This is a genomic window from Steroidobacter agaridevorans (assembly GCF_009932555.1).
In the GTDB taxonomy this organism is placed as follows: Bacteria; Pseudomonadota; Gammaproteobacteria; order Steroidobacterales; family Steroidobacteraceae; genus Steroidobacter; species Steroidobacter agaridevorans.
This window is the reverse complement of record NZ_BLJO01000001.1, coordinates 1099034-1156704: the sequence shown is the minus strand read 5'-3', so window position 1 is coordinate 1156704 and position 57671 is coordinate 1099034. Positions and strand designations below refer to the sequence as shown.

Annotated in this window: 14 protein-coding genes (2 of these 14 running past the window's edge); all 14 read left to right on the top strand. The window is 61.6% G+C overall.

Annotation, left to right across the window (positions count from 1 at the left end; translation table 11 throughout):
- On the top strand, nucleotides 1–3368 hold the 3' end of the coding sequence (locus GYH35_RS04870; protein WP_161827781.1) for an SDR family NAD(P)-dependent oxidoreductase. The gene continues 9376 nt to the left of window position 1, outside the view; the window shows 3368 of its 12744 coding nt (coding positions 9377–12744); its start codon lies beyond the left edge, outside the window; the stop codon is at nucleotides 3366–3368.
- Nucleotides 3359–4591, top strand: coding sequence for a hypothetical protein (locus tag GYH35_RS04865; protein WP_161827780.1), 1233 nt, complete (start codon nucleotides 3359–3361; stop codon nucleotides 4589–4591). Before GYH35_RS04870 ends, GYH35_RS04865 begins: the two co-directional genes overlap by 10 nt.
- A 212-nt stretch (nucleotides 4592–4803) precedes the next feature.
- On the top strand, nucleotides 4804–5577 hold the full coding sequence (locus GYH35_RS04860) for an SRPBCC family protein (protein ID WP_161827779.1): 774 nt from the start codon (nucleotides 4804–4806) through the stop codon (nucleotides 5575–5577).
- 53 nt (nucleotides 5578–5630) lie between these two features.
- Nucleotides 5631–20798: a GNAT family N-acetyltransferase gene (locus tag GYH35_RS04855; protein ID WP_161827778.1), complete on the top strand. Its 15168-nt coding sequence runs from the start codon at nucleotides 5631–5633 to the stop codon at nucleotides 20796–20798.
- A 20-nt stretch (nucleotides 20799–20818) separates the two neighbouring features.
- Nucleotides 20819–35461 carry an SDR family NAD(P)-dependent oxidoreductase gene (locus GYH35_RS04850; protein ID WP_161827777.1) on the top strand — a complete coding sequence of 4881 codons (14643 nt, stop codon included), beginning with the start codon at nucleotides 20819–20821 and terminating at the stop codon, nucleotides 35459–35461.
- An 82-nt stretch (nucleotides 35462–35543) separates the two neighbouring features.
- Nucleotides 35544–47303 (top strand): SDR family NAD(P)-dependent oxidoreductase, encoded by an 11760-nt coding sequence (locus GYH35_RS04845; RefSeq protein ID WP_161827776.1) that lies wholly within the window; start codon nucleotides 35544–35546, stop codon nucleotides 47301–47303.
- A 60-nt stretch (nucleotides 47304–47363) separates the two neighbouring features.
- Nucleotides 47364–49931, top strand: a complete 2568-nt coding sequence (locus GYH35_RS04840; protein WP_161827775.1) for an efflux RND transporter permease subunit — start codon at nucleotides 47364–47366, stop codon at nucleotides 49929–49931.
- A 32-nt stretch (nucleotides 49932–49963) separates the two neighbouring features.
- Nucleotides 49964–50851 carry an outer membrane lipoprotein-sorting protein gene (locus GYH35_RS04835; protein ID WP_161814558.1) on the top strand — a complete coding sequence of 296 codons (888 nt, stop codon included), beginning with the start codon at nucleotides 49964–49966 and terminating at the stop codon, nucleotides 50849–50851.
- Nucleotides 50852–50881: 30 nt separating this feature from the next.
- Nucleotides 50882–52228: a DUF1302 domain-containing protein gene (locus GYH35_RS04830; RefSeq protein ID WP_161827774.1), complete on the top strand. Its 1347-nt coding sequence runs from the start codon at nucleotides 50882–50884 to the stop codon at nucleotides 52226–52228.
- Between the two features lie 11 nt (nucleotides 52229–52239).
- Entirely contained in the window at nucleotides 52240–53211 is a 972-nt protein-coding gene (locus GYH35_RS04825) for an NAD(P)-dependent alcohol dehydrogenase (protein ID WP_161827773.1), read from the top strand.
- A gap of 9 nt (nucleotides 53212–53220) precedes the next feature.
- A complete protein-coding gene (locus GYH35_RS04820; protein ID WP_161827772.1) occupies nucleotides 53221–54477 on the top strand; it encodes a hypothetical protein in 1257 nt (418 codons plus the stop codon).
- Complete coding sequence (locus tag GYH35_RS04815) at nucleotides 54474–55499, top strand: hypothetical protein (protein WP_161827771.1); 1026 nt, start codon at nucleotides 54474–54476, stop codon at nucleotides 55497–55499. The genes GYH35_RS04820 and GYH35_RS04815 overlap by 4 nt, the downstream gene beginning before the upstream one ends.
- Before the next feature lie 51 nt (nucleotides 55500–55550).
- Nucleotides 55551–56693 (top strand): ACP S-malonyltransferase, encoded by a 1143-nt coding sequence (gene fabD, locus GYH35_RS04810; RefSeq protein ID WP_161827770.1) that lies wholly within the window; start codon nucleotides 55551–55553, stop codon nucleotides 56691–56693.
- Nucleotides 56694–56731: 38 nt separating this feature from the next.
- On the top strand, nucleotides 56732–57671 hold the 5' portion of the coding sequence (locus tag GYH35_RS04805; RefSeq protein ID WP_161827769.1) for a hydroxymethylglutaryl-CoA synthase family protein. 323 nt of this gene lie beyond the right edge of the window; the window shows 940 of its 1263 coding nt (coding positions 1–940); its start codon is at nucleotides 56732–56734; its stop codon lies off the right edge, out of view.

The following is a 57671-nucleotide window of genomic DNA, read 5'->3' as shown; positions in this document are numbered from 1 at the left end:
ATCTGACGTTCGGTCTGCTGGATGGATGGTGGCTGTACGAAGATGTGGCGCTTCGCATCTCCGGCAGTCCCGCGCTCGCGCCGGAAACCTGGGGCACGGTGCTGGAGGAAGAGGGATTCGGGAGCGTTGCTTTTCCCGCCGGGCAGGCCCGTGCGTTCGGACAGCAGATCATCGTGGCGAGCAGCGACGGGCAAGTCCGGCAGCGAGTAGCCGAGCAGCCGCGAGTCAATACAGAGGCAACGAGCGAGCGTATGGCTCTCGCGAAGCACGCGACGCCAGCGACAAGGAGCGACGGTACGGCCGTCGAGAAGCTTGGAACGCCAGCGACGGCGAGCGCCGCTGCAGGGCGGTCTCTGCGCGACAAGGCAGTGGCGTACCTGCAAGGCGTCGTCGCAAAAGCGCTGCGTATGGAGCCGTCGAAGTTGGAGCCTGGCCGCCCACTTGCCGAGTACGGACTGGATTCCATCGTCGTCGTTGGCGTGACCAGCCAGCTGCGCCGTGCGTTCACGGGCGTGACGAGCACACTGTTCTTTGAGTTGCGCAGTATCGACTGCTTCGCCGACTTCATTCTCGAGAACAAGAAGGAGGAGCTGATCGCGCTGGTAGGCGGCGATGAGGCGGCAACTCCTGAAGCCAAAGTCAGCGTCGAAACACGTAACGCCTCGCGGCTCTCTCGACGCGTTCGCCCGCAAGCTTCGACAGTCGCTACGCCCAAGCCTGCGGCGACTGCCACGGTGTTCGACGTCGCAATCATTGGCGTCGCAGGTCGCTATCCCCAGTCGGCCAACCTGGGCGAGTTCTGGAACAACCTGGCGAACGGCCGCAACTGTGTCACCGAGGTTCCCAAGGACCGCTGGGACTGGCAGGAATTCTTCGACGCCGAGCGCGGCAAGGCGGGGAAGATCTATACGAAGTGGGGCGGCTTTCTCGACCGCATCGACGGCTTCGATCCGCTGTTCTTCAAAATTGCGCCCAAGGAAGCCAAGGCCATGGATCCTCAGGAACGGTTGTTCCTGGAGTCCTGCTATCACGCCATCGAAGATGCGGGATACACACCGGCGAGCCTGGGCGACATCGACAAGGTCGGTGTGTTCGTGGGCGTGATGAACTCGCGGTACACGCCGCAGCCGCTGCACTATTCGATCGCGAACCGCGTGTCCTTTGTGATGAACTTTCAAGGCCCGTCGCTCGCCGTGGACACCGCCTGCTCCGCCTCACTCACGGCGATCCACCTGGCCCTGGAAAGCATCTATAGCGGCTCGAGCGAATGTGCCATCGCCGGCGGAGTCAATCTGATCATCGATCCGGTGCATTATCTCGAGCTGTCTGCCTTGACCATGTTGTCGGCGGGGCAGCAGTGCAAGTCGTTTGGCAACGAAGCGGACGGGTTCGTCGATGCCGAGGGTGTGGGGGCCATCGTGCTCAAGCCATTGAGCAAGGCCGAGCGGGATGGCGATCACATCTATGGCGTCATCAAGGGCAGTGCGCTGAATGCGGGCGGCAAGACCAACGGCTACACCGTCCCGAATCCGCAAGCTCAATCCGCCGTCATATCGAAGGCGTTGCGGCGTGCAAACATCGCCGCGAGTGATATCAGTTATGTCGAGGCGCACGGCACGGGCACCGCGCTGGGCGATCCGATCGAAATTGCCGGCCTCACTCGGGCGTTCGAGCAGTCGACTCGGGACAAGCAGTTCTGTGCCATCGGCTCGTTGAAGTCGAACATCGGCCATTGCGAGTCGGCGGCGGGCATCGCCGGCCTGACCAAGGTGCTGCTGCAGTTGGAGCACAAGCAGCTCGTACCCTCGCTGCACGCCGATGTGCCGAACCCGGAAATCGAGTTCGACCGCACGCCGTTCAGAGTTCAGCTGGCGCTGGAAGAGTGGCAGCGTCCGCGCCGCGAGGTCGACGGTGTCAGCAAAGAGATCGCACGCACTGCCGGCGTTTCGTCGTTCGGGGCCGGCGGCGCCAACGCTCACATCATCGTGCAGGAGCACGAGTACGCAACTGCGGTGAGTCCAGCAACCGAGGCAGTCATTGTGCCGCTGTCTGCGAGGACCACCGACCAGCTGCGCGGCAAGGCGTGCGATCTGCTGGACCTGCTGCGCTCACCAAGCCGATCGATCGACTTGCTCGCAACGGCGTACACGCTCCAGGTAGGCAGAGAGCCGATGGAAGAGCGGGTGGCGTTCGTGGTCGCCTCGATCGATGAGCTCGCGACCCGGCTCGCGTCGTTTGTCGCTGGGGACACGGGCGACGGAACACATCGCGGACGATTCAAGCGCACTCAAGGAAGGGCGCCGACCGGTGTCGATGAAGCCGTTGCGGCCCGTGATCTGCCGCGTCTTGCGCACCTCTGGACTCAGGGCGCCGACATCGAATGGATCAAGCTGTATGGCGATGCGAAGCCGAGACGCATCAGCCTGCCGCTGTATCCGTTCGCCAAGGATCGCTACTGGCGCGAGCGGACCGAGGCGCCGACGAAACCTGCAGTCGAGACCAAGCTGCATCCCCTCCTGCACAGAAACGTTTCGGATGTGCGCCATCTCGGTTACAGCGCGACCTTCAGAGGCAGCGAAGATTTCCTGACCGATCATCCGGTCGCGCCGCCTCCGGCGGTGTACTTGGAAATGGCGCGAGCGGCGATCCAGATCGCCACGGCGTCGCCATCGACCACGGGGCTGGAGCTCTTCAACGTCGTCTGGGCGGACGCTGCCGCCGTTCTCGCGAACCAGCCGATCAACGTGGCGCTGTTCGCTCGAGACGATGAGCAGCTCGACTATGAAATCTATAGCCAGCAGGAAGAGGGCGATACCGTTCATCTCCAAGGCCAGTCGGTGCTCAGTGCCGAGGCCGCACCGACGCCGCTCGACCTCGCTCATCTGCAAGCGCGAATGCTGAAGGGCAAGCGCAGCTCCAGCAGCTTCTATAGCAGCCTGGCGGAGACTGGCATTCACTACGGTCCCGCCTACCAAGCGGTGACGGAGATCTCTCTGGGCGATCGGGAGTTGCTTGCGGAAATCAGCGTGCCCAAGCCGACGGCAGAGCTGGTTCTGCATCCCGTCGTCATGGATGGCGCCTTGCAGGCGGCGTTCGATCTCATCCCTGGCGAGCAGCGACCGTCACAGCCACTGGCGTTGGAGTCCCTGCGCATTCTCGGCGCCTGTGGCGAGCGCATGTTCGCGTGGGTGCGTTACTCGCAAGGCGAATACGCCGAGCCCATGAACATTCAATTGGACATCGACCTATGTGATCCGCAGGGCAACGTCAGTGCTCAGATGCGCGGCGTCACGTATGAGCCGGCACGCGATGTTTCCGGCAACACCCGCTCGATCGATTCCGCCGACGTGGAAGGGACATGGACATGAACAGCGCCGATGCGTCGAAGTTTCATCAGCTCTACGGGGTGCACAGCCCGAGGATGGCGTATCGCCGCGATGACTTCATCGACTATGTCCTGATGTTGGCGTTGTGCGGTGGCCTGGTCACCGTGGTGTACGGGCTGCCGAGCGTCATGTCGATCGTCGGCCTGGCGCTGTGCGTCTGCCTGGTCGGCACGTTCCTGCTCCGGCATGGCTGGAAGCTGCGAACTCCAGTCATCGTGAAGCGGCCGCAAGATGTCATCTACATGCTCATCTACAAGCTGCGGAACATGACGATTCCGTACTTCCTTGCCGCGGCGCTGCTCCTGTTGGAGAACGTGTTGATCTATCTGACGCCGGAGTGGCCGCACCACACGGAGTTGATGCGCAAGATCGCGATTGGCCTGTTCTACACGCACTTCATCGCGCTGACGGTCTATAGAACCGCCAGCCTGATCTCACACCTGCGACTCAAAGAGCATGTACGCGGCTTTCTGCTGCAGACCCATTGGAAAGTCGCCTTGCAGCGCCAGCCCAGCGTCGTCCTGGAAATCGTGCACGCCTATTTCACCGGTCTGCTGGCGCATGTGATCCTGATCGCGCCGTGGTACATCGTCATCACGCACGTCCAGTACTCCGTGGTGTTCCTGCCGATCGCGCTGCTCGCGAACTTCGTGATCCACGCCAGTTTCATGAAAGTACTCAACCGCTGGTTCTATCGCGACCACTGGCTGGGGCACAACTCGGAGCTCGAGTTCGTCTATCTGCACGGGCCGCATCACGATGCCATTCCGAGCGGCCTGATCGGCGTGTCGGGGAACGGGTTTCTGGAAGGGTTTGCGCGCTACACGCTGGGCGGCCCCGGGATCTTCTACAACCCGCTGCTGCTGTTCGTCTTCTACAGCATCGATGTGAAGTCCGACATCGACGGGCACCAGTTCATTCCAGGGGTGTACCCGCGCATCCCCAAAGAGTTCCAGGACATCAATCAGCACTCGACCCATCACTATGGCAATCTCACGCCGTACGGCGTCGGCATGAATCTGGATCAGCCGCAGCTGTCCGAGGAGCTGCGCAGGAAATATCGATTCCTGCCCCAGGAAATGCAGCACGCGATCAAGCTGGATGAGCAGCTCGACGGCTTCAAGTGGGATACGCCGAGATATCGGCGCTTCGTCGAGCTGTACACGAAGTATGTAACTGACGGCGATGCGGCTCGCGACAAATAACATTTCGTTTGTTTGTTTCTCTTCGCGACCTGACAAAACAAACAGGCATCATCCGCGCCGCGCTTTGTTATCTTGATTCCACTTCAGTGGCGCGACGCACGCGAATCGAAAGGGCGGAGCCTGCCCGATTCCCCAGCGGTAGATGCGTCAACGGGCCGAGCCCGGCTCGTTCCTTTGTCCTCCTGGTCTTCGATCTCTCAAGGAGAGCTCCCATGCCGAAGTTCCTGAAAGTCGCCCTGTACGGCGGCTGCTTTGCTGCTGCGCTGCTGGTCGGCGCGCACTACACCTGGAAGATGTCGGGCTCGGATCAGTGGCGCCTGGTCTCCGACAAGGACGGCGTGCGGGTGTACGAGATGAAGGAGCCCGGTTCGACCTTCATGAAGTACAAGGCGACCATGCGGATGAAGTCCACGATGAATCGGATCGTGGCCGGCATGATGGATCGGGATTTGAAGTCCTGCGCCGAATGGAATCCGGGCTGCGTCAGCGAGCAGACGGTGCAGCCGTGGGATCGGCAGGATCGCAGCTTCGTGCATTTCTATCGAGTGAACCTGCCGAATCCGATGGCGCCGCGGGAGTTCCTGCTCAAGGCGCAGTTCACGCCGGATACGCAAGATCAATCCGTTTTCATTCAGTACACGGCCATGCCGGATGAGCTGCCGCGCAACGACTGCTGCTATCGCGTCACTCACATGAACAACAACTGGCGCTTCACGCCGGCGGGTAAGGGCGAGATCGAAGTGGACTTCATGCAGGACATGGACGTGGGTATGCCGTACTTCGTTTACAACCTCCTTGCGCCTGGCTTCGTGCACGACGGATTGCTGTCTCTGCCGAGAATCGTCAACCAGCCGAAGTACGACCAGGAGAACGTGCTGTTCGCCACAACCGAGGCGCCGACGCTGACGCCGCCGACCACGCTCGCGTCGCCGATCGTGACGACCAAGACCCCGGCCAGTGCTTTTGCCACGGCCGCATTCAAGTGATGCAGCAAGCCCTGCGCATCCCTCCGGCGAACATCTCTGAGTAAGCAAACTCGATGAGCAGCCAAATTCTAGATATCCGGTCTTTCGCCGATCAGGACGTGGTCGAGGCTCCCCAGTCCGCCGATCGCACTGTTGCCGTGCTCGCGAAAGAACCTGCAGAACACTGTCTGGACGGGGCAGGGCCGCGGCGCGACGCGTTGTTTGTTCTGAGCCAGTGGCAGCAGCAGCTGCGCGCTCATGCCGAACGGCGCCAGTCCGACCTTTCGGGCGAGGAATATCTCGATACGCTCAACCACCTAGCGCATCGTTACCCGATCAGCTCGGAGGCGTTCATCGTCCTCGCCGGGAGCGTGGGCCTGTTCAGCGACGAACCGATCAAAAATTACCCGAACATCGACAGTCTTTGCCGCAGCAACTTGCGACGCTTCTGCAAGCGCGACTACCTCGTGCGCTACGCGGCAGAAGGCGATCTGGATCGTTTGTGCGAGCTGGAGAAGCTTTGCTGGCAGCACACGCGGACGCCCAAGCAACGGATCCGCGCGCGCCTGCAGAAGTATCCCCAAGGTCAGTTCGTGCTGGAGCGTACCGGTCGTGTGCTGGGCGTGATCTATAGCCAGCGCATTGCGGACGTTGACGCACTCGACGAGGCGAACGCGACGAACGTGCATCGTTTGCACCACGACGCGGGCTCCAACATTCAGTTGCTGGCAATCAACGTCGATCCGGACGCGCAGAACTTCGGTTATGGCGATCAGCTGCTGGAGTTCATGTTGCAGCGGTGCGGCCTGGTGGCGGGCGTCGATCGCGTCGTCGCCGTCACGCTGTGCAAAGACTTTGACGCCAATGGCGCACACTCAATGGATCGTTATATCCAGCTCCAAGGCAACGAGCAGGACGCCGTGCTGGCTTTCCACCAGACGCATGGCGCCACCATCCTCAAATCCGTTCCCGGGTACCGGCCGCAAGACCGCGCGAACGATGGGCACGGCGTGCTGGTGACCTATGACATTCGGCGGCGCGAGCCCCGCTCGAAGCAGGGCGATGTCGTTGTCGCGAATCGCGTCGTCACGATGCTGCCCAGGCAGCTCGAGCAATTCATCCACGACAGTGTCACCGACCTGCTAGGTGTCGACAGTCGCGAGTTTCATGTCGATCGCCCGTTGATGGAGATGGGCCTGGACTCGGCCGATTTGCTGAAGCTGCAACTGAAAGTCGAAGAGCGGCTCGGTTGCCGCCTGCAGGCGGGCTTCTTCTTCGAGTTCAACAGCACCCGCAAGGTGACGGACCGCCTGTTGACGCTGGTGAAGTTCGATTCCACCGGCGAGCGCAAGAACCCGGAGAACGACGACGACTCCGATGGCCGTGGGTCGAGCTCGAGAAAGGCCAAGAGCCTGGACACGGATATCGCCATCATCGGCATGTCCTGCAAACTTCCTGGCGGGATAGAAACGCCGGATCAGCTGTGGCAGACGCTCGTCGGCTCAAGGTCGGTCGTGGGGTCGTTCCCTGAAAGCCGCGGGCAATGGCCGGACAGCAGTGACATGCCCGGCATCGACAAGGGCGGATTCGTCAGCGATGCAGATGCCTTCGACGCCGCCTTCTTCCGGATGTCACCCGCGGAAGCTGTCGTCACCGATCCACAGCAACGCATGTTGTTGCAGCTGGCGTGGGCCTGTCTGGAGGACGCCGGCACGTTGCCTGCCGCGCTCCAAGGAACGAGGACCGGTGTGTTCGTCGGCGCCAGCAATTGCGATTACAGCCGCTTGACCCAAGCGGCGGGGCTGGAAGTCCAGGCGCATCATGGCGTGGGCAGCTCGCTCGCCATCCTGGCGAACCGTCTTTCGTATTTCTTCGATTGCTCGGGTCCGAGCCTGCTGATCGACACCGCGTGTTCGTCATCGCTGGTGGCATTGCATTCAGCCGTGCAATCGCTGCGCTCCGGCGAATGCACGACGGCGCTCGTCGGTGGCGTAAACCTCATCTGTCATCCCGACTTGTCGATCGCCTATCACAAAGCGGGAATGCTGGCGGCCGACGGCCGCTGCAAGACATTCGACGCCACCGCGAATGGCTACGTGCGCTCCGAAGGCGCGGTGATGATGTTGCTCAAGCCGCTGAAGCAGGCGGTTGAGGATCGCGATCGCATCCATGCGGTGATCAAGGGCAGCGCGACCAATCACGGCGGCCTGGCCGGCGGACTGACCGTTCCCAACCCGCAGAAGCAGAGCGAGCTGCTGCGCGCGGCATGGAAAGATGCGGGCATCGCTGCGCGTGATCTCACATACATCGAGGCGCACGGCACGGGCACGTCGTTGGGCGATCCCATCGAGATCCAGGGCATTCAAACCGCCTATGGCGACGAGTCGGCGGCCAGGGCCTGCGCCATTGGCTCGGTGAAGAGCAACCTCGGTCATCTGGAGCCGGCGGCCGGTATCGCGGGCCTGCTGAAGATCGTGCTATGCATGCAGAACGGTCAGTTGCCGCCGTCGCTGAATTTTTCGCGGCTCAATCCCAAGATTCGTCTGGACGGCACACCGTTTCAGGTCCAGGAACGTCTCGGTCCATGGGCTGCGGAACGACGCGTCGCGGGCGTCAGCAGCTTCGGCTCGGGCGGCGCGAATGCGCATGTCGTCGTCGCAGAATATTCGAGCGGCACTGGCATCGACACGCCGGACCAGGAGCACCTGTTTGTCCTGTCCGCCGCCAACGATGAGCGTCTGCGCGCGTATGCAGCCGAAGTGATGCAATGGCTGAACAGCGCGCCAGCCGATGTGAATTTTGCGGACGCCATCCATACCTGGCAGGTCGGTCGCACGTCGATGAAGGCGCGCCTCGCGATCAGAGTCGCTGACGCCGCGGATCTGCGTGCCAAGCTGAGCAGCTGGCTCGCCGGCGCCGAGAACCCGGTGAACGTTTGGTCGGGCGCGGCCGATTCAGGCGGGGCCGGGCTCGGACGCGTGTGGCAGGGCAAGGCCGGGCAGCGGCTCATCGAAGAGGCGCTGCGCGAATGGGACATCGAGCAGCTCGCTGAGTTGTGGACCTCGGGCATCGAGATCGATTGGCGCAGAGGGCACAAGTCGGCCCGTGCGAAAGTAAGCTTGCCGACGTACCCCTTTGCGAAAGATCGCTATTGGGTGACGGACGATGTGGCTCACGGTGCGTCGGCCCGCGTCAGCTCCGGTTCCGCGATCCTGCATCCCTTGTTGCACGCGAATACGTCGGAGCTGTTTCAGCACGGATATAGCTCTACGTTCAGTGGCGAAGAGTTCTTCCTTGCCGATCATCGCGTGAATCTCGGTGAACGCGGCAGTGAGCGCGTGCTGCCGGCAGTCGCGTATCTGGAAATGGCACGCGCCGCCGTTGAAAGAGCGCTCCCGAGGCGGCCGGACGCATCTCTGCTCGAGCTGCGCGATGTCGAATGGACGCAGCCGCTGATCGTCGACAGCAGGAAGCCGGTCAGCATCAAGCTCGCGCCGCAGAGCGACGATCAGATCGAATACAAGGTCACGAGCCAGGACGACGGGCAGGAGACGGCTCATTGCATCGGGCGTGCGTTGTTCTGCACCGATCCGATGCCAGCCAAGCTCGATCTGCAGCAGCTGAAAGCCGAGATGGCCGGCGCGCGAGTCGACGCCTCGCGCGTCTACGATGCGCTGGCGACGATGGGGCTGCTGTACGGTTCCTCTCATCGCTCGATCACCGCGCTCTATCGTAGCGAGCGTCAACTGATCGTCGAGCTCGCTCTGCCGTCCGCTGCAGGCCGCGGTTTTCAGCTGCATCCGAGCTTGATGGACGGCGCGCTGCAAGCAGCTATCTGCCTGAGCATAGATCTCGATCGCGTCCCCAGCCGCGCGGCCATGCCGTTCGCGCTGGAGTCGTTGCGCATCTTCGGACCTTGCACTGACAAGATGTGCGCCCTGGTGCGCTATGCCTCGGGCAGCAATCCCGGCGATATGGTGAAGAAGTTCGATATCGATCTCTGCGATGAGCAGGGGAACGTCAAGGTGCAGTTCCGTGGATTCTCGGCGCGCGATGTGAAAGGCGACGGCCCGCGGCCAAGGAAGCTCACATCGGATCTGCAATGCTTCGTGCCGATCTGGAACCAGCTGCGCTCCGAGAAGCGCGAGCCGAACGCTTTCCCGGATCTGGCCAAGGTGTTACTGCTCGGGACGGACGCAACTCATCTCGACTGGTTGCAGCGGACGCACACGACTGTAGAAGCACTGGAGCTGTCTCCGTCGGCCTCTGTCGAGGCGGCGCAGGAAGCGCTCAAGGGTTGCTCTTTCGATCACCTGGTGTGGATCGCGCCCGATGCAGCGTGCGAACCCGCCGACTCCATGATCGAAGCGCAGGAAGTCGGCGTGCTGGCGGTGTTTCGGATCGCGAAGGCATTGTTGGAGCTGGGCTATGCAGACAAGGAGCTCGCCTGGACGCTCGTCACTCGTCGCACGCAGCAAGCGAGCAAGTCCGATCCAGTCCATCCGACGCATGCGGCCATCGCGGGTTTCGTCGGCAGCCTGGCGAAGGAATATCCGCACTGGAATGTGACGTTGCTGGATGTCGATTCGCTGGAAGCCGTGACGGCAGCCGAATGCCTGTCACGCGCCGCCGACAGCCAACGCAACAGCCGGCTCGCCTATCGCGACGGTGAGTGGCTGCAACAGACGTTCGCGCAGGTGCCATCGGTGCCGCCATCGCGGCCCGTGTACTACAAGCAGAAGGGCGTGTACGTCGTCATCGGCGGTGCGGGCGGACTCGGAGAAGTGTGGAGCCGCTTCATGATCGAGCACTTCCAGGCGCGCATGGTCTGGATCGGTCGTGACGAGTTGAATGCCACGACTCAAGGCAAGATCGACGCGCTGGCTCGGCTCGCAGGTCCCACTGGCCGCGCACCGCTCTATGTAAGAGCGGACGCTACCGATCCGGACGCATTACAGCGGGCGCTGGACACCATCCTGCAAACGTATCCGGCCGTTGACGGGGTCGTGCATTCGGCCATCGTCCTGCAGGATAAGAGCGTGCAGCACATGGAGGAGAGCCGGTTCCGCGCCGGCTTGTCCGCCAAGGTCGATATCAGCGTGAACCTGGACCGCGTGTTCGGCCAGCAGCCGCTCGACTTCATGCTGTTCTTTTCATCGATCCTTTCGTTCATCACCTCGCCCGGCCAATCCAACTACGCCGCGGGCTGCACGTTCAAAGACAGCTTCGCGCAGCACCTGGAACGGCAGCGCCCGTATCCGGTGAAGATCGTGAACTGGGGCTACTGGGGCAATGTCGGCATCGTCGCCGACGATGCGCACAGCAAGAGCATGGAGCGCATCGGCATCGGCTCCATCGAGCCGCGCGAAGGCATGCCGTTCCTGCAATCGCTGATCAGCTCGGACCTGAGCCAGGCGGCATTGATCAAGACCGTCGATGGCCGCAGCCCCGACAGCATCGAGTACTCGGAGCAGTGGGTTCATTTCGGCAAGGCCCGCGCCGAGAAAGATCTTGGCAGCGAAGAGTTGCCGACCCTGGTGACTTGCCAGGAGCCGGCCGCGCGCGAGGGCGGCTTGCAGACACCGATGATGGACGAGTTGCTCGCAGAACTGCTCATGTCGAGCCTGGTCTCCGTCGGCCTGTTTCAGAATGGCGTGTGTCGGCTGGCGGATTTACCGGCGCAGCGACGTGTCACTTCTTTCCGCGAGCGTTGGCTCGAAAGCAGCATCCGCTACTTGCGCCAGCATGCGTGGCTCACTGCGGACCTCATGCCCACCAGCAAAGTGCGGCCGTTGAGCGAAGTCCGGGCCGAGTGGCAGCAGAAGCAATCGCAATGGAAGAGCAACGCAGATCTGCGCGCGCAGGTGGTTCTGCTGGACGAGTGCTTGAGCGCGCTGCCGGATATTCTGCTCGGCAAGCAGTCGTCGACCGATGTGATGTTCCCGAATTCCTCCATGCACCTCGTGGAAGGCATTTACGGGGGCAACGCGGTGGCGGACTACTTCAACGCCGCGCTCGGCGAGACCTTGCTGACCCATATTCTGCGTCGGACCAAGAACGCTAAAGATCGCGAGATCCGCATTCTCGAAATCGGCGCCGGCACGGGCGGCACCACCGCGAGCATCCTGCCGGAGCTGCGCAACCTGCCAATCGCCGAATACTGCTACACCGACGTATCCAGGGCTTTCCTGATGCACGCGGAGAAGCACTATCAGCCCGGCTTCCCGGCGTTGACGACGGTGCTCTTCGATGTTTCCAAGCCCGTCGGCTCGCAGAAGATCGAGCTGGGTTGTTACGACTACGTCATCGCGACCAACGTGTTGCACGCGACGCCGAATATCCGGCAGACCGTCCGTCACTCCAAGGCGGTTCTCGCGCAGGACGGGGTGCTGCTGCTGAATGAAATCAGCACCTGGTCGCTGTTCAGTCACCTGACCTTCGGCTTGCTGGAGGGATGGTGGTTGCACGAAGACTCGGCGCTGCGCTTGCCCGGCAGCCCTGGATTGTCTCCCGAGAAATGGCGCGCTGTGCTGATGGAAGAGGGCTTCGGCACCGTCACTTTCCCAGCGCAGAATGCGCATCGCTTCGGGCAGCAGATCGTCGCGGCGCGCAGTGATGGATGGGTGCGGCAGCATCTCGACCAGCGCTCGCCAATCGTTCTGGATAACAGCGAGGCGGTCGCGGCTCCGGCCAAGCCGGCGCCTGCTCAAGCCGCGCCTGTCAGCTCTGAAACGTCCATGCGCACTGCCGGCATTGCTCACTTTCAGCAGGTGATCGCGTCGGTGCTGCGGATGCAGCCGCAGGAGATCGAGGCGCGTCGACCGTTCGCTGAGTATGGCCTCGATTCCATCCTGATCGGCCAGCTCAACTATCAGCTGCGCAAGGTCTTCCCGGGCATCTCGAGCACCTTGTTCTTCGAAGTGCAGACGGTCGCAGGCCTGGTCGATTATTTGCTTCAGAACAGAAAGGAAGAGTTGCGCAATGTTCTGCCGATCGCGGCGTCGGCTGCTCCGGCTCCGCAAGCGCCTCCAATCGTCAACGCGTCGGCTGCGCAGGAGCGTTCTCGTCCTATACCAAGCTCTCCTTCGAAAGGTGCGAAGAAGGAGCCCGAACAGCCGACGCCGGTTCCTGGCGCAACATCAGCGGTGTTCGATGTTGCCATCGTCGGCTTGAGCGGGCGCTATCCGCGCTCCAGCGATCTGAAGGAATTCTGGTCGCATCTGGCGAACGGCCGGAGCTGCGTGACCGAAATCCCGCGCGAGCGCTGGCGCTGGGAAGACTATTACGACGCGGACAAGGGCAAGTCCGGCAAGATCTATAGCAAATGGGGCGGCTTCCTGGATGGCATCGACGAATTCGATCCGCTGTTCTTCAAGATCGCGCCCAAGGAAGCCAAGCGTATGGATCCGCAGGAACGCTTGTTTCTGCAGTCCTGCTATCAGGCCATCGAGGATGCCGGCTACACGCCGGAGTCTTTGGGCCCGGCCGAGAAGATCGGTGTGTTTGCTGGTGCGATGAATGCGCGCTACATCCCGCAGCCCGCGCACTATTCGATCGCTAACCGGGTTTCCTACGTCTTCAACTTTCAGGGCCCGTCGATGGCGGTCGATACGGCGTGCTCGTCGTCGCTGACCGCCGTTCACCTGGCCCTGGAAAGTCTGTATAGCGGTTCGAGCGATTGCGCCATTGCCGGCGGCGTGAATCTGATCATCGACCCGGTCCATTACATGGAACTGTCGCAGATGACGATGCTGTCGAGCGGCAGCGAATGCAAATCGTTCGGCGAGAACGCGGACGGGTTCGTGGATGCGGAGGGGGTGGGCGTCGTCGTGCTGAAGCCGCTGCACCTGGCAGAGCGGGATGGCGATCATATCTACGCGGTCATCAAGGGCAGCGCCGTCAATGCGGGTGGCAAGACCAACGGCTACACCGTTCCCAATCCGATTGCTCAAGCCTCGCTGGTTTCTTTGGCGTTGGAGCGCGCCAGAGTGGCGCCCGAGCACGTGAGTTACATCGAGGCTCACGGAACCGGAACAGCGCTCGGCGATCCCATCGAGATTTCCGGCTTGACGCGGGCGTTCAACGGCGCGACTGGCGGCAAGCAGTACTGCGCCATCGGCTCATTGAAATCGAACATCGGTCACTGCGAGTCGGCCGCCGGCATCGCTGGCCTGACCAAGGTGCTGCTGCAGCTGAAACATCAGCAATTGGTGCCGTCGCTGCACTCTGAAGTCACAAACTCGCGGATCGACTTCGAGCAAACGCCGTTCCGGGTGCAACACAGTTTGCAGCCGTGGGCTCGCCCGAAGCGAGAAGTGGATGGCGTCATGCGTGAGATTCCGCGCATCGCCGGTGTTTCTTCTTTCGGCGCGGGCGGGTCGAACGCCCATGTAATCGTCCAGGAATACATTCCGACGAACGAACTTCGACGCTCCGGCGCGGTAGCGCCGACGATCGTGCCGCTGTCCGCGAGGACCGTGGAGCAGCTCGAACAGAAAGTGCGAGATCTGCTGACTTACGTTCGCACGGCCGAGGCGATCGATCTCCCCGCGCTGGCTTATACGTTGCAAACGGGTCGCGAGGCCATGGACGAGCGTCTCGGCTTGATCGTGAGCTCGGTCGAGCAACTCGCGACGAAGTTGCAATCTCAGCTGGACGGCAAGCCGCACAGCGATGATGTGCGAGGGCAGGTGAAGCGCAAGGAAGCGGCGGCCCTGTTCGGCAACGACGATGAGGTGCAACGAATCGTCGACAGTGCCGTCGCCAGCAAAGATCTGCCCAGGCTGCTGGACCTGTGGGTCAAGGGCCTGGCGCTGGATTGGAGCAAGCTCTACGGCGAGGTCGCGCCAGCGCGCCTCAGTCTGCCCACTTATCCGTTCGCGAAAGAGCGGTACTGGATGGATCGAGCGGCAGAAGCGCGGGCGGTAGCCGCACCGGCGGCAGCGATTCTGCATCCCTTGCTTCACACCAATACATCGGAACTCGGGCAGCAACGATACAGCTCGACGTTTACTGGTCGCGAGTCTTTCCTCGTCCAGCGAACCTTGCCTGCTGGCGTTTATCTGGAGATGGCGCGAGCCGCCGTTGAGCACGCGTCGCCGGCGCGATCGGAATCAGACGTGCTCGAGTTGCGAGAGGTTGTCTGGGCGGAGCCGATCGAAGTCAACGAAACACGATCGATCAGTGTGGCACTGCGTGCCAGTGCGACGGGCGGAGTCGATTTCGAGATTTACAGCGAGGCTGGCGAGGAAGTCATTCATTGCCAGGGAAGCGCTGTATTCGAGCAAGACTCGGGACCGATCCAGCTCGATATCGAGCGCCTCCGAAACCAGGCGATCGACAGACAACGCCTCGTGCAACTCCGCCTAACGTCGGAAGTGGGCGAATTCGGCCTGCATCCGAGCTTGATCGACGATGCCCTGTCGGCCGTTCGTGGCCTGATCGACGGCACGAAGTCAACGGCGACCTCACCGCGCTTGCCGCTCGAGCTGCAATCCCTGCGCATGCTTCGTAAGTGCGAAACGGAAATGGTGGCCTGGATTCGCTTCTCGGACAGTGCTCGCGTCGATGTCGATCTCTGCGATACGCAAGGACGTGTCTGCGTTCAGATGCGCGGAATCAGCTATCCGACCGAGCCGCCACTGACTTCTTTACCGGTCCCTACTGCTGTGACGGCCAGTGCGCCGAAGCCGAAGGAAATCGCAATGCTCCCGACTGTTACCCAATCCGTCGTGCTGGGCGAGCTGCACTCGCCGGAAGCCGCTCCGGTCGAGCGCAAGAAAGCCACGGGCATCTCATTGGCCGCGCCGGCTGAAGTTGCAGGATCCCCGCCTGTCAGTTTGCTCGAGCACGGCAGCGGCGTTTATTCCATTCGCATCGCGACTTCCGACGGCAACACGCTCTCGGCCGACGTGATCGAGAAATTGATTCAGGCGCTGGCCACGGCCAGGCAAGCGGCCGATCTGAAAGCTCTGATCATCAACGGCACAGAGCGTTGTTTCCTGCGTGGCAGCCGCGCGCAGTACAACGAGGCCGTTGGGCAAGGGCTGTTCAACGCGATTGTTGCCTTTCCTTGCCCGGTCATCGCAGCCATGCGCGGCGACGCGACCGGAGCGGGGCTCCTGGTGGGAGCGCTTGGCGACTTCATGATCTGCGGCGAAGAAGCACGCTATGGCTATACCCAGCTGAGCGACGACTTCTATCCGACGGCCCAGCACGCGGCGCTCTTCAACGACCGTTTTGGCGAGGCCCGCGCGCACGACCTTCTGTATGTGTCGCTCATTGCAACCGGCAAGGAGTTGCGTGACAAAAGCTGGACTTGTCCGATCGTCCCGCAGACGGAAGTCGAAAGCTACGCGCTGGAATTGGCGCAGACGCTGTCTTCGAAGTCCCAACAGGCATTGCACCTGCTGAAGCAGCACTTGTCACGCCGCTTGCTCGAGCAGGTCAGGCACCTTGCCGTCGATCAAGGGGAACGGTCGACCGCGGAGCGCCCGCTGAATGAGGCGGGTTTCACTGCGCGAATCACTTCGCCTTCGAGCGATCTGCAGCTGGAGAGTCATGCGGGCAACGTGCTTCTCATCCGTATTCGGGACTCTCAGCAGTCGTGCGATGACTTGTTTCGTGACTTGCGGGATGTGTTTGCGAAGGTCAGTGCGGCGTCTTGCCACAAGGTCATCGTCCTGGCGAGCGACTGCCCGGAATTCTTCCCGGCGACCGTCGCGTCGGCGGAGGCAGCCAGAAATCTGTGGCGGCTGATAGTCGAAGCCAAGGTGCCGGTGATCGGTGCGTTGAGCCGGAACGCCCGCGGCTTTGCGTGGCTGATCAGTCAGTTCTTCGATGCATGTTTCTACAACAACGAGGGTCGCTATTCGCTGGTCGACGCGGGCGGCGAGTTTGCAATGGCCGATGAAGCCGCGGCGATCTTTCCCGTGCGCCTCGGCGACTATTTCGGCAAGGAGTTGTTGCTGACGGGCGCGGAATACACGGGCGCCGAATTGCAGCGACGTGTCGGTGCGCTGAGTGTCTGCGAGCACGATCAGGTGTTGCCGGCGGCGCTGCGGCTGGCTGGCGAGTGGTCTTCGCTGCGTATCGATGCCATCGGCTCGTGGAAGCGGCACATGGCTGCGATGCTTCGGGACCGATTGTCGAGCGTGTCATCCGGTCGGGCAGAGATCGAGCTCGGGACCAACGCCCCGGCTTCGCTACCTGTCACACCGACTCCGGTCGCGCTCGAATCGGAAGTGATATCTGCCGTCGCGCATCCCGAAGGCATCCTGGTCATCAGGATGGAGGATCGCCAGGCGAAGAACATGTTCTCCAAGGCCTTCGTCGAAGGCGTCGAGGAGGTGTTCGCGCACATCAAGACGAGCTCGGCCTACAAAGCCGTGATCCTGACCGGCTACGACAGCTACTTTGCATGCGGTGGCACGCAGGAAAGTCTGCTGGCGATTCAAGAAGGCAAGGAAAAATTCACCGACGCCAGGATCTACCAGCTCGCCATGGAATGCGAAGTGCCGGTGATCGCGGCCATGCAAGGACACGGCCTCGGCGGCGGCTGGACGCTCGGTATGTTTGCCGACTTCGTCGTCATGAGCGAGCAAAGCCGTTACGTGAGCCCATACATGGACTACGGATTCACGCCGGGTGCCGGCGCGACGCTGATCTTGCCGCGGCAGCTCGGTGTCGACCTGGCGAATGAAAGCTTGCTCACCGCACGGCCCTATACCGGCACACAGTTGCGGGACCGCGGGTTGTTACTCCCCGTGTCGTCTCGGGGCGAGGTGCTGCCGACCGCAATGGCATTGGCGAAGCAGATCGCGCAGATGCCACGCAGCCGGCTGGTGCGGTTCAAACAGAAACTGACTCGATCCGTGCTCGCTGTCGTCGACGAGACCTATCGGCGGGAACTGGCGATGCACGACCAGACGTTCGTGGGTCAGTCGGTGGCGATGGAGCAGATCCAACGCAACTTCCTGCAGATCGGCGCCGCTGAAGGCGAGTCTAGTGTGACGGTTGCGCCCCCGAGCGTCACGGTCGCACGCACTGAGGCCAATCCGTTGCCTGCGATCACGGCGAAGCTCAAGCAGCTGCTGGCGCAAGAGCTGCACATGCAGGAGAGCGACGTCGACGAGGACGTGCAGTTCATCGACCTGGGCATGGATTCGATTGCCGCCGTGACCTGGGTGCGCAAGATCAATGAGAATTACAAGATGTCGATGCTGGCGACCAAGGTGTACAGCTATCCGACCCTGACGCAGCTTGCCAGGCACATCAAAGAAGAGACGGACAAACATCTGCCGCCGCCACCGGCGGTGAGCGCTCCGATCATCGCTCCGGTCGCGCCACCGCAGAAATCAAAGGCTCCCTATACCAGCGCGGCCCGGCTCACCAGTCGAAAGCTCGTTTCCTGGCGCAACCGAACGCCAGCGAAACTAGCGACGCGGACGGCCGAGGCTTCGTTGTCGCAGCCCATCGCGGTGGTCGGCATGGCGGGCCAGTTCCCGCAGGCCCGGAATCTGCAAGAGTTCTGGCACAACATCGCCGAAGGCAAGAACTGCATTACACGCGTTCCGGCGAAGCGTTGGGACATGGATGCCTACTACAGCGAGAGCGTCGTCGCTGGCAAGACCAACTGCCAGTGGATGGGAGCCCTCGACGAATACGATCTGTTCGATCCCTTGTTCTTCAACATTTCGCCCATCGAAGCGGAGTGCATGGATCCGGAACAGCGGCTGTTCCTGCAGTCGTGCTGGCACAGCATCGAAGACGCCGGCTATGACGCGAAGTCATTGTCGGGCAGCAAGTGCGGCGTCTTTGTCGGGTGCACGGGGAGCGACTATCGCCAGTTGTCCCCGGACCTGCGTTTTTCTGCGCAGGGATTCACTGGCGGTGCCAACTCGATTCTCGCCGCACGCATCTCTTATCTTCTGAATCTGCGCGGCCCGTGCGTGTCTGTCGACACCGCGTGCTCATCGTCGCTGGTGGCGTTGGCACAGGCGTGCGATAGCCTGGCGATGGGCAACAGCGATGTAGCGCTGGCCGGCGGCGTCGCACTGATGTCGACGCCCGAGATGCACATCAAGACCGCGCAGGCGGGAATGCTCTCGCCAGACGGACGCTGCTTTACTTTCGATCAGCGCGCCAACGGCTTTGTACCGGGCGAAGCGGTCGGTGTCGTGATGCTGAAGCGACTTGCCGATGCGGAGCGCGACGGCGACACGATCTACGGAGTGATCCAGGGCTGGGGCGTCAATCAGGATGGCAAGACGAATGGCATCACCGCGCCCAATCCCGAATCGCAGACACGGCTGCAACAGGATGTCTACGACAAGTATCAAATCGATCCCGCGGGCATTCAGCTGATCGAAGCTCATGGCACCGGCACGAAGCTGGGCGATCCCATCGAGGTCGAGGGGCTCAAAGGCTCCTTCGGCAAGTACACACAGAAGAAGAGCTACTGCGCGCTGGGCTCGGTCAAGAGCAACGTCGGCCACTGTCTCGCGGCCGCCGGTATCGCGGGCTTCATCAAGCTGGTGCTCGCCCTACAGCATCGGCAACTGCCGCCGACCGTCAATTTCGACCGGCTGAACGAGCACATCGGTCTCGCCGACAGTCCGTTCTATGTCAACGATCGATTGCAGTCCTGGGACGTGGCCGAGACCGAGCGACGACGTGCGGCCATCAGTGCATTCGGTTTCAGCGGCACGAATGCTCATATCGTCGTTGCGGAACCCGTGACTCGAGAGGATGCACGGCAAGCGCGCCCCGACGGCAATGGCGTGATCGTTCCGCTGTCGGCGCGTACGCCGGAGCAGCTCGAGCAAAAGGCTCGGGAGCTGCTGGACTTCATTCGTAACGCCGAAGATCCCGTCGATCTGGGGGAACTGGCTTATACGCTGCAAGTGGGCAGAGAAGCGATGGAAGAGCGACTGGGCTTGCTCGTGAGCTCCACAATGCAGCTGGTCGAAAAACTCGATGCGTTCCTGAGCGGCGCGCGTGAGAGCGACGGCATGTACCGCGGCCAGATGCAGGACGCCAAGGAAACCTTGAGCCTCTTTGCCCAGGATGCCGACATGAAGGATGCGATCGTCGATCGATGCATCGCGCAGCGGCAGCTCGGCAAGCTGTTGGGTCTGTGGAGCAAGGGCCTGGATATCGACTGGCGCAAGCTCCATGGCGATTCGAAGCCGAAGCGTATCCGGCTGCCACTGTATCCATTTGCGAAACAGCGCTACTGGATCGAGTCGTCGCAGGCGACGCAGAACGTTGCGACGCCAGCGAGCCTGCATCCCTTGTTGCACACGAACGCTTCGGATTTCACCGGACAGAAATATCGGTCCAAGTTCAGCGGCACGGAATTCTTCCTGCGAGATCACCGCGTCAAGCTCGGCGGCCGCGGTGTGCAGAAGGTACTGCCCGGCGTCGCGTATCTGGAAATGGTTCGTGCGGCCCTTCAGCACGCGGCGCCAGCGCAACCGAAATCACCCGTGTTGGAGATCAGCGAGTTCGTCTGGTTGAAGCCGGTGGTCGTGACCGAGCCCAGGGAAGTGAGTATTGCTCTGTCGCGCAACGACGCGGATGACAACGTCAACTACGAAATCTCCAGTGAGGATGCGACCGGTAAGAGCGTTCACTGCCAGGGCTTCGCGGCCTACCGGCATGCGTCGTCGATGCCGCGAATGGATGTCGCGCAGCTCAAAGCGCAGATGGACCAGCGCGCGGTGGAGTCGGCGGCGCTCTATGAAATGTTCGATGGGATGGGGCTGCAGTACGGCCCAGCTCATCGCGGCATCACCTCGCTGTATCTCGGCAAAGACCAGCTGCTGGCCCAGTTGCGGCTGCCGGACAGTGTGCGCCAAGGCAGCACGGACTTTCAGTTGCATCCGTCCTTGATGGACTCGGCCTTGCAGGCATCGGCGGGATTGATCGTCGATTTCGACCGGCCCCCGGGCGAGCCGCTGGTGCCTTTTGCCCTTGCATCGCTGCGAGTGTTCGCTGCCTGCACGGACGAGATGTTCGCCTGGCTGCGTTGTTCGCCGGGCAGCCGCCGTGACGACAAAGTGATCCGGCTCGACATCGACATCTGCGATCGGCACGGCAATGTTTGCGTGCAGATGGAAGGCTTCTCCGCGCGAGTGGCGGAGAGCTCGGTGAGTTTCGACAGCGCGTTCTATGGCCGGCTGCTCGAACGAATCATGAGCGGTGAAGTGTCCGCGGACGACGCGGCGGAGCTGGGCTGAGCGAGCGAATGGAAACGCGGATGAAACAACAGTTGCAACAGATTTATCAGGATCTGTCCACGGGCAAGCTGTCCAAGACAGCGGCCCTGGAGATCATCGCGACGCTCAAGCGGCAACAACAGAGCGTCGGCGTCGTGCTTGCGAGCCCGCAGTGGCAAGCGAGCGCGGATGAGATCTCGAACGAGTCGACAGACTCCGAACAGCTCGTGCTGCTATGTGAGCTGCCCGGTGTGGATGCCACGGCCTTGGCAACGCTTGTGACTAATGGTCGTGGCCAGTCATTGCGGTCCGAGGGCGCCACTATCGCGGAGCGCTACAGTGACTATGCCGTCGCTTGCTTCGAGGCGATACAGAGCATCCTGCGCGGCAAGCCGAAAAGGAAAGTGCTCGTGCGCCTCGTGGTGCCGGACGCTGGCGGGCAAAGCGTGTTCATGGGACTGTTCGCGCTGCTCAAGACTGCCATGCTGGAAAATCCCAGCGTGGTCGGTCAATGCATTCTGGTGCCGGCCGGCATCACGACCGCTGACCTGGCGCAGAAGCTTCAGCGAGAAGCGGATGCGGTCGTCAGATATCGGAACGGTCTCCGGCACGTTCAAGCCTGGAGTCCGCTGCCGTCGAGCGAGGGCGACGCGCCGATCGCATTCAAGGACCACGGCGTCTACTTGATCACGGGCGGCTGGGGAGGCCTGGGCCAGATCGTTACTCGCGAGATCCTTCAGCAAACGACCAGCGCCAAAGTCATCCTCGCGGGTCGTTCCGCACCCGACGCGGCAACACCGGGCCGTGTGGAATATCGTTGCGTCGATGTGAGCGACCTGACGCAGGTCGAGCAGCTGATCTCCGCGATCGTTGAAGAGCACGGGCAGCTCAACGGCATCATTCACAGCGCAGGCATGATTGCGGACAACTTCATCCTGAAGAAGACCTCCGCGGAGTTTCGCGAAGTGCTGGCGTCCAAGGTCACCGGCACATTCAACCTGGATGCGGCGAGCCGGAATGTTGAGCTGGATTTCCTGGTGCTGTTCTCGTCGATCGCCGCGGTCATGGGCAACGCCGGGCAAGCCGATTACGCGGCGGCGAACGGGTTCATGGATCGATTCGCCGCTGACCGAAATCGAGCCGTTGCGGCCGGCGAGCGATCGGGCCGAACGTTGTCCATCAACTGGCCGTTCTGGTCGGAAGGCGGCATGACGCTCGACCAGCGGACGCTGGAATCGTTGCGCAGCTCGAGCGGCATCCAACCCATGCAGACCGCCACCGGCATTCAGGCGCTGTATCGATGCTTGCAGTCGAATCACGATCAGATGCTCGTGATGGAAGGCGAGTTGGCGCAACTGCATCGCGTGCTCGCCAGCCGGACCCTGCAGACTCAGCCCGCGACGATTGAACCTGCGCCAAGCGAACCGGCGACAAAGGAGGCCGGCGACCTGCTGGAAAAGACTCGGGATTATCTGCGCAAGCAGTTCTCGACGGTGTTGAAGCTGCCTGCTCATAACATCGATCCGCGCGCGGGTCTGGAGCGGTATGGCATCGATTCCATCTTGGCCGTGAGTCTCATCAACAGCCTGGAACGAACCTTCGGGCCGCTGTCGAAGACGCTGCTGTTCGAATATCAGAATGTGCAGGCGCTCGCCGAGTACTTCGTTCGGGCCCACGCGCCAGCGCTGGATGTGTTGTTCTCTCCAGCGGCGGTGGGGAAGGCCGCGCCGCGAGCACCGAGCCAGCGACAGGTGGCGCCAGTCACCCCCGCACCGACGCAGAAGGTCGCTGCCCGGCGGCGCCGTAGCGACTTCAGCTCGACCGACAGCGCCGAACCCATTGCGATCGTCGGGTTGAGCGGTCGCTATCCGGAGGCGCCGGATCTGGACACCTATTGGCGCAATCTCCGCGACGGCAAGGACTGCATCGTCGAGGTTCCCAGGGATCGTTGGGATTGGCGGGATTACTTCAGCGAAGACCGCACGCAGACCGGACGCCACTTCAGCAAGTGGGGCGGGTTCATCGCGGGCGTCGACGAGTTCGATCCGCTGTTCTTCAATATTTCTCCGAAGGAGGCGAAGAGCATCGACCCGCAGGAGCGCCTGTTCCTGCAGCATGCGTGGCTCGCGATCGAGGATGCGGGTTACACGCGCGGCAGCCTGCCAAACGATCGAGTGGGCGTGTATGCCGGCGCGATGCATAGCGAATATCAGCTGTTTGGCGCCGAGGCCAGCGTGCAAGGTCAACGCATGGCGGTCTCCAGCAGCTTTGCGAGCATTGCCAATCGCGTCTCGTACTTTTTGAACCTGCATGGTCCGAGCATGACACTCGACACCATGTGCTCCTCGTCGCTGACGGCCATTCACCTTGCGTGCCAAGACTTGCGGCAGGGTCGGACGCAACTGGCGATTGCGGGGGGTGTGAACGTCAGCATCCATCCGAACAAGTATCTGTTGCTGAGCGCCGGCCAGTTCATTTCCAGCGACGGTCACTGCCAGAGCTTTGGCGAAGGCGGCGATGGTTACATTCCGGGTGAAGGCGTCGGCGTCGTCGTCCTGAAGCGGCTTTCGGAAGCCGAGCGGGATGGCAACGTCATCTATGGCGTCATCCGTGGTTCCGCGCTGAATCATGGTGGCAAGACCCATGGTTATACCGTGCCGAATCCGCAGGCGCAGAGCGACGTGATCCGCCAGGCATTGGCAGATGCCGATCTGGATCCAAGACACATCAGTTATATCGAGGCACACGGCACCGGTACGAAGCTCGGCGATCCGATCGAAATCACGGCGCTGAGCAATGCCCTGCGCGGCGATTCGCAAGCGGCCGAAGTGGCGATGGGCACTTGTCTGATCGGCTCGGCGAAATCGAATATCGGTCACTGCGAGTCGGCCGCCGGTATCGCGGGCCTGACCAAAGTGCTGCTGCAGATGAAGCATCAGCTCATCGCGCCCTCGCTTCACTCCAGCAAGCTCAATCCGCACATCGATTTCAACAGCACACCGTTCGTGGTGAATCAGTCGCTGCGCGATTGGGAGTGCCCGGAAGTCGACGGCCAGCGCGTGCCGCGTATCGCGGGTATCTCGTCATTCGGAGCAGGCGGCTCGAATGCGCACGTGATCGTCGAAGAGTATCGGTCCAGATCGGTCGCTGCTGTCCGCGGCGCCGAGCTGGTCGTCGTTCCTTTGTCGGCAAAGACGACGGCGCAGCTCGAGCAGAAGGCGCGAGATCTGCTGACTTTCATTGGCACGCAAGCGGATGCGCTCGATCTGACGTCTCTGGCATATACGCTGCAGGTGGGACGCGAAGCGCTGGATGAGCGCTTGGGCCTGGTGACGGGCTCGGTCGAACAGCTGACCGACCAGCTGCAGCAGTTTCTCGCAGGGCAGGTTGCAGTCGACGGCCTGTATCGTGGCCAGATCGGACGCCACAACACGCCCTTGTCGGTGCTCACTGCCGATGCCGATTTCCGAAAGGTCGTCGATCAATGGATTGCTGACGCCAAGCTGTCGAAGCTCGTCGAGTCCTGGGTCAACGGCGTGGAGGTGAGCTGGCAGAAGTTCTACGAGGACGGCGCGACGCCGCGGCTCATGAGCTTGCCAGGTTATCCGTTTGCCAAAGAGCGCTACTGGCTTGCACTGCCGACGCCTGTTGCGACCGTGCCGAGTCGAACGACGGCGCTATTGCATCCTTTGGTTCACAAGAACACTTCGACACTCGAGCAGCAGAGCTATACATCCAGCTTCACTGGGACGGAGTCGTTCCTGGAACGCGATGAGGCAACCGGTCGATCGCTGCTGCCTGAGTGGATGGCGCTGGAGATGACGCGCGTTGCAATTGGGCTTGCATCGTCGGGCCGATTGCCGTCGGACATTCTCGAACTGCGCGACATCGCGTGGGGTCGGCCGATCGTTCTGACTGTAGAGCAGGCCGTTCGCGTCGTCCTGCAGGCGCGTGACAATGACAGCATCGATGTCGAGATCGTGAGTGGCGATGGCGTCGTGCATTGTCAGAGTCTTGCGGCCTACACCCGCGCGCAGACACGAGAGCGTGTCGATACGGTGCAGCTTATGTCGGCGATGCGCGCGCGGTCGCAGCCGCTGCGAACCGGCGTGGTCAGTTGCTATGAAGGAGAGGGGCAGCTGCTTGCGACTGTTCGTCTCGATGCATCCAGTGCCGACGAGAAGGGCCGCTACGCCTTGCGCCCGGAACTGCTGAAGATCGTCGCCGGGTGCGTGACAGACTTCGCGGGGGAAAGCATCTCTTTGCTGTCCATGGGTTGTGCGCGCCTGCTGGTCGAGTGTCCCGACACTGCGCTGATATGGATTCGCGCGGCGGCGTCAACCGGCGTCGACATCGACGTGTGCAGCGAGCAGGGCGATGTATGCCTGCAGGTTCGCGGATTACAGTACGAAGTCGCGGAGAATGCCGCCTTCGTAGTGCCCGCTCCGACAGCGCCCTCCGAGCCCAGGGAGATTCCACTTGGAGTTCAGCCGGCTGCGTCCGTCGATGCTCCCGTTGCGGCCAAGGCCAGAAAAGTCACATTAGCAGCCACCGATGAGCTGCAGGCGAGCGAGTCCACGCCGCGAGCGGCCGTAACTCTTCTCGACTTGGCTTCGCCCGGTTCTGCACAGGCGACGAGCTCGTTCGTGAAGCTTTTCGATGTGAGCAACGGCGTGTTCTCCATTGAAATCGCGCCGGCACCCGGTGCTGAGCCGGCAACCGCCGTCGAGCCACTACTCAATGCCTTGCGCGTCGCGCGGCGGGAAGCCTCTCTCAAGGTGCTGCTGATCAAAGGCAGGGACGACTTCTGGCCCGGCGACAGGGCCACCTGCAACCAAGCGGTCGAGCGCCGCCTGTTCAGCGAGATCGCATCGTTCCCGTTCCCCGTAATTGCAGTCATGCAGGAAGGTGCCTGCGGCAGCGGCTTCTTGCTCGCCAGCGTCTGTGACCTGATGGTCGGCAGCAAAGAGGGGCGTTACGAGTTCACGAGCCCGCGGCTGGGACTCTTCCCGAGCGAGAGTGAAAGACGCTTCTTCGCCGAGCGCTTCGGTGAAGTGCAGGCGGATGAGCTGTTGTACCGAACGGGTCCCTGGACCGGCGAGCAACTGCTGAAGAAGGGTTGGACATGCGCGATCGTGCCGGCTGCACAAGTCGACGCCAAGGCAATGGAGCTTGCGACCGACCTTGCGCAGAAGTCCCAAACGTCGCTGCGCTTGCTGAAGGAACATCTGGCGCGCGAACTCGTGCCGCTCGTCGATGCGCTGACGGTGGCGAGTCCGACGGAAGTGCAGGGCGGACTGGATCCTCGAACTCGCACCAAGATCGTCTCGCCGGCCGCACACATTTCGCTCGAGGGGTCGACGGAGAACGTTGCTGTCGTCCAGATCGAGTCGAACGCCGTCAGTATCAAACAGCTGATTGCCGACCTGGCCACGCTGTTCGAGCAGATCGAGCAATTCTCCGGCCACCGCGCCATCGTGCTGACGAGCGCTCAGTCGGGCTTCCTGCCTTCGAGTGAGACCGTCGATGCGGACGCCACGTTGGAGCTGCGCCGACTGGTACAGGGCTGCAAGGCGCCCGTGATCACGGCTTTCACAGGCGACGCCGAGGGCGCTGCATGGTTGTTGGGATTGTGGAGCGATGCCTGTGTGTATCAAACACAGGGACGCTACCGCGCAAATGGTCCTTGGGCCGATCCAGCGCTGGCTCGCGAAGTCGCGTCTCGGTCCGTGAGCCGACTTGGGCCAGCGCTGGGTCAGGAAGCTTGCCTGACGGGCCGCAGCTACAAAGGAGCCGACCTGCGTGCTCGAATGGGTGCGCTGACCGTGGCCGAAGCATCGGAAGTCATTCCGCAGGCGTTGCGCTTGGCCGAGTTCTGGACTGAGTGGCCGCGCGAGACTATCGAAGCCTGGAAAGCGTCGTGCGTGTCCGTCGCCGAGCACGCTCCCGAGATTCTGCCGTTGGAGGCGGCTCCGACCTCCGCGCCGAAGGCTCCTCAATCCGATGCAGTGACCGTGGCCAACGAAGCCGACGGCGTCGCTGTGATCACCATGCACGATCGACAGACGAAGAATCTGTTCTCCGAATCGTTGCTCAGTGCCGTGAAGCAGGCCTTTGCGTACGTCGAGCACACGCCGACCTGCAAAGTGGTCGTGCTCACCGGCTATGACACGTACTTCGCGGCGGGCGGCACCAAGGAAACATTGCTGTCGATCCAGCAGGGCAAGGCGCAGTTCACCGACGAGCGCATCTACGAGATTGCCTTGAACTGTTCTCTGCCGGTGATCGCGGCCATGCAAGGGCATGCCATCGGCGCAGGCTGGTCCTTGGGCATGTTTGCCGATCTGGTCGTGCTCGGCGAAGAGAGCCGCTTTCACAGCCCCTACATGGGTTATGGCTTCACACCGGGCGCGGGCGCGACGTTAGTATTCCCTCGAAAGATCGGCCACGATCTCGCACGCGAAACGCTGCTCACGGCACGCGAGATCGCCGGTCATGAGCTGCGGGATCGTGGGCTACAGGCTGCAGTCATGCCGCGGCGGGACGTTTTGTCGGCCGCCATCGAACTAGCCAGAAGCATTGCCAAGCATCCCAGAGACCAACTGAAAGCTCTGAAACGTCAGTGGACGCATTCCCTCCGCCAGGTGCGCGAGGATGTCTATCGACGCGAAGTGCAGATGCATGAGCAGACGTTCGTTGGCCAGGACGACACCCTGGCGCAGATCGAGACGAAGTTCTCGAATGCACCGGCCGTGACGACAACTCGCGCCGACGCAACTCAATCGACGGCCAACGAAGGCACGAACCTTCGCGACGTGATCGAAGCGCTCAGGAGCCTGCTCGCGCATGAGCTGCACATGCAGGCCCATGGCATCGACGAAGGCGTGCAATTTACCGACCTTGGCTTGGATTCGATCACGGGCGTGACCTGGATCCGCAAGATCAACGATCGCTATGGCACGAGCATCGAAGCGACCAAGGTTTACAGCTATCCGACGCTGGCGGAGCTCAGTCGGTTCGTGATGCAGGAAGCCGGCAGGATGGCGCCACCTTCCGGTCCGATGCCAGCGCCGACAGTTCAGCCTGCACGAACCACGGCCGCACCATCGAAAGTCGCACGCCGCGAGCTCGTATCGCGATTGAATCGTGAACCGGCGCGTCTGCGTTCAAGCGTAATTGCACGGGATGCGTCCGCGGCTCAGCGCATCGCCGTGATCGGCATGGCAGGCCAGTTCCCCAAGGCCAACGATCTCGACCAGTTCTGGGAAAACATCGCCGCGGGCCGCGATTGCATCAGCGAAGTGTCGAACCAGCGTTGGCGCCTGGACGATTACTACCAAGCGGGCGAGGCGGCGGCTGGCAAGACCTACAGCAAGTGGCTAGGTGCGCTGGAAGATTACGACGCGTTCGACCCGCTGTTCTTCAACATCTCGCCGACCGAAGCGGAATGCATGGATCCGCAGCAGCGCGTGTTCCTGCAAGCGTGCTGGCACGGTATAGAGAACGCGGGTTATGACTCGCAATCGCTATCAGGCAGTCGCTGTGGCGTCTTCGTCGGCTGCGCGGCCGGCGATTATCATCAGTTACCTCGTAAGAACCCACTGGGCGCACAGGATTTTACCGGCGCGGCGACATCGATCCTGGCGGCTCGCATCGCCTATTTCTTGAATCTCCGCGGCCCCTGCATTTCCATCGACACGGCGTGCTCATCCTCGCTGGTGGCGATAGCGGAAGCGTGCGACAGCTTGAGCTTCGGGACGAGCGATCTGGCATTGGCCGGCGGCGTCTATGTGATGTCGGGTCCGTCGATGCACGTCATGACTTCGCAAGCCGGCATGCTCTCGAGCGACGGTCGCTGTTTCACCTTCGATCAGCGCGCCAATGGCTTCGTGATTGGCGAGGGCGTCGGCGTCGTGGTGCTGAAGCGTCTGGTCGATGCCGAGCGCGACGGTGACCGCATTCTCGGCGTGATCGAAGGCTGGGGCGTGAATCAGGACGGCAAGACCAACGGCATCACCGCGCCGAACGAGGACAGCCAGGCGCGTCTGCTGCAGTCCATCTACGAGCGCTTCGAGATCGATCCGGCGGGCATTCAGCTGATCGAGGCGCACGGCACCGGCACGAAGCTCGGCGATCCGATCGAGGTCGCGGGCTTGAAGGCGGCGTTCAAGCCATTCACCGCTCGACAGGACTACTGCGCGCTCGGCTCGGTGAAGAGCAACATTGGCCATTGCCTGACCGCCGCTGGTGTGGCGGGTGTCGCGAAGCTGTTGCTGGCGATGAGGCATCGTCAGTTGCCGCCTGCTGCGAACTTCTCACAATGTAACGAGCACATCGATCTGGCCGGCACTCCGTTCTACGTCAACGCCAGCCTGGCTGATTGGAATGTTGCCGATCGGGGCCAGCGTCGCGCGGCTGTCAGCTCGTTCGGGTTCAGCGGCACTAACGCTCACCTCGTGATTGCAGAGCATGTGGCGTCTTCGCAGGGCGATCTCGACGCCCCGGTCTGGCCACAGGGTGAGAAGTTCATTGTGCCTTTGTCAGCAAGGAATGAAACTCAGCTGCGACAGAAAGCCGACGATCTGCTGAGGGCTCTGCGCAAGCGGGGCGAAACGATGCGTCTGGCCGACGTGGCCTATACGCTGCAAGTGGCCCGCGATTCAATGGCCGATCGCGTGGTGTTCCTGGCCGGTTCACTCGACGAATTGATCGCCAAGCTGGAAGCGTACGTCGCGGACGATTCCGGCATCGCCGGGACATTCCACGGTCAGGCGCAACGGAACAAGGAAGAGATGCTGCTGTTCGCCCAGGACGACGATGTCCGCACGACCATGGTTGGCAAGTGGCTGCGAGAGCGCAAGCTCGCCAAGCTGGCGGAGTGGTGGTCGAAGGGCCTGACGCTGGATTGGAAGCAGCTGTACGGCGAGGCGAAGCCGCGCCGGATCGAGTTGCCGGGCTATCCCTTCGCCAAGGATCGCTTCTGGATCGACAGCGCCGCGGTCGCGGACTCTCAGATCGATGACGATCGGATCCATCCGTTGGTGCACAGGAATGCGTCGTTGCTCAGCCAGCAGCGATATCGATCGAGCTTCAATGGCAACGAGTTCTTCCTCGACGACACGAAGGCGTTTCCAGCCTTGTCTCTCGTGGAGATGGCTCGCGCGGCGATCGTGCACGCCACGTCAGATCATGGCGTGCCGGCGGCGCTCTCCATTACCGGCATGGAATGGGACCAGCCATTGTTCGTGACTGAACCGACCGACGTCACCCTCAACCTCGAGGCCAATGACGACGGGATCGAATTCGAGATCCAGACTGAAGTGGTTCATGCGCGCGGCCGTGCGGATCTGGTTGCGAATGTCCAGGCGGAGCAGCTCGACCTTGCGGCCGCGATGGGCCGGATGACGCGAGATGAGCTGCAGCCCGCTTCGCTCCAAGGGCTGAAAGAAGTCTTCCGTGGCGACGGCTCCCTCTTGGCGCGAATCGAAATCGCGCCGGAATGTGACGCTCGAGACTACGTGCTGCATCCATGCTTGCTCGAAGGCGCATGGCAAGCGTGCACGATGTTCCTTGGCGCCGACGCGGGCTCGCGTTTGCCGGCTTCCGTCGAGTCGTTCACTGTCGCTTCGGCCTGCGCCGACCGGATGTATGCGTTGATCCGATACGCATCGGATGACGACCGGGCATTGGATGTCGACCTCTGTGACGACGCCGGAAATGCCTGCGTCCTGATGCGAGGCGTGCGATGGACGGCGCCGGGCAGCACCGTCGTCGCCCCGAACGAATCGAAGTGGGATGGCATCAGCTATCTGTATCGCTGGGAAGAGTGCCGGGATTCGCTGCCGAACTTGACCCTGGCACATCAGACGGTCCTTATCGTCTGCCGCGACGGTTCCTACGGATTTGAAGAGGTCATTCGCCAGCGCAATCAGCAGGCGAACGTCGTGCTGATTCGGTTGGCGGAAACTACTGCGCAGTTGTCACAGAACGAGTGGCGCTGCGGAGTGCGGGACTCGCGAGCATTCGAGACGGCGTTGCAAGGCGTTCGGAAGGTCGACGCGCTGTACTTCCTGGCCGCGAGCGAGCAGGCCAAGCATTCCTCGGTCGAGGAAGATGCGGAAGGCCAGCTGTTACGGCTGGTGAAGTTCCTCAAACACAGCCAGAAGGTCAGTGACAAGGTCGACACCTACATCCTCACGGTCGACAACCACTCGCTGAGCGGCGCAGCCAATGCGGGGGCCGGAGCGGGCGCATCGGGCTTGGGCTATTCCTTGGCCCAAGGCAACTATCAGTTCCGAGTGCGAAACCTCGATCTGTCGGCGGACGATCTGCGCGATCCCAGCAATGCCGAGCAGTTGCTCACCGTGATCGGTCGCGAGCCGTCCTCTGACCGGGGCGAGGTGTTCAAGCTCCAGGCAGGCAAGCGTTATCGTGGCTCGTTCTTCAAGTTGAACTGGGGCCAGCCCGCGCCAACGGCGATCAAACAGAAGGGCGTCTATCTCATTGTGGGCGGCACGGGCATCGTCGGTCGCATCATCACGCGCAATCTCATCCAGAAGTATGGGGCTACCGTGGTCTGGTTGGGCCGAAGCGATGCCGACTCGCCGAAAGTGCGCTCGGCACTGCAAGCGTTCGCGGAGTTCGGCAGCAAGCTGAGCTATCTGCAGGCGGACGTGCTGAGCCTGGATTCGATGCGTCAGGCCGTTGCCACCATCAAGAATCGTTATTCGGCACTGAACGGCGCGATCTTCTCGGGCATGGTGTTCGGCATCGACAACTCCATCGATCTGATCTCGGAGGCTCAGTTCGAGTCCGTCGTCGGCATCAAGACGCAGGGAAGCCGCGTGTTCCACGCTGCGTTGAGCGACGAGTCGCTGGACTTCATGGTGTATTTCTCTTCCGGACAGGCTTACTCCTTCTCGGGCGCAATGACGGTTGCGGCCTACGCCGCAGGCATCAGCGCAGCCGACAGCTTCACGCGATCCATTCAGGGCACGACGAAAGTTCCGGTCGGCACCATCAACTGGGGCGCGTGGCGAGCTTTCGTCAGGGAACGCATGGAAGTCCACCAGGACGTGCGCGCGAAGAACGTGGGCTCGCTCAGCGACGAAGAAGGATTCGCCTGCTTCGAGCGGTTCGTCGGCGAGCTGCAGCAGGGCAGGATTCGCCAGGTCTTGTGCATGCGAGTCTCGGAAGAGGTGCAGCCGCTGATCAACTGCAACTCGGAGGAGATCGTGACGTTGGCCGCGGACGCGCCGCTCGCGCCGCCAGTGACGGATCTGCAGATCGACCCTCCCAGCGGGCGCATCGCGACCCTGATACGCGCTCAGGAGCGCAGCGACCTCGACGATTGGTTCAGTCAGCTGCTGTTCTACCAGCTGAATCGTCTGGTCGAGGCGTCGGATCACAGCCTGCCGGCGCGAGTGCCGTCGAGCGTCGCGGAGCTGCATCGGCGCTGCCGGATCCTCGACAAGTACATTCCATGGGTCAACGAAAGCCTGCGCATGCTGGCCAAGCGGCAGTTCATCGAGCTGCGCGACGATGTCATCGTCCGTTGGGATGCCAGGGAAGCGAAGGCGAAATGGCACGAATGGCAGACACGACGACATGCGTATGCCGGTGACGCGTATTCGAAGGCGCTCACTGCGCTGGTCACCGATTGCCTGGTCAGCCTGCCCGAAATCCTGAATGGAAATGTTTCGGCGACGGATGTCATCTTCCCGAACTCGTCTCCCGAGAAGGTGGCTGCGCTCTACAAGGAAAATGCGATCGCGGACACGTACAACGAAGTCGTGGGTGACGCCGTGCTGGCATGTCTGCAGCAGCGCCTGCAGGCCGATCCAAGCACGCGGTTGCGAATCCTCGAGATCGGTGCGGGCACCGGCGGAACGTCGGCGATGGTGTTCGCCAAGCTGAAGCCGTTCCAGCATGCCGTCGAGGAGTACTGCTACACGGATTTGTCCAAGGCGTTCTTCCTGCATGCCGAGGAAAACTATGTCCCGGGCAATCCGTATATCGTCTGCCGACGACTGGATATCGAACAGCCCATCGAGCCTCAGGGCATCGATGTCGGCACGTACGATGTCGTGATTGCAACGAACGTCCTGCACGCCACGCGAGACATTCGACAGACGTTGCGCAATGCCAAGGCGGCGCTTCGTAACAATGGCTTCCTTTTGCTCAATGAGATCAGCGACAAATCCCTGTCACCTCATCTGACGGTCGCGCTGCTGGATGGCTGGTGGTTGTTCCAGGATCCAGAGCTGCGTATTCCCGGCTGTCCGGGGCTGTATCCACAGAGCTGGAAGCGCGTGCTCGAAGAAGAAGGATTCTGCTCGGTGCAGTTTCCGGTGGAGCAGGCGCATGTGCTTGGCAATCAGGTCATCGTCGCGCGCAGTAACGGACTCATCCGGCAGAGAGTGGAAAGTGTCGTGCCTCCGCAGGTGGTTGCCAAAGCGCCGGCGCCCATCCCGCGGCGAGCGAGCAACCCGTTGTCAACAAGCACAGTGGCAGTCGAGCGCGCGCCAGCGGTATCGAGCAGTGCGCATGTTCGAGACGCGATTCTCGGTTGCCTGTCGAAGACGCTGAAGGTTCCGGCCGCGAGCATCGGCGCCGAGATCGCATTCTCCGACTACGGCATCGATTCCATCCTCGGCGTCAACTTCGTCAAGCAGCTGAACGACACGCTGCGGATCTCGCTGAACACGGCGATCATCTTCGAGTATCCGTCCCTGGAGCGGCTGAGCAAACACGTTCTGGCGGCGTACGGAGATCAGATCGAGACACAGTTGAGATCGCCGCCGAATAGCGCGCCAACTGCAACGCCAGCTCCCGTGCCGACGCAAGCAATTACCGTCAAGACGAAGCGCCAGTCGAAGCGAGTCGAGAGCCGGGCGCCTGCCGTGAGCGCAGACATCGCCGTCGTAGGCATGTCGGGCCGCTTCCCGAAAGCCGAGAACGTGCGGGAGTTCTGGAACAACCTGGTCTCCGGCGTCGATGGCGTCGACGAGCTGTCCGCCCGATATCTGGATCAGTCGAACTACAGCCCGAAGAAGCAGAAGGGCAAGACCCGTTGCAAATGGGGCGGCGTGCTCGCAGAGCGCGATTGTTTCGATCCCTTGTTCTTCAACATTTCGCCGAACGAAGCGGAGTCCATGAATCCGCATCAGCGACTCGTGATGCAGGAGAGCTGGAACGCCATCGAGGACGCCGGCTATAACCCGCGGGCGCTGGCGGGCACGCAAACCGGCGTATTCGTCGGTTCGGAGCCCACGGGATATCGAGGCCATACCTTCACGGGCCTGTCGGAAGCGATCATCGCCTCGCGACTGTCCTATGTGCTGAACTTCAACGGCCCCGCGTTCGTCGTCAACACGGGTTGTTCCTCTTCGGGTGTGGCAATTCACCTCGGCTGCGAGAGCTTGAGGAACCGGGAGACGGATGTGGTGCTCGCGGGCGGTGTGCACGCGTGCATGGACCAGACGACGCAGATCCGTCTGGACGAAATCGAGATGTTGTCGCCCAGCGGGCGGTGTTTCACCTTCGACGCAGCGGGCGATGGCACCATCATTTCCGAAGGCGTGGCCATGGTGATGCTGAAACGCCTGGACGACGCCATTGCCGCCGGCGATCACATCTACGGCGTGATCAAAGGCTCGGGCATCAATCAGGACGGAGCGAGCAACGGCATTACCGCTCCGAACGGCGCCGCGCAGGAGCAGCTGATCCGCAGCGTCTACGAGAAATTCAAGATCGATCCGGAGCGCATCAGCTATGTCGAAGCGCATGGCACCGGCACCAAGCTCGGCGATCCGGTGGAGACGAATGCGCTGGTAAGGGCGTTCAAGCACTACACGGGCAAGCAAAACTATTGCGCGGTCGGCAGCGCGAAATCTCACGTAGGACACACTGCTGCGGCGGCCGGCGTCACGGGTTTGATCAAGGTGCTGTTGTCGATGCAGCACCGGCAACTGCCGAAGCTGCTCAACTTCAAGACACTCAACCCACTCATCGAATTCGAGCACTCGCCGTTCTACGTCGTCACCGAGCGCACGCCCTGGCAACCAGCGGGCGAAGTTCGAACGGCGGCCATCAACTCCTTCGGCCACAGCGGCACGAACGTTCACATGGTGGTGCAGGAATACTCACCGGCGGCTCGCCAGGAGGCCAACCATGCCAACCGCACCGTCATCGTGCCGTTATCGGCCAAGACGCCGGAACAGTTGCAACAGAAGGGGCGCGACCTGCTGGAGTTCATCGAGTCCGCCGACCAAACGATCGAGCTGGCGTCCCTGGCCTGGACTCTGCAAGCAGGGCGCGAGGCTATGGTGGAGCGCGTTGGGTTTGTCGTCCGCTCGCTCGATCAACTGAGCGACAAGCTCCGCGCCTGGCTCGCGGGTGAAAGCGATGTTCGAGGCACGGACAACCTCGGCAAGCAGCTCGAATCGTGGCTGCAAGGCCACGCGGTGGACTGGGCGCTGCTCTGGGGCGACGCCAAGCCCAGGCGTATGAGTTTGCCCGGGTATCCGTTCGCTAAAGAAAGATACTGGGCCGGCATGTCGGACCCGGCTGCGACGACTTCCTCAAACCTTCCGTCACAGAGCATCGAGGACATCATCGACCGCATCGATGACGACTCGATCGACGCCCACGCCGGCGTGCAGCTGCTGAAGCTGATGGTCTGAAGCCAGATCGACTGATCTTCCTCCCCATGACGCGCCGGGAGCCGGCGGCGTCGCGCCTGATATCGCACGAAGAGTCAGCCCAATGATCGATTTCATCGAATACGTGGTCGGCGAGTTGAAGAGCAAGCGCCTGTCGAAGGGGCATGCTCTGGCGCTGATCAATCAGTTCTCCGGCCGTTCCGGCGCGGCCGGCACAGCGGTGCTTCATCCGCTGCTGCATAGGAACACCTCCGATCTTGCCCAGCAGAGCTATGCGTGCAGCTTCAGCGGCTCGGAGTTCTTCCTGCGCGATCACCGCGTGCACGGGAACAAGGTGCTGCCCGCTGTGGCTTATCTGGAAATGATTCGTGCCGCGATGGCGGATGCCCTGCCGGAGCGGGCGGACCCGACGCTCGAGCTTCGCAATGTGATCTGGGCGCAGCCCGTGGTCGTGGAGGACAGGAAGGACGTGTCTCTGGCGCTGTCCGTCGATGCGGCCGGCAGTCAGGAACAAGTCGATTTTGAAATCTATAGCGAGGCCGAGTCCGATGAGGTCATTCATTGCCAAGGCCAGGCGCTACTGACCGATGGCGCGAGGCCGCCGCGATGTGACATCGAGGGTCTTCGGGCACAAATGACTCGAGGCCGCGTGGATGCGGAGAATATCTATTCTGCGATTGCCGGGATCGGCATCGACCTCGGTCCCGCGCAGCAAGGCATTCGGGCGATCCATCAGGGCGAGCGGCAGCAGCTCGTGGAGATTTTCCTGCCAGAAGCGGTGCAGGACTCGCGCGATGAATATGTGCTGCATCCGAGCGTCATGGATAGCGTGCTCCAGGCCGCCTCGGGCCTGTTCGTCGATCTGACTCAGCCGTCTGGTCAGCCGCCGGTGCCATTCGCACTGGAATCCTTGCAAGTCTTCTCCGGATGTCAGCACGAGATGTTTGCGTGGGCTCGCTTCGCGCCGGGTAGCCAGCCTGCGGATGCTGTTGCGAAGCTGGATATCGATCTATGCGACCGTGAAGGGAACGTGTGCGTCAGCATGCGTGGCTTCTCGTCGCGCGTGTTGAGTGCGGACGTCAAGACGGCTTGTGTGCTCGCTGTGCCGGAGTGGCAGGCAGCGAGTGCGACGGAGGCCGACGATCGGTCTGCTCAGCTCCACGTCATCCTCTGTGACATTCCGGGTGTGACGGCGGCGCAGCTCGAAGGCGAGCTCGGCAAGTCTGACCATCGATCTTCCTGTCGCGAGTGGAAGAGCGCTCAGCAATCGCTGGCGGGGCGTTACACCGAAGCAGCGCTCGCATGCTTCGATAGTCTGCGCTCGCTGTTGCAAGGTTTGAAAGACCGCGTGCATGTGCAGATCGTTATCGCGCAGTCCGACCTCATCTTCGCCGGCCTGTCCGGCATGCTGAAGACAGCGACGCAAGAGAATCCGAACCTGCTCGGTCAGATCGTCGTGACGACACCTGCGGTGTCTTCCGCCGAACTGGCGAGGCAGCTGCGAGAGGCGCGCTCGTTGCCGCATCAGGCGATCGTCAAGTTTGACGATGGCAGGCCACAGGTGCTGCGCTGGCGAGCAGTTGAGTCGCCAGATGCGCCGTCGCTCACATTCAAGGATCGCGGTGTCTACGTGATCACTGGGGGGCTCGGCGGCCTGGGAATGGTGTTCGCACGAGAGATCCTGGCGCAGACGACGGATGCCAAGGTCATTCTGACGGGGCGCTCTGCGGCGAGCGACGCAACTCAGGAAACGTTGCGTCGGCTGTCTACTCGGGCGCTCTATCGCCAGCTGGACCTCAGCGATCTGCATCAAGTCAAAGGTCTGTTTGCCTCGATCCTGCGGGAGTTCGGTCGCGTCGATGGGATCATTCACAGTGCGGGAATGATCGCTGACGCATTCATCCTGAAGAAAACGCCGGAGGCCTTCGCGCGCGTGCTGGAGCCGAAGGTCACAGGCACAGTCAATCTCGACGCCGCCACTCAGGACATCAACCTGGATTTCCTGGTGCTGTTCTCGGGCGGTGCGGCGGTTCACGGCAATCCTGGCCAGGCGGACTACGCCGCGGCCAACGGTTTCATGGATCAGTTCGCCGCTCATCGCAATCAGCTGGTGGCCGCGAACGCGCGGCATGGCCAGACGCTCTCGATCAATTGGCCGCTGTGGCGGGACGGTGGGATGACCATCGACCCGCAGCATCTGCAAGCCTTGCAGCGCTCGACCGGCATGCATCCGATGCAGACGCAGACGGGACTTCGTGCGTTCCAGGACTGCCTGAAGTTACAGCGCAACCAGGTGCTGGTCGTGGAGGGCGATGTGGAGCGCATTCATCGCGCCTTCCTCGCCGAGCCGCAGGTCTCCATCGAAGTCGTCGAGCGCAACGTTGTTGATCTGCCCGTGGCAGTGGATTCCAGCAGTCTGGTCGATAAGACGCAGAGCTTCTTGCGCAAACAGTTCTCGGTCGTGCTGAAGCTGCCGGCGCAGAAGATCGATCCCGCCGCGCCGCTGGATCAGTACGGCATCGATTCCATCGTGGCGATGAGCTTGACCAATCAGCTCGAGCTCACGTTCGGCTCGTTGCCCAAGACGTTGTTCTTCGAATATCGCAGCGTGCGTGATCTCGCGCGACACCTCATCGAGTGCCATGCGGACAAGTTGGCGATGCTGTTCGCAGCTGAGAGCACCGACAGCAAAATCGAGCAGCGCGTAACGAAGGTGCAGGCGACCAAGCCTGTCCCCGCCGCGAACTCGCGAAGAGAGAAGTCGAGGAAGGCACGGCGATTCCGTCGTGAAGAGCAGCGGGTGAACGCAGCTGCGCCTCTCGCGCCGGAGAACGGCCCGATTGCCATCGTGGGCTTGAGTGGACGATATCCCGAGTCCATCGACGTCGACGCATACTGGCGCAACCTGCGTGACGGCAAGGACTGCATTACCGAAGTGCCCGAGCAGCGCTGGAGCTGGCGCGAATACTACACGGAGGATCGCACCAAGCATGGTTATCACTACAGCAAGTGGGGCGGGTTCATCGCAGGCGTCGACGAGTTCGATCCCTTGTTCTTTGGCATCTCGCCGCGTGAAGCGCGGCTCATGGATCCGCAGGAGCGCTTGTTCCTTCAGCATGCGTGGATGGCTGTCGAGGACGCGGGCTATACACGTGCCTCGATGCAAGTGCCGCACACACACGGGCTGCCCGGCCAGGTCGGCGTCTACGTCGGTGTGATGTACGGTGAATATAACTTGTCGGGCAGTCTGGCCGGGATCGCCAATCGCGTCTCCTCGGTGATGAATTTTCACGGGCCCAGCATGTCGTTGGATACGATGTGCTCGTCCTCGCTGACGGCCATCCACCTTGCTTGCCAGGATTTGAAGCAAGGCCGCACGGACCTGGCGATTGCGGGCGGCGTGAATGTCAGCATTCATCCGAGCAAATATCTGATGCTCAGCGCTGGGCAGTTCATCTCCAGCGACGGCCATTGCCAGAGCTTCGGGGAGGGCGGCGATGGTTATATTCCGGGCGAGGGTGTTGGCGCCGTAGTGCTGAAGCGTCTGGCCGATGCGGAGCGAGATGGCGATCACATCTACGGCATCATCCGCGGCAGCGCCTTGAATCACGGCGGCAAGACCAATGGCTATACGGTGCCGAATCCGCAAGCCCAGGCGAGCGTGATTCGCCAGGCATTGACGGCCTCGAACACCGAACCGCGCCATGTCTCATACATTGAGGCTCATGGCACGGGTACGAAACTCGGCGATCCCATCGAAATCGCGGCGTTGAGCAAGGCGTTCGATGAGCTGAGTCGCGAGAGGTCGCAGAACGAATCGCGCCCCGCCTGCGCGGTCGGATCGGCGAAATCGAACATCGGCCATTGTGAGTCCGCCGCCGGTATCGCCGGTGTCACGAAAGTGCTGCTGCAAATGCAGTATCGACAGCTCGTTCCTTCCTTGCATTCGGCACGCCTGAATCCGCACATCGACTTCGATCGCACGCCATTCGTCGTCAATCAAGCGTTACGAGCGTGGGAGCCGCCGGTGTGCGAGGGCGAGCCGGTTCCGCGGATCGCGGGAATTTCTTCCTTTGGCGCCGGTGGATCGAATGCGCATGTGGTGGTCGAAGAGTATGTGCCGTCTGCTCGCGCGGCGTTGCTGCGTGGGCCGGTGATCGTTCCGCTCTCTGCGAGAACGCCGGATCAGCTCAAGCAACGTGCCCGTGACTTGCTCGATTTCGTTCGTGCGCGCGAGTCGGAAGGGACGATTGATCTGCCCGGCATTGCGTACACGCTGCAGGCCGGCAGAGAGGCGATGGAGATACGCGTTGGTTTCATCGTCGACTCGGTCGCGCAACTGGCCGAGAAATTGGAAGCGTATGTCGCGAGTGCGGACATCGTCGGTGCCGACATCGAAGGAATGTGCGAGGCGAGGATCAAGGACCACAAGGAAACGCTGTCTGGCTTCAGCGAGGATCCCGATTTTCAGGAGACCGTCGACAAGTGGATGGCTCGCAGGAATCTGCCCAAGTTGCTGGACGTGTGGGTGAAGGGTTTGGAGCTGAACTGGCGCAAGCTTTATGACACGCCGCCGCGTCGAGTGAGCTTGCCGACGTATCCGTTCGCCAGGGAGAAATATTGGGTCGAGACGGTGGGGCAGGTTGTGAAGAGTGCCTTGCAGTCTGCTGCGGCGGCAGTCGTAACAGCTCCGCCAGTGGTTGCCGTGACGAAGCCGAAGTCGATTCAGTTGGACAGCGCGCCGGCCGGCGGCGCTACGGGGACAGCGAGCAAACCAAAGGCGGTGGCGCTGATCGGGTTGCAGGACATCGATGCCGGCCAAGCGAGCGCGCAGGCTGCGACGGTTGAGCAGGTCCAGCAGATCGATCAAACGGGGCGGCCCGAGCAGCTCGGTGCGGTTGAGCAGGTCGAGGTCATCGAAGAGAGCGAGGTCGTCGAGGAGATCGAAGTCATCGAGACTGTGTCGGCTGACGACGCAGCGTTTGCAGACGACGCGGCATCCGTGGATACCCCGGCTGTGCTGCCGTCCCTGACCGAATTGCAGCGGAAACTGAGCGCCACGCTAGCCGAAGCGCTGTACATGGACGTGGCCGATATCGACAGCGAGAAGTCGTTTGTCGATCTGGGCCTGGACTCCATCGTCGGCGTCGAGTGGGTGAAGGTCATCAACAAACACTATGGCCTGTCGCTCGCCGCCACTCGCGTGTACGACTATCCGAACATCAAGGAGCTGGCGTCCTTCGTCGCGAAGGAATTGGCGCAGCAGGGAGCTGCCGCCAAACCGGTTTCCAAGCCGGCTGCGAAACCTGCCGCGGTAAAGAAGTCAGCGTCCGTGCCGGCGGCCAGCATTGCCGTGAAGCGCACGACATCGGTCGCAACGTCTGTAGCGACCGTGAGTCGCGAGCAGGTCGTCGTTCAAACACCCGAGCCTGTCGTCCCGAAGCAAACGGTCACGCCGGCGTCGGGAAAAATCGCCATCGTCGGCATGTCGGGCCGATATCCGCAAGCGGACAACCTCGATCGGTACTGGGACAACCTGGCTCGAGGGAAAAACTCCATCGTCGAAATTCCCAGCTCGCGCTGGCGCGTGAGCGACTACTTCGACGCCGATCCCACCAGGCCGGGCAAGGTGTATTGCAAGTGGCTCGGCCTGCTCGACGACGTGGATTGCTTCGATCCGCTGTTCTTCCAGATCTCGCCTGCCGAGGCGCAGGCCATGGATCCACAGCACCGCTTGTTCATGCAGGAAGCCTATCGAGCGTTCGAGGACGCGGGCTACTCGAATACCTCGCTCAGCAATGTGAAGTGCGGGGTCTATCTCGGCATCATGAGCAACGAATACTCGTTGCTGCTCGCCCAGGACAGCTCCATTAACGCCGCCGCCACCGGAACGAGCTATGCCATCGGCGCCGCGCGTATCGCATATCACTTGAATCTGAAGGGGCCGGCGATTCCGATCGACACGGCGTGTTCGTCGTCGCTCGTGTCCATCCATCTGGCTTGCCAGGCGCTGTTGAATCGCGAGATCGATATGGCGCTGGCCGGCGGTGTCACGCTCTATCTGACGCCCGATTCTTACCTGGCGATGTGTCAGTTGGGAATGTTGTCGAAAGACGGCCAATGCAAGACGTTCGACGACTCCGCGGACGGGTTCGTGCCGGGCGAGGGCGTTGGGGCCGTCGTTTTGAAGCGTCTGGAAGATGCGGAAGCGGATGGCGATTTCATTCACGGCGTCATCCTCGGCTCGGCCATCAATCAGGATGGCAAGACCAACGGCATCACCGCACCGAGCGTCAGCAGCCAGATCGAACTTGAGCGCGATCTGTACGCGAGGTACCAGATCGATCCGGAGACGATCAGCTACGTCGAGACGCATGGCACCGGCACGAAACTGGGCGATCCCATCGAGCTGGAAGCGCTGGCGACGGTGTTTGGCGAGAAGACGGCGAAGAAGAATTTCTGTGCGCTGGGCTCGGTGAAAACAAACATCGGGCATACGTCTGGCGCTGCGGGTGTCGCGGGGGTGCAGAAGGTGCTGTTGTCGATGCGGCACCGTTCGCTGGCGCCCAGCTTGAATCTGACGACCGAGAACACGTTGTTCGATTTCCAGAGCTCGCCGTTCTATGTGTGTCGAGAGCAGCAGGCGTGGAATGCGCCGCTGGGTGCGCGGTTGCGAGCCGGTGTGAGCTCGTTCGGGTTTAGCGGCACCAATGCGCACTTGGTCTTGGAAGAGTATGTGTCGCCGGTGAAGAGCGTTCAGGCACCGCCGGTCGCTAGAGAGGTTGCGATTCTGCTGTCTGCTCGGACTGCGGCGCAGCTGGAGCAGAAGGCGAAGGATCTCTTGGATTTCCTGCTCCGCGCGGAAGAGGTCGATCTCGCCGCGGTGGCCTATACGCTGCAAGTGGGTAGAGAAACATTCAAGGAACGCTTGGGTGTTGTGGCTGGCTCAGTGGCCGAGTTGGTGGAAAAGCTGCGTGCCTTTACGTCGGGCGAGAGGAGCGTGGAGCAGCTGTACCGCGGCCAAGCAGGCCGCGACAGGGATGCGCTCGCGGTCTTCAGTGCCGATTCCGATTTGCAGGCCACGATTGGCCGGTGGCTGGAGAACAGCAAGTTCAGCAGCCTGCTGGATCTGTGGGTCAAGGGATTGGACGTCGACTGGCGCAAGCTCTATGCAGGAAGCAAGGCGCCGCGTCGCATCGGCCTGCCGACGTATCCATTTGCCAAGGATCGCTATTGGCCGAATGTGGCCGCTGCCACCAGGACGTCCGCCAGCATGGCCGCGTTCGGGCCGACATTCGCCGCAGAGAAGCAGCGCTTGATCTACGCGCCACGCTGGAAAGTTGAAGCGTTGTCGCAGTCCGAGCGAGCTGAGCGACTCTCCGGCCCCACCTTGCTGCTGGACACCTCGGACGAGTTATTTCTAGCGCTGAAAGGACAACTTCCGGTCGACGCGAAGCTGGCGCTCGTCCGCTTGCAGCCAGGCGCGTCGTTTAAAGAGACAGGGGCGAATGTCTTCACGCTCGATTCAGAACGCAGCGCGCAGTTCTCTCAGCTCGCGGAGACACTGAGCTCTCGCAACCAGCTACCTGCGCAGGTGCTAAACAACCTCACCACAGCGGGCGTTAACGGCTTCCATTCGATCTTCGATCTGTGCAAAGCGCTACTCGCAAACAAACAGCACTCGCCGGTGAGCATCGTATCGGTGCACGCAGGTGAGTCGGGCATACCGTCCGCACAGAACGCCGCACTGGCGGGGTTCTTCAAGACGCTGACGCTGGAGAATCCCAGGTACCGTGGCAAGGCCGTGAACATTCGGACCGGCGCGAGCAATGCGGTAGAAACCGCACGGCTCGTGCTCGATGAACTGCAAGAACAGAACTGGTCTGCAACCTCGATCAGCTATCAGCAGAATCAGGACGGTTCGCGTCGCTATATTCGGCGCATCGAAGAGGTCGTTCCCCACAATTCGACCCAAGCTCTCTCGAACGAGCTGCCGCTGAAGCAGCGCGGTGTCTACATCGTCGCGGGCGGGCTGGGCGGGCTCGGCTACATATTCAGTGAGTACCTTGCCAAGCGCTTCGGCGCACGGCTCGTTCTGCTCGGACGCTCGCCGCTCACCGCTGCACAGGCGAACAAGCTGCGCCGTCTTCAAGCTCATCAGCCGGACATCGCGTATGTGCAGGCCGATGTTGCCAACTTGGATGACGTTACTCGCGCGGTGCAGTCAACGAAGGAGCGCTTCGGCGCAGTCCATGGCGTCATTCACGCCGCTGGAGTGAATCGGGACGCGTTCATTCTCAAGAAGACGCGTGAAGAGACGAACACGGTGCTGAGCGCCAAGGTGCTGGGCACGGTAAATCTCGACCTGGCAACCAGCGCAGAGTCGCTCGATCTGTTCGTGACGTTCTCATCCGTCGCAGCGACCTGGGGCAATGCAGGTCAGAGCGACTACGCGTACGGCAACAACTTCATGGATGCGTTTGCCGAGCACAGAGAGGAGCTGCGGAGCATTCTCGAACGCTCAGGTCGGACGCTGTCGATCAATTGGCCATTCTGGGCGGAAGGCGGCATGACCTTGTCGCAAGGTGACCTGGAGCGCACGGAGGCACAGACCGGGCTCAGTCCGCTGACGACCGAGGATGGTCTTCAGCTGTGGGACGATATCTTGCGCACCGAACTCCCGCGAGCCGTGGCGCTCTACGGAGATGCGGCCAAGATCGGCGCCCAGCTCACGAAAGCGACAGTCCGCGAACCAACAAATCCGGTCGTGCATGCGACCAACACCGCCGATCTCCTGCCGCAAGCGCGGGAGTACCTGCAGCGACTCATTGGTGCTGAGATCAAGCTGTCCGCCGAGCAGGTCGATCCGCTGGAGCGCTTCGACGCGTTCGGCATCGATTCGGTGGTGGTGGGAAGGTTGAACGCTGCGCTTGCCCGCGATCTGGGCGAGTTGCCGAAGACGCTGTTCTATGAGCGAGAGAACGTCGAGGAGTTGGCCGAATATCTGGCCAGCGAGGCCGCAGGTGCATTGTCGAAGCTGCTTGGCTCGACGGCGGCCAGCAGCGCTCCGGCCGAGCCATTGGCCGTCGCGCCTGTATCGCCAACGGCTCAGCCTGCAGCGCTTCCGGCCGAGCTGTCGACGGTCGAGACGGCGTCGCAAGTGGCTCTGCCTGCAGCGAGCACGAACGAGCAGATCGCCATCATCGGTGTGCACGGCTACTACCCCGGCTGCAACGGCCTCGAGGACTACTGGCGACATCTGCGCGATGGCTCGGATTTGGTTGGCGCGGTGCCGGCCGATCGCTGGGACGCCGAGGCGCTCTACGACAGCGATCCGGCCAAGGCCGCTGAAGGAAAAATCTACTGCAAGTCCGGCGCGTTTCTCGCCGACGTCGACAAGTTCGACGCGCCGTTCTTCAACATTCCGCCGGCCGAGGCCAGAGTCATCGATCCGCAGGAACGACTGTTCCTGAGCTCGGTGTGGGCCGCGCTGGAAGATGCCGGGTACACGCGGGACAGCCTGAAGAAGCGCTTCCCGAAAGCGAAGAGTGCGGACGTGGGCGTGTTCGTCGGCGTCACGACCAATTCGTATCAGTTGCTGGCGGCGGACGAGTGGGGCAAGGGCAACGTTGCTTCGGCCAGCGCGCTGCCGTGGTCCATCGCGAACCGTGTTTCCTATTTCTTCGACTTTCAGGGGCCCAGCATGCCCATCGACACGGCGTGCTCGTCCTCTCTCGTTGCGATCCACCTCGCGTGCGAAAGCCTGCGCAATCGCGAGTGCCGGGTCGCCATCGCCGGCGGAGTGAATCTGTACCTTCACCCCACCAAATATCATTCACTGTGCGATCGGCGCATGCTCGCGCTCGAAGGCAGATGCCGCAGCTACGGCGCAGGCGACGACGGGTTCGTTCCCGGCGAAGCGGTCGGCACGCTGGTGCTCAAGCCGCTGAGCGATGCGCTCAGAGATGGCGATCACGTTTACGCAGTCGTTGCGGGCAGTGCTTACGATCACAGCGGTCGCTCCAACGGCTACTCCGCCCCGAACCCGAACTCACAGGCCAGTGTGATCGGCCGTGCGCTGGAGAAGGCGCGCATCCATCCCGAGTCGATCGGTTACATCGAGGGACATGGAACCGGGACGCAGCTGGGCGACAGCCTCGAGATCGCCGCCGTGGCACAGGCATTCCGAAAGCACACGGACAAGCGTCAGTTCTGTCCGGTGGGCTCGGCGAAGTCCAATCTGGGCCACTCTGAGGCGGCGGCGGGAATCGCGGGCGTCACGAAGATCCTGCTGCAGATGAAGCATCGGCAGCTCGCGCCCAGCATTCATTCGGACGAGATCAATCCGAATATCGATTTCGAAGCATCGCCTTGTTACTTGCAGCGGGAGCTGTCGCCGTGGCCGGCTTCGACCGATCATCCGCGACGGGCAATCATCAACTCCTTCGGCGCTGGGGGCGTGAACGCTTGCGTGGTGCTCGAAGAGCATCCGGCGCGGGTCGCCGCAGATCGAGTGCAAGCCACGGGCCCGTATCTCGTCGTCCTGTCCGCGAAGACTCCGGATCGCCTGGCGGTGGCTGCGAAGCAGCTGCTCGAGCACCTCGACACGACCGCCGATATCGATCTGGCGTCGCTGTCCTTCACCTTGCAGGTGGGCCGGGAGGCGATGACCGAACGGTTGGCGCTGATCGTCGCGAATGTGGCGGAGCTGAAGCAGGGGCTGAGAGATAACGCATCGGCAGGTGCATATCGAGGCACAGTGGCACCAGGTCGAGCAAATAGAAAGACGTCGACGGTCGCCGGTCTGGATCTCGAATCCTTGGCAAAGGCGTGGACCGCCGGTGAAGAGATCGACTGGGAACGGCTGTATCTCAGCGAGTTGCCGAGACGCGTCTCCTTGCCGACTTATCCGTTCGCGAAGGAGCGTTACTGGGTCACGCAGTCCGCACGACACCTGCCGCGTGCCATTGCGGCCAACGAGACCGGCCTGCATCCGCTGGTTTCGCACAACTCGTCCACGTTGAAAGAGGTGAGCTTCAGCTCGCTGCTGTCCGCAACCGAGTTCTATGCGCGGGATCACAAAGTCAACGAGGAAATGATCTTTCCCGGTGCGGGCTATCTGGAGATCGCTCGAGCCGCGGGTTCGATCGCCGCCTCAGCCCGAGTGACGGGCATCAAGGATGTGGTGTGGGTCCAGCCGCTGGTGTTCTCGACGGAGTCGCAGCTGGTTCAGACCGCGTTCCAGGCTGGCGACGGCGAGGCGCAGTACACCATCACGTCGTTCGATGAGAACAACGAAAAGGTGGTGCATGCGGAAGGCGTCGTCCAGTTCGAGGCCGACGCCGCCGAGCCGGCAATGATCGACGCCCATCTGCCCATCGAAGCGCTCAAGAAGCAGTGTTCGAAGCGCATGGACGGCGCGAGCTACTACGACCAGGTCGAGAAATCCGGTCTGAGCTACGGGCCTTCATTCCGCACCGTCCAGGAGCTGTACATCGGGGACTCGTTCGCATTGTCGAGGCTGCGTCTGCCGGACGAACTCGCGACCGATCTGGACGAGTACGTACTTCATCCGAGCATCGTCGATGGCGCGCTACAGACAGTGTCCGGCTTGATCGGTCGCGTAGAAGCCTCGGTCCCGTACCTGCCATTCGCTATCGAGGAAATGCAGATCCTGCGATCCACGGCGCCAGCGTGCTACGTGCACGTCGAGGCCGCGGGATCGGAATCGCAAGGCAATGCCGAAGTCAGGAAGTTCAATCTGCAGATCACGAACGAGCACGGCCTGGTGCTGGTGAAGATCGGCAACTTCAGCGTTCGCTCTTTCAAGTTCACTCCCGCCAGCGTTCCGCTGAGCGTCTGATCGTTCGCTCCGTTCCGTGCCCGCAAGCCATTGCGGGCCCTCATTCAATGTAGGACCGCCATGAAGAGAGTATTGCAAGCGATTGCCGAGCACATCACTCATGTGCCGGAGCGGCTGCAGCGTCGCAAGCTGCTGGTGCTGACGTTCTTTGCGCTCGCGACGGCCGTCTTTTGCTATGGACTGACGCAGCTGAAGTTCGACTTCACGCTGGAGCGCTGGTTCGAGCAGGACGACGCCTCATTCATCGCCTACAACGAATTTCACGAGCAGTTCGGCAGCGAGGACGGCGTCGTCATCGTCTACAAGGCCAAGGACGGCGATGTATTCTCCGCCCAGTCGCTGCAAGCCGTGCAGGGCATACGCGAAGAGCTGCTGAACTACCACAAGCATCTGAAAGAAGGCGAGGTGTCGGCGCTCGATCACATCGTGGATGTGGACTGCCTGATCAATGCTTTCATCCTGACCGTCAAGGACGACATTCTCCTGTCCAGCGGCCTGGTGGGCAACACGGTGCCGACCGACCGCGCCGCGCTCGAAGACATCCGGCGCCGGGCGCTATCACAGCGCGACTTCCCGCTGAAGTTCTTTTCCAAGGACATGCAGTATGCGGCGATCTACATAAAGACGGATTTCGGCGCCATTCCGCTGGACTCGGACGAGAAGCCCGCCTCGGGCATGAGCATCGACATGGCGCAGGAAATCGCTGCCGCCGCCAGCACCGAAAAGAAAGGGCCGCCGCGATTCAAGCCGACCGATACCGCGGATTACCTGGCGTTGAACGCTGCGCTCAAAGTCATCCTCGAAAAGCCCCAGTTTGCCGAGCACCTGGAGTACTACAAGGTCGGCAGCACCATCGAGTCCGAACATCAGCTGGAAATGGGCAAGGAAGTGGCCGTGCTGTATCTGGCGGCGCTGACGATCATGCTGGTGTCGCTGCTGCTGGTGTTTCGTTCCCTGTCGGCGGTGGTCTGGTCGTTCCTGATCGTCATCCTGAGCACGATCTGGACACTGGGCATCGCCGGCCTCGCAGGCCTGGCCGCCACCCCGTTCGTCACGCTGACCATTCTGCTGATCCTGACCATGGGCATGGCGGACGTGGTGCACATCATTTCTGGATATCTGTTCTTCCGTAACGAAGGGCACGACTTCAAGGCCGCGGTGCGCATGGCCTATGAGAAGGCCGGCGTCGCCTGCTTGCTGACGGCCATCACGGCGATGGCGGGCATGTTGTCGCTGTTGTTCACCAATCTCGTGCCGATCAAACATTTCTCCATCATGTCGGCGACGGGCGTGGTCGTGGCGTTGTTCCTGACGCTCTACCTGCTGCCGGTGCTGCTCGATCTGTGGGCGCCGGTGCCGAAGGTGAAGAAGGCGAGCGCGGTCATGCAGCGACTCATGCCGAACGTTGCGCTGGCGCTGCAGAAGCGCCTCGACAAGGTGCTGCCCGTGGTGGAGAAGCGTCCGCGAACGTTCGTCGCTTTGTTCTCCGTGGTTCTTGCGGTCTGCATCTACGGCGCGTTCCACGTCAAAGTCGACTACACCAGCTATGACCAATATCCGAAGGAGTCAAATTTCTATCGCAGCATCAAGTTGCTCGATGAAGAGATGGCGGGCTCGGCGCGCGTGTCGCTCTACGTCGATCTGGGCAAGGACAACGGCTTCCAGGATCCAGAGGTGCTGCGCGCCGTCGAAGCCATGCAGCGCAAGCTGGAGACCGATTACAGGAAGTATGTGGTCACGACTTCGTCCATCGTCGACATCGTCAAGGACGCCAATCAGAAGCAGAACGAAGGCCGTCCCGAGATGTACAAGATCCCGGACAGCCAGCTGGAGCTCTCGCAGACGCTATTCATGTTCAACACCGCGGATCCCGAGGAGCGCGAGAAGGTCGTCAGCGAGAACTACCGTAAAGCCAACATCACCGTCACGTTGCGGACCTTCGGGTCGAACGAATACACCGATGTGTTCGCGGCGATGAAGCAGGATGTCAACGACACGTTGAGCGTCATCAAGAAAACCTATCCCGAGGCGACCGTATCCATCACCGGCCTGTTCTCGATGGGACTGCAGGCGGCCGACTACCTCATGACCAACGAGCTGCAGAGCTTCGGCCTGAGCCTGCTGGTGATCTCGCTGATCCTGCTGATCATCTTCAACTCGTTCAAGGCCGGCTTCATTTCGCTGGTGCCGAACCTGATTCCGTCGTTCCTGGTGCTGGGCATCCTGGGGCTGCTGGATTTCCCGATCGATTTCTACACCATGATGCTCGCGCCCATCGTGGTCGGCATCGCGGTCGACGACACCATTCACTTCGTCAGCCAGTACCGGGCCGAAGTGCTGAAGGATGGAGACATCAGAAGGGCGCTGCGCGATACGGTGAAGGAATGCGGCCAGGGCATCGTGTTCACATCGCTCGTGCTCGGCCTCGGCTTCGGCATCATGTCGATCGCCAGCTCTCCTGGCCTGGCCAACCTCGGCAAGCTCGGCTTCCTGTCGATTTTCTCGGGACTGCTCTGCGAGCTGTTCCTGACGCCCGCACTGATCATGGTGTTCAAGCTGAACTTCGCGTCTCAGCGCGACGAACAGCGCGTCGAGCCGGACCCCGTACCCGGTAACGCACAAGCCTGAAGTGCAACTCATCGCAAGTGGAGGAGATTCCCATGAAAACCTACTGGGGCGCGATTGCCCGTGCGCTGGCGATCGGCTGTTTGCTGGCGCCATTGAAGCTGCCAGCCGCCATGACCGGTCCCGAGATCATGAAGATGGTCGACGACGTGAATCGGAAGGCTTTCACGACGGCGGTCGTGAAGACGCAGTTGTCCACGTGCAAGTACGAGAAGTCGGACGGCGGCATCCGCTGCAAGGACAAGCCGCGAGTTGTCGTGCTGGAAGTCGGCGAGAAGAAGTACGGCGACGACAATCGCGACGGCAAATCGATCGCGCTGGTGCTCGAGCCAATCTCGGATAAGGGCGTCGGCATGCTGCGCTATGAGTACTACGAGGCCGACCGGGATAACGAGAATTTCCTGTATCTGCCGGCGCTGGGCAAGGTGCGCCGCCTGGTGTCGGGCAGCGATAACGAGGATGGCGGCAGCTTCTTCGGCACCGAGTTCTACGGCGACGACGCGCAGGCCCGCAAGATCAACGAGTTCACTTATGAGCTGCTGCGGGAAGAAGCATACGACGATCGGCCGGCCTGGGTGATCGAAGTGACGCCCACTGCCGAGCGCGCGAAGAAAACAGCCTATGGAAAGATCGTCGTGTGGGTCGACAAGGAGCGCAAGATCTATCTGAAGGAAGATATCTATAACCGCGCCGGCAAACTGTATCGGCAGCGCCTGTACCGGAAGTACACCCTGATCGACGACGTGTGGCTGTCGCGCCAGCAGACCATGAACAATCTGTCGACCAGCCGGATCACGTCCATCGACAACATCTCGGTCACCTATCACCGGGAGGTGCCGGACGAAGTGCTGACCGAGCGCAGCCTCACCGACTTCACGTTCAGGGAAAGGAATCTCGCCCTGCTCAGAACCTATTACCACTGATGTCGTGAAGTCGACGCGGAGGAGGCGACGATGCCAAACCTTTTACGATGCGATCTTCGGTTGATCGTACCCCTGTGCCTCACCGCCGTGAGTCCTTTGATGGCGCGTGCGGAGACGCCCGCGCCAGAGCCGGAACCCAGTCCGAGCTCGAACACCGATCACGCCGTGCCGGACTTTTCCATGGTCGATGCGACGGCGGAAGAGTCGACGACGGAGAGCAGCATCGGCGGTCAGCCGACCTCGCCGTTGCGTGTGACGTTGGCGCACGAAGTTTCTTACAAGGTGGAGAAGCCGCAGTACGTCGTGAAGAATCGCTCGTCGCTGCGGGTCGAGTATTCCAAGTACGTGCTCGACAACTTCTATGTGCAGCTGGACGGCAAGGCGACCGGTTTCTGGGGCGAGGATCATCGTCAGGACGCGGAAGGCGAGGACTTCCTGGTGTCGCAGGCCTACTTGCAGACGAGCTTCGGTCACACGGCGATTCGCGCCGGCTTTCAAAGTTTGCCGTGGGGCGAGTCGATCCTGGCGCCGATTACCGACGAGGTCAGCCCGAGAGACAACCGCGAGCTCTTCAACTTCAACCTGGAGGAGCTGCGGATCGGGCAGCCGATGCTGGTCGTCGATCAGTTCTCGGGATGGGGCAGCGTCAGCATGTTCTTCAATCCCCGGGCCTCCTTCAACAAGAGCCCGGAGCGTGGCACCGCTTACTCGTTCGACAGATTTCGCTATCGAAGCGAGGTGGGCGGCGAAACCGATCTGTCGGAATACGGCGCCAGCTGGAGGAAAACATTCACGCGCGGCGACATCACGTTCATGACGGCGAGCCTGGTCGACAACGACTATGCGCTCAGCATGAACGAGGATGGAACGGTGAGTCGAGAGCGCGCGCGGTTCTCGATGAACGGATTCTCCTTCAACTATGCCTTCAGTGATTTCGTCCTCCGTGGTGAAGCGGCCTGGAAGCAGGATCTGCCGTTCAACACCGCGGAGTTGCAGGTCGTGAAGCGCGATGCTGTAGACGCCTATCTGGGTCTTGAATACCAAGCCTCGGCGACGCTCACGTTGAGCGTGGAAGCGATCAATCAGCACGTTTCCGACTGGACCAGCGAGGTTGCCAGTGCGCCGCGTGACAGCCAGTCGCTGTTGGTCAGCATGACCAAGCTGCTGATGCACGAGGACCTGAACATCCAGGTCATGAACTTCTATACCCAGCCGGGCAACAGCAATCTGGCCATCCTGCAGACGACCTACGACTGGAACGACAACCTGAGATTCGGCTTCAACGTCGTCTATCCGTACACACGGGACGAGAAGGCCGGCCTTTGGAATGTTCGTGACCAGAAGCAGGTCGCATTCAAAGTTCAGTATCAGTTCTAAGGCGCGAAGCGATGAAAGCAGTCGTGTGCACCGGGTATGGCCCGCCGGAAGTGCTTCGGATGCAGGACGTGGCGAAGCCGCATCCCGCGAGTAACGAGGTGCTGGTAAAGGTTCATGCCACGACTGTGAGCATGGGCGATCACAGGATCCGAAGTTTCACGGTGCCGTCGGCCGTCTGGTTGCCGGCGCGAATGGCGCTCGGCATCCGACGCCCGCGCCGGAACATCCTGGGCATCGAGCTCGCCGGTGAAGTCGAGGCGGTCGGCGAGAGCGTGCGACGTTTTCAGAAGGGTGATCGAGTGTTTGCCGCGACGTTGCAGGGATTCGGCGCGTACGCGGAGTATCGATGCCTTTCCGAGGACGGTCCGGTGGCCGTGAAACCCAAGAATCTGACGTATGAAGAAGCCGCGGCTGTTCCGATCGGCGCACGCACGGCGCTGCATTACTTCAGAAAGGCCGAGGTCCAGAGCGGGCAGGATGTTTTGATCTATGGCGCGTCGGGAAGCGTCGGCACGTATGCAGTGCAGCTCGCAAAGCACTTCGGAGCCAGGGTCACTGCCGTCTGCAGCGCTGCGAACATTGATCTAACCCGATCCTTGGGCGCCGATGTCGTCATCGACTACACGGCGAACGATTTCACCAAGCGTCCCGACAAGTACGACGTCGTGTTCGACACGGTCGGGAAAGCTTCGTTCGCCGGTTGCGTGGCGGCACTCAAGCGGGGCGGCAGCTATCTGAATTGCACGCCCGTGCTGCCCAGCATGCAGGTCATGCGAGCCAAGGTCTCCGGGACCCACAAACTGATCCTCGGCGAAGCGCCGCCCGAAACCGCGGAGGCGCTCGACTTCATTCGCGATCTGCTGGAAGCAGGAAAGATCCGGGTCGTCGTCGATCGCAAGTACAAGTTCGATGAAATCGTCGAGGCGCATCGCTACGTCGACCAGGGCCGCAAGAAGGGCAACGTCGTCATCTCGATCGTCTGAAGGGAAGCCATGAACACCGAAGCCGAATATTTCCACAAGCTCTACGGAGCGAAGCGGCAGCGAATCACGTATCAGCCGAAGGACGCCCTGGACTATGCGCTGATGATGGCGATCACCGGCGCGGTGCTCTGGTTCAGCTTCGGCGCGACCAACGTGCTGACCTCAATTGGCCTGGCGCTGTGCGTGTTCATGCTGTTTTCATTTCCGATCCGGCACGGTGTCGAGTTCAGGAAGCCGGTCATTCTCGCGAGTCCGCAGGATGTGCTGTATTCGCTGGTCTACAAGGTCCAGAACATCAAGCCGGCCTACCTGTGGGCGATCGGCCTGCTGCTGCTCGAGAACTATGTCATCTACCTGACGCCGCAGTGGCCGCATCACGTCGATTGGATGCGTAAAGCCGCGCTGTATCTGTTCTACGGCCACCTTGCCGTCATCACGCTGTATCGAACCGTCATTCTGTTCTCGCACCTGCTCAAGAAGGATCTGGTGCGGGAGATCCTGATGCAGTCCATCTGGAAGAAGCGTCTGGAGCGGCAGCCGAGCATCGTGTTCGAGATCGTCCACGCCTATTGCACCGGACTGCTGACGCATCTCGTGCTGGTGGCGCCGTGGTATCTGGTGATCACGCACGCCAACTTCTCGCTGGTGTTGCTGCCGCTCACGTTGGCGGCCGGCGTCGTGCTCTCGGTCAACTTCGCCAAGGTGATCAACGAGTGGTTCTACCGGGATCATTGGGTGGGGCACAACTCGGAGTTCGATTTCGTCTATCTGCACGGCTCTCATCACGACGCCATTCCTTCGGGGTTGATCGGTGTGGCCGGCAATGGATACCTGGAGGGTTTTCTCCGCGGCACCATTGCGTTTCCGACGCCGTTTCTCAATCCGTTGATCGCAGCGCTGTACTACACCATCGAGGTGAAGAGCGACATCGACCTGCATCAATACATCCCGGGCGTCTTCCCCAAGTTGCCGAGGCACATTTTCGAGATCGCACAGCATTCGGTTCATCACTTCGGGCGCGTCGAGCCTTACAGCTTCGCGGTGAATGTGGATCAGCCGCACCTCTCCGAAGACATCAAGAAGCAATTCAGGATGTTCCCGGCCGGCCTCAGGCAGGCGATCTCGCTGGATGAGCGGCTCGATGGCTATCAATGGGATAACGCACGCTATCGATGGTTCATGGACCTGGTGAATCGATATCACGATACGGACGACCACCGGGTGCACGCCCTCGTCGATGAAACGGACGCGAAGGAGCCATCATGAAGATCGACTGGGTCGCCGAAGGGTTCTCGGCCATGCGCGATTGCGGCGAGGACATCTCGATCGTGTATGGGCGGGTCAACAAGGCGGCGCGCGCGGAACCCGAGTGGATCGAGTTGCCGCACGACAAATTCGATGGCATCGGCGGCTTTGCGCATGTGTTGCGCGAACGGGGCTGCCGCGTGGATGAGCTGCCGGCCTTGCAGGGTGACGGTCTGACGTTCTCTCGAGCCGTGCGAGGATTGGTGGCGGTTTCACCGGCACTGAAGGTGCGAACCCAACGGTGGCGCAACTTCGATTGCACTCGTAACGCCACCTTTCGGCCTGTGGGGCAGCGTGTCGCGTGGAAGCTGCTGACCGAGCGAGAGACGGCTTCGATCGTTGCAGCGGCCAAGGCCACGGGCGTGACCGTCAATACGCTGCTGCTGTTTCACCTCGACAGAGCCGTGTCCATGCAGCTGACGCCCGAAGCGGCGAACCGGTTGTGGATGATTCCGGTGAACCTGCGGGGCGGGCTGCGACGCGAGCATCCAGAAACCTTCCTCAAGATGTCTTTCTTTCCGGTCGAGATGCAGGGCCGCCCATCGGTGGGTCAGTTGCAGACTCAGCTGACGAGTCTCAAGGATCGACATTGCCATTGGGGCTCATGGGCCGCATTGCATCTCGGCAAATTGATCGGCGCGGCCGGCATCCGCCGAGAGCTGCGCAATCGAGACAAACAGAACAACGGCTGGACGGGCCTTTTTTCCAACCTCGGTGTCTGGAACGTGCCGGGCGCCGGCCATTGGATTTTCGGTCCCGCTGTATCGCGCGCTCAGCCGATTGGCGCGGGCTGCGTCACGCTCAACCGCTGCATGGCGCTCACCGTGCAATTGCATGAAGCACTGAGCGACGACCCGCAGGCCACGTATGACTTGCTGGACGCCTGGACGGAGCCCTTCATTCAAGCGACGCCGGCCAGTCTGGATCCAACCAGCCTCGATCGAGTCGGCCTCGATCGGCCCATCGAGTCGGTGTCGGCGTGAAGCGGCGGCGATTTTCGGGAATGAATTCCTAGTTCAAGTGGAGGCGAGTTCATGAAAGTCTTTATGTTCCCAGGGCAGGGGTCGCAGGCCAGAGGCATGGGCGGCGCGTTGTTCGACGAGTTCGAGGCGCTCACGGCCAAGGCCGACAGCATCCTGGGATATTCCATCAAAGAGCTGTGCCTGGAGGATCCGAGAAATCAGCTCGGCCAGACTCAATTCACGCAGCCGGCGTTGTTCGTCGTCAACGCGCTGTCGTATCTGAAGAAGGTGACCGAACAGGGCAAGCCGGATTTCGTCGCGGGCCACAGCCTCGGCGAGTTCAACGCCTTGCTGGCGGCGGAATGTTTCGATTTCGAAACAGGCTTGCGGCTGGTGCGCCGGCGCGGCGAATTGATGAGCCGCGTCTCCAACGGCGGCATGGCGGCGATCCTGAATGCCAGCAAGGAGGAGATCGAGACCCTCCTGAAACGCAATGGCCTGAGGAATATCGACCTGGCCAATTACAACACGCCGTCGCAGATCGTGATTTCCGGCCAGCTGGACGAGATCACGCAGGCGCAGTCGCTGTTCCAGGTGGGCACGATGCTCTATTACCCGCTCGTCACCAGCGGCGCGTTCCACTCCCGCTTCATGCGCAGCGCGATGGAAGAGTTCGGAACGTACTTGCGCACGTTCAAATTCTCGGCGCCGAAGATTCCGGCGCTGGCGAACGTAACGGCCCGGCCGTACGAGCAGGGCAAGATCGTCGACGGACTCTCCAGTCAAATCGCCAGCACCGTGCGCTGGTGCGAAAGCATTCAATACCTGATGGCGCTGGCCGAGCACCGCGGTGAAGCCGCGGTGTTCGAGGAGGTCGGGTACGGCGACGTGCTGACCCGCATCTTCCAGACCATCAAGCGGCAGACGCCGGAATCGGCGCTCGAGCCGTACCGAGCCGAGTTGCGACGCGCCGGCTCGTCCCCGCGTCCGGCAGCACAACTGGCGCGAGTGCCAACCGATCCGAGCGGCAAGGTCGTTGCCTGGAACACCAAATATCCCGTGGGAACGCGCGTACGGTCCACGTTGATGGACGATCAGCCACTCGAGACGCGTACGCCGGCGCTGGTTCTATTTGGCCATCGCGCGGCGGTCTACATGAAAGGTTACAACGGCTATTTCGACCTCGACGAGGTCGTGCCGTTGAAGGCTTGTTGAAGTTCAACACTCATCTCACGAACAGCAGGTAGCTTGTCATGGTCAAGGCAGGAATCGAGGCAATGAACGTGTTCGCCGGCACCACGTTCCTGGACGTAAAAAAGCTGGCCGAGCATCGCAATCTGGATCGCAGGCGTTTCGACAATCTGCTGATGAAGCAGAAGAGCGTCACGCTGCCGTACGAAGATCCGATTACGTTCGCGGTCAACGCCGCCAGGCCCATCATCGATAGCCTGAGCGCCGAGGAGAAGGATCGCATCGAGATGGTGATCACTTGCACCGAATCGGCGTTCGACTTCGGCAAGTCCATGAGCACCTACTGCCATGATCTGCTCGGCTTGAATCGCAACTGTCGTCTGTTCGAGGTCAAAAACGCGTGTTTCTCCGGCGTCGCCGGTTTCCAGAACGCGATCAACTTCGTGCTCGCGCAGGTGTCGCCGGGTGGCAAGGCGCTGGTCATTGCCACCGATATTTCACGTTTCATGATCGAAGAGGGCGGCGACGCGCTGACCATGGAGTGGTCGTTCGCCGAACCGAGCAGCGGCGCGGGCGCGGTGGCGCTGTTGATCAGCGAAACGCCGCACGTGTTCCAGGTGGACCCAGGCGCGATCGGCTCTTATGGCTATGAAGTGATGGATACGTGCCGTCCCTCCACGGACAGCGAGGCAGGCGACTCGGATCTGTCGCTCACGTCCTATCTGGACTGCAGCGAGAACGCGTTCCTCGAATATCAGAAGCGCGTCAGCGGGGCGGACTATCACCGCACGTTCGGCTATCTCGCCTATCACACGCCGTTCGGCGGCATGGTGAAAGGTGCGCATCGCAGCTTGATGCGAAAGCATGTGAGAGGTGTGACGCCTTCCGATATCGAAGCGGACTTCGAGCGTCGTATGGTGCCGGGCCTGACGTATTGCCAACGCGTCGGCAACATCATGGGCGCGACCGCGATGCTCTCGCTCGCGAGCACCATTGCCAACG

Excerpts from the sequence above, each read along its gene's own strand:
- GYH35_RS04865 (WP_161827780.1), top strand. The coding sequence starts at position 3,359 with ATGGACATGAACAGCGCCGATGCGTCGAAGTTTCATCAGCTCTACGGG.
- GYH35_RS04860 (WP_161827779.1), top strand. The coding sequence starts at position 4,804 with ATGCCGAAGTTCCTGAAAGTCGCCCTGTACGGCGGCTGCTTTGCTGCT.
- GYH35_RS04855 (WP_161827778.1), top strand. The coding sequence starts at position 5,631 with ATGAGCAGCCAAATTCTAGATATCCGGTCTTTCGCCGATCAGGACGTG.
- GYH35_RS04850 (WP_161827777.1), top strand. The coding sequence starts at position 20,819 with ATGAAACAACAGTTGCAACAGATTTATCAGGATCTGTCCACGGGCAAG.
- GYH35_RS04845 (WP_161827776.1), top strand. The coding sequence starts at position 35,544 with ATGATCGATTTCATCGAATACGTGGTCGGCGAGTTGAAGAGCAAGCGC.
- GYH35_RS04840 (WP_161827775.1), top strand. The coding sequence starts at position 47,364 with ATGAAGAGAGTATTGCAAGCGATTGCCGAGCACATCACTCATGTGCCG.
- GYH35_RS04835 (WP_161814558.1), top strand. The coding sequence starts at position 49,964 with ATGAAAACCTACTGGGGCGCGATTGCCCGTGCGCTGGCGATCGGCTGT.
- GYH35_RS04830 (WP_161827774.1), top strand. The coding sequence starts at position 50,882 with ATGCCAAACCTTTTACGATGCGATCTTCGGTTGATCGTACCCCTGTGC.
- GYH35_RS04825 (WP_161827773.1), top strand. The coding sequence starts at position 52,240 with ATGAAAGCAGTCGTGTGCACCGGGTATGGCCCGCCGGAAGTGCTTCGG.
- GYH35_RS04820 (WP_161827772.1), top strand. The coding sequence starts at position 53,221 with ATGAACACCGAAGCCGAATATTTCCACAAGCTCTACGGAGCGAAGCGG.
- GYH35_RS04815 (WP_161827771.1), top strand. The coding sequence starts at position 54,474 with ATGAAGATCGACTGGGTCGCCGAAGGGTTCTCGGCCATGCGCGATTGC.
- fabD (WP_161827770.1), top strand. The coding sequence starts at position 55,551 with ATGAAAGTCTTTATGTTCCCAGGGCAGGGGTCGCAGGCCAGAGGCATG.